This window comes from Streptomyces sp. NPDC037013 (assembly GCF_055607265.1).
Genome location: NZ_JBVJRV010000005.1, coordinates 395375 through 449714, shown reverse-complemented (window position 1 = coordinate 449714; position 54340 = coordinate 395375). Strand labels below are relative to the sequence as shown.

Sequence of the window (54340 nt, the reverse complement as noted above, 5' to 3'; positions counted from 1 at the left end):
GTTTCCGTGGTGCGGGGCCGCGGGGGGGTGTTGGGGCTCTCCCCCCCCTCGCCACACCCTTTGGAAAAAAGAACCCATGGTTTTTCTGTGCTCCCTTTTCCCCCCCCCCCACACCCCCCCCGCCGCCGCATCGTTCGGCCCGGCCTGCCGCGGGTCACTGCCAGGGCAGTGACCCGCCCGGCACGAGCCGGCCCATCTTGCGGTACTCCCGCAGCGCCCCGGCCCGCACGTCGTCGCCCGAGACCGCCCCGCCGTGCCCCGCCGCAAGGTAGGCGGCGGTCACCGCTGCCGACCTGATGGCGCCGCCGGAGAGTTCGAACTCCTTGGCGCAGCGCGTGAGTTCGTCGTCCGTGCCGGGCCCGCACGGGGTGTCGGCCAGGCAGCTGCGCCACAGGGCGACGCGCTGCTCGACGTCCGGGAACGGGAAGTCCACCACCAGGTCGAGCCGGCGCGTGAAGGCGTCGTCGATGTTGGCCCGCAGGTTGGTGGTGAGCACCGCGATCCCGTCGAACGCCTCCAGCCGCTGGAGCAGATAGGCGCTCTCCAGGTTGGCGTACCGGTCGTGCGAGCTCTTGACCTCCGACCGTTTGCCGAAGACCGCGTCGGCCTCGTCGAACAGCAGCACCGCGTCGGTGCGGTCCGCCTCGACGAAGATCCGTTCGAGGTTCTTCTCCGTCTCGCCGACGTACTTGTCGACGACCGCCGACAGGTCCACCACGTACAGGTCCAGGCCGAGTTCACCGGCGACCACCTCGGCCGACAGCGTCTTGCCGGTGCCGGAGTCCCCGGCGAACAGCGCGATCACCCCGCGCCCGCGCCCGCCGCCGGTGCGCAGCCGCCACTCGCCGAGCACCTTGTCGCGGTGGCGGGCCCGCAACGTCAACTCATGGAGGAGGGCGAGCGGTTCGTCGGGCAGGACGAGGTCGGCGAACCCCACCTCGGGCCGGATCCGCCGGGCATGCTTGTCGAGCAGCGGCGCCGACTGCAGCCGGGCGCTGCGCTGCAGGTGCGCGGCGGTCGGCGGGGTGCCGTCGAAGGCGGCGTGCTCGGCGGCGCCCCGCGCGGCGCGGCGGATCTGGGCCCCGCTGAGCCGGTACGGCGCGACGGCCTCGCCGAGATCGAAGTCCGGTGCGTACGAGGGGGAGTGGCGGGCCAGTTCGGCCTGCCAGATCCCGGGTACGTCGACGCCGTCCTGCGCCGCCTCCAGCGCGAGCAGCCCGGCGTCGGGCGCCCACCCGGGGTCGTACGGCTCGCCGCCGAAGAACACCACGGGCACGTCGCCGGTGGCCAGCGCCCGTACCAGGGCGCCGCATTCGGCCGGCAGCGGTCCCACGACCAGAGCCGCCCGCCGCAGCCGTGCCTCGCGGACGAGCGCGGTGACGGCGGCCGCACCGTCCTCGCTGCGCGCGGGGGGCCGGTACCGCAGCACGGGCAGCCCGCGAGCCCGCAAGGCATCGCTGACCGGCCCTGCGGCGGTGCCCTCCCTGCGCTCACGCAGATGAACGAGGAGCGGCCGCTGGACGGCAAGCCCGGCAATGCGGCCGGCAAGCCGCCCCGCGACCCCGGCGTCCGCGAGCCGGGCTGCCGCGACCCCGGCGTCCGCCGTCCGGGCTTGCGCGGTGCCGGCTTCCGTCTTGCCCGCTGCCCCCGTCGTGGCTTCCGCCGTGCCTGCTTCCGCTGCGCGGGCTTGCGCTGCGCCGCTTTCCCCTGTCCTGGCTTCCGCTGCGCCGGCTTCCGCCGTCCAGGCCTTCGCCGTGCCCGCTGCCCCCGTCCCGGCTTCCTTCGCGCCGGCTTCCCCCGCCCCTGTATCGCCTTGTTCCGCCGCCCCGGCGGTCGGCGTCCCCGCCTCCCCGGCGGGCAGCAATCGCACGTCCAAGCCCACCAGTTCCGGGTCCAGCGAGTCGTCGCCGAGCAGGTGTGCGACCACCCGTTCCGGGACCCGTAGGGACCGGCCCGGCAGTGGGCGGTCCTCGTCCTCCAGGGCTAGGAGACCTCCGGCGCGCAGGGGCGCCTGCGGGTGGAAGCGGGCGCGGGCGAGCGGGTCGTGCGGGCCGGTGCCCGCCAGGTCGAGGGCGAGTGTCACGGTGGCCCTGCGGCGGCCGACGTCGTCGTTGAGGTAGCCGTACAGCGGCTCGAAGCGGCGGTCCACGTCGGGTGCGAGGGCGGCGACGAGGATGTGCCGGTCGAGAGGGCCGAGCCCGAACTCCCGCACCAGCTCCGCCAGTGGATCGTGAGCACCGGCCCCGGCAGCCCCTTTCCGCGCGCCCGGGGGCTCCTCGGCGGGGCCGCCCGGCGCCGGTGGGGGAGCCGAGGCCAGCCGCCGCGCCGTCTCGGGGGTCACGTAGAGTCCGCGCAGCGGATCGGACGCCGTGGGATCGTCCGCGCCGCGCCGTTCGACGAGCTCGGCCACACGGCCGCGCAGCGACTCCAGCTGGGCCAGCATCGCCTCGGCGGCGCTCACCGGGTCCCCTGCCCGTCGTCCCTGCGCGTGCGCAGCATCCTCGGCCGCGCGTCGCCCGGCTCGCCGTCGATGCCGCGGACGGTCACGACCGCGCCCTCGGTGACCGGCGGTGCCACGTCGTACTCCGGCGACACCGGGAACGGCACGGTGATCACCACGTCCAGGGACGGCTTGAGCTCACCGCCGAGCGCCGACCAGATGTCCGCGATGGAGCGGGACTCGGGCGGCGGCACCGCGACGCTCAGCGGCAGCGCGACCCGCAGCGCGGCGAGCGCGTCGGGCAGTCCGTCCGGCGGCAGCAGCTCGTGCGGGAGCAGGGTGCCGAGCGCGGCCGAGAGCAGCCGGTGCTCGTCCTCCGGCCGGTTGGTCCAGGCCGTGAGCAGGTAGGAGAGCCGGAACCAGCGCGGTGGCTGCCGTCTGCGCAGCACCGTGCCGTCCGGCCCCCGCTCGGCGTAGGCGCCGCGCTCGCGCCGGGCCACGTCCTCACGGATGTCGTACAGGTAGGAGTTGAGCGTCGGGGCGTTGCGCCGCGCCGCCCAGTCGCGGGTCGGCGCCTCGAAGACGACCTCGCCGCTGCCTTCCGGAAGTGCCGCGCGCAGCAGGGCGCGCAGTGCCTCGTCGACTTCGTGGATCACGGCCGGCCCCTCCGGCTCCGCGCGAAGAGGTGGTTCGGTCGCATCAGATGTATCCCTCCCGCAGCGCGTACGCGACGGCATGCGCGCGGTTCTGCAGCTGCAGGCGCGTCATCAGCGCGTGCAGGACGTTCTTGACGGTGCGCTCGGAGTAGGCGAGCTTCTCCGAGATCTGCTTGGTGTCCAGGCCCTCCGCGATCAGCCGGACCACGTCCACCTCGCGGGGCGCCATGCCGAGCGTCGGCACGAGAGCGCCGGCGGCGGACGGCGTCCCGTCGAGCGCGGAGAGCCGCAGTCGGCCCAGCTGGGTCATGAGCCGGTTGATGAGGTCGGGCGGCAGCTCCCCTTCGCCGCGCGCCGCGCTGTGCACGGCGCGCAGCAGCTTCTGCGGGGTCGCCTGGTGGCGCCAGAGGATGGCGCGTACGCCGTACTCGACGACCGAGAGCAGCTCCGGTTCGCGCAGTTCGCTGGCGATCAGCACGACGCGCTGCTCGGTGGTCCTGGCCAGCCGGCGCAGTTCGGCGCCGGCCGGGTCGTCGAGCCGGTCCACGAGCATGACGGCGACCCGCTCGGCCCGGGGCGGTGCCGTCCGGCCGGGGTCGGGGGGCGGCGAGTCGTCGCCGACCCGGTCCACCAGTTCGACGGTGGGCTGATGCCGGAGGTGGCTGATCACTCCGGCCCGGCTGAGGGGGTCGGTGGCGTGCACGGCCACCGATATGCGTGTATCGGACACTGAAGTTCCCTGTCTTCCCCCGAATAGCGACGGGCACAGGGTGACCAAGGTCGATCAATAAACGATTGTCGCCGGATCAACGCGGACGTTTAGCGACGTGAACGGGCGGCTCCGGCCGGCCCCCTGCCCCCTACCTGCCCCCTCCTCCCTCCGCGCCATGCCGACCACCGCGCTCTCCCGTACCGTCGCAGAAAGGACGAATGCCCGCTCAGGCCCGGGTCAGGCCGAGGTCAGGCCCAGGTCCCGCCGTGTGTGCGCGGCGATCGGGGGGTACCGGGCGGCACGGACCGGCGACCCGATGGAAAGGGGCTTTCCGTGAGCGAGAACGACAGGCTGCGGACCTACCGCGGGAAGCGGCACTTCGACCGGACGGCCGAGCCGAGCGGCGACCGCGCGGCGCATCGCGCGGCGCGAAAGGACGGCACCGCCCAGGACCGGCGCGAGGACGAGCCCGCCTTCGTGGTGCAGATCCACGACGCGAGCACCATGCACTTCGACTTCCGCCTAGAGGTCGACGGCGTACTGAAGTCCTGGTCCATCCCGAAGGGCCCCTCCACGGACCCGCAGGACAAGCGCCTCGCCGTCCCCACCGAGGACCACCCCCTGGACTACCGGGACTTCGAGGGCGTCATCCCCGAGGGCGAGTACGGCGGCGGGACCGTCATCGTCTGGGACCGCGGCACCTACCGGCCGACCAGCCACGACAAGAAGAAGCGGCCCGTGCCCTTCGACGAGGCGCTGGAGAACGGCCACGCCACCTTCGAGCTGCACGGCGAGAAACTCCGCGGCCGGTACGCGCTCACCCGCTTCCACGGCCGCGAGGAACAGAACGGCGGCTCCGCGAGGCCCACCTGGCTGCTCGTGCGCACCGGATCCGGGCACGGTGCCAAGGGCAGCGGCACCCCCGACCCCCGGCGGGCCCGCTCCGTGACCAGCGGCCGCACCCTGCGCCAGGTCGCCGAGGCGCCGGACGCGCCCAGATGGGACCCGGACGGCGGCGAGAAGCGGTGACCGGCCTGCTCGACACGCTGCCGCCCGGCCTGGCCGACCGCACCCGCGCCGCCGCGCCCGGCCTCGAACTGGCCGCCTCCCCCATGCTGGCGAGACTCAGCGACCGGCGCGACTTCCCCGAGGGCTGGATCTTCGAGCGGAAACTCGACGGCATCCGGGTGCTCGCGGTCCGCGAGAACGGCCGCGTGACGCTCCGCTCCCGCACCGGGCGGCGGCTCGACGCCACCTACCCGGAGATCGTCGAGGCGCTCGCCGCGCAGGAGTGCGCCGACTTCACCGTCGACGGCGAGATCGTCGCGTACGCGCACGGCAGGACCGACTTCGCGCGGCTCCAGAAGCGCATGGGACTCACCCGGCGGGCCGACGTCGCGGCCAGCCGGGTCGCCGTCACGTACTACCTCTTCGACCTGCTCCGCCTGGACGGCGCGGACGTGCGGCGGCTGCCGCTGCGCACCCGCAAGTCCCTGCTGCGCCGCGCGCTCACCTTCACCGCGCCGCTGCGGTTCTGCGCCCACCGCAACGAGGGCGGCCCCGAACTCCTCGCCGACGCCTGCCGGCGCGGCTGGGAGGGGCTGATCGCCAAACGGGCCGACAGCGCCTACCGCACGCGCCGCTCCGACGACTGGCTGAAGCTGAAGTGCTCCCAGGGCCAGGAATTCGTGGTGGGCGGCTTCACCGAGCCCGCCGGCAGCCGGGTGGGCATCGGCGCGCTGCTCATCGGCCACCACGACGCGCAAGGGCGGCTGCGGTACGCGGGCAAGGTCGGCACCGGCTTCGACCGGCGCACCCTCCTGGCCCTGCGGCAGGAACTCGACGGACTCCGGACGTCCCGTTCGCCGTTCGAGGACCGGGTCGCCGAGCGGGCCGCCCATTGGGTGCGGCCCCGGCTCGTGGCGCAGATCGCCTTCACGGAGTGGACGCGCGACGGGATGCTGCGCCACCCCCGCTACCAGGGGCTGCGCGACGACAAGGACCCGGCGGACGTCGTCCGCGAACAGGCACGGTCCTGACCCCTCATCCCCACCCCCGCACGGAACCTCCCCGCCCAGGCGAGGACCTTCGGCCTCCGGGTAGATGAGGAAGGTCCCGGTATGTCCGGTCCCATCTGCGGAACGACACGTCCGACACGTGGAACCCGACGAGGGAGAGGCTGTGCCGAGAGAGATGAGTGTGGGCAGGGGATGGGAACCCACCGTCCGGAGAGAGGCACCGGCCCCGCACGCGGGGACCCGGGGCCGCGAGGCCCGGCGCCCGTGGGCCGGCGGCAAGGCCTTCTGGAAGACCAGGGCGCTCCGCCTCGTCCCACCGGGCGAGCGCAGGCCCGCCGCCCTCGGGGGCAGCCCACCGACGGGGGCCTCCGGTGTGACACGCGGCGCGCCGTGCTGGCTGAGCCTCGTCTCGCGTGACATCCGGGCCGCCGAGGAGTTCTACGGCCGGGTCCTCGGCTGGTGCCACGTGCCGCTGCTCGGCTCGGCGGGCCGGGCGCGCTCCCTGGCCCTCAAGGGCGGAGTCCCGCTCGGGACCATCAGCGAGACCGCCTGCGAGCTGGACGGCTACGCCAACTGGATGCCGTACTTCCTCGTCCGCGACGTGGACGCCGCCGTGGCGCTGCTCCGCGAACGCGGCGCCACCGTGGCGGTCGGCCCGCTGACCACGAGCTCCGGGCGGGTCGCCGTGGCGGCGGGCCCGGAGGACGCGGTCTTCGGCCTGCGCCAGAAGGCGCCCGACCAGCGCTGGACGGTCGGGCGCGGCCCGGTCGCCCGGCTCGAACTGCACACCCAGGACATCTTCGCCGCGGCCCTCTTCTACGGCGGCGTCTTCGGCTGGGCCGGTGAGCCGGGCGCCGGCTGCGACGTGGAGTACGTCGACGACCGGATAGCGGTGCTCGACGGGGAGCGCCGAGTCGCCGCGCTCCGGACCGGCCCGGCGCCGGGCTCCGAGGGCCGGTTCCGCTGGCACACGGCCTTCCGGGTTGCCGACGTCGACGCGGCCGCCGCCGCGGCCGTGGAGTGGGGCGGGCGGGTGATCTCCCCGCCGCGGGGGGCCGGCTCCCGCCGGGAGGCCGTGCTCGGGGACCGCGAGGGCATCCCCTTTTCGGTCGTGGCGAACTGAATGTGCAGGTCAAGCGTAAGAGGGGATGGACGATGTTTCTTCGGGCAGTCGGCGTGGACGAGGCCGCTGAGCCGAACGAGGGCGCCCCGAGCGGCGCCATGGGGCTCGCCCGTGGTGACGCGGCCGGATTTTCGCACGGCGGGACCGTCGAGTTCCCGCTGAGCGGAGCCATCGGAGCGCCGCGCGGCGAGGCCCTCGGGCTGCCGCGGATCGACGACGCGGACCAGGTCGCGCCGAAGGACGCCCGGGAACTGTCGAAGCTGTTCTTCGAGCGGCTCGGGACGCTGGAGGAGGGGTCGCCCGACCACACGTACACGCGCGACACGCTCATCGAGATGAACCTCTCCCTGGTGCACTACGTCGCGGGCCGGTTCCGCAACCGGGGCAACGGGCAGCTCGAGGACATCGTCCAGGTGGGGACCGTGGGTCTGATCAAGGCGATCGACCGGTTCGACCTGAGCCGCGGCTTCGAGTTCGTCTCCTTCGCCGTCCCCTGCATCCTCGGTGAGATCAAGCGGTACTTCAGGGACACCAGCTGGGCCGTGCACGTCCCGCGCAGACTGCAGGAACTCCGCATCGAACTGGCCAGGTCCCAGGAGCGGCTCTCCTCCGTGCTCGGCCGCGAGCCTACGGTCAAGGAGCTCGCCTGTGACCTCGGGGTGGCGGAGGAGCAGATCCTGGAGGGGATCGTGGCCGCCAACGGTTACGCCGCCGGCTCCCTGGACGCCCCGCACGACCTGGGCGACGACGGCGAGGTCCACCGCGGCCGCTCGCTCGCCGAGGTGATGGGCGACCTGGACCCCGCGATCGAGGTCGTCGAACAGCTCCACGCCCTCGCCCCGCTCCTCGCGGAACTGGGCGAACGGGAGCGCCGCATCATCGAGATGCGGTTCGGCCAGGAGATGACGCAGGCCGACATCGGCCACGCGCTGGGCATCTCGCAGATGCACGTCTCCCGCCTCCTCGCCCGCACCCTGGCCCGCCTGCGCGCGGGACTGCTCACGCGCGACTAGGGCGCGCGGCACGGCCGGGACCCCGGCGCGGCGTCCCGGGGTCCCGGCCGCTCAGTCCAGTACGCCGAGCTCGGTGTCGGGGCGGCAGTGGGGGCACGGGTCGACGTTCTCGGCGAGCGCCCTGCGGGCCTGGTCGCGGTCGGCGGGGCGCGTTCTGCTGCCGGCCATGTGGCAGCCGCCGACGTGGACGTAGACCGGCGAACGGCCGCCGAGCCCCTGTTCGATCAGCCACTGGGGGACCGGCGGCCGGGCCCGCTCGCCCCGCCGCCGCTCGGCCTCGCGCCGTTCCTCGTCCGCGATCCACCTGCGCGTGCGCGCGAGGTCGCCGAGCTGCACGCGTTCCAGGAAGCGCAGCAGGTCGAGCCGGGTCAGCGGGCGCGGTTCGTTCACATGTTCGAGTCTAGGGCCAGGCGGGTCCGGACACACCGAGGGTCCGCCCGGGGTGTTCCTGGGCGGGCCCTGCGATGGATTGGGCCACCGGGGTGCGGCGGCCGGGACGCGGCGCTCGTGATCGGCTCGGCCGGATCAGGCGCCGGGGGCCGTCGGGGCGGACAGTGCGTCGAGGTCGCCGCCGTTGCCGTCCGGGCCCGGCTTCGGCGCGGGCGTGCCGGAGTCGGCGTCCGGCTGGGGCTGCGGCTCGGGCGTGACGTCGTCGTCCGGGGCCGGCGTCGGGGCGGGCTCGCCCTGGCCGCTCTTCTCCGTCCACGACGTCAGCTTGCCGTCGGGCTGCAGCGCGACGTGCAGGCCGTTGTTCTGGCCGTAGGCGGCCCGGCCGTTGGCGTCGAGAGCACCGATCTTGGCGCCGCCCGCGAAGAGGTCGGCCTGGTAGTGGTTGGTGGACAGCTTGTAGACCTTCGCGGTGGAGCCGTCGGCGAGCTTCGGCGAGGCGACCAGGACGCGCTTGCCGGGGTCGGGCTTCGGCTTGGCCTTGTCCGTCCAGGAGGTGAGCGAGCCGCCCGGCGTCAGCTTGATGTGCAGGCCGTTGTGGTGGGCGTAGGCGGTCTTCCCGTTGGCGATCAGGGTGCCGCCCTTCGGGCCCAGCACGACGGCCTTGGCCTTGTTCTTGCCGAGCTTGTAGACCTTGGCGGTGGAGCCGTCGCGCAGCTTCACGGTCTTGGGCTTGGCTTTGGCCTGGGCGGCGGAGGCGACGTGCGCGGGGGAGCTGGTGTGGGGGGCGGTCGCGGCCATGGCGCCGGACGCGGCTCCCAGGGAGATGCCGGCGGTGGCGACGGCGGCGATGGCGGCGGTGCGCAGAGTACGAACGTTACGCATGCTGATTCGGTCCCTCTCGGGTCGGTTCCGGTGTGGAGTGCTGCCGCCTCGTCGCGGCGACATCTACGAAGCTACGCACCCCACATCAAGCCCACCCATAGGAGATGTAACGGCAATAACAGGCATTTGTCGCAAAAACATCACTTACGAAGGCCCGCCACCGCAAATTTTCCCGCCCCGTCCTCCACCTGTCCCTGGAGCAACGGGCCTGACCTGCGGAAACGTCACGCCCTCGGTGCGGGCGGGCCCGCAAACTCCATGGCCATCCGCGCGGCGGGACGGGATACTCGGGCCTGTGTTCTTGACGATCTCGACTACAGGCGATGCGCAGAACCCGGCCACTGACCTGGGCTTCCTGCTGCACAAGCACCCCGATAAAGCGCAGGTGTACAACACGGCGCACGGCACCGCGCACGTCTTCTACCCAGAGGCGGGCGCCGAGCGGTGTACCGCCGCGCTTCTCCTGGAGGTCGACCCCGTCGCGCTCGTCCGGCGCGGCAAGGGGAAGGGCAAGGGGCGCGGCGGGGCGCCCGACGCGGCGCTCGCGCAGTACGTGAACGACCGGCCGTACGCGGCCTCGTCCCTGCTCGCCGTGGCGCTGAGCGCGGTCTTCTCCAGCGCGATGCGCGGGGTGTGCAAGGCGCTGCCCGAGCGGGCCGCCCGGCCGCTGCCGCTCCGCGTCGAGGTGCCCGCCCTGCCCGCGCGCGGCGGCGCCGACCTGGTGCGCGCGCTCTTCGAGCCGCTCGGCTGGACCGTGACGGTGACGCCGGTCCCGCTGGACGTCCGCTTCCCCGAGTGGGGCGACTCGCGGTACGTGCACCTCGTACTGGAGGCGCCCGACGGGCGGCTGACCCTGGGCGAGGCGCTGCGCCACCTGTACGTGCTGCTGCCCGTCCTCGACGACGCCAAGCACTACTGGGTCTCGCCCGACGAGGTCGACAAGCTGCTGCGCGCCGGCGAGGGCTGGCTCGCGGACCACCCGGAGCAGCAGCTCATCACCAGCCGCTACCTCGCGCGGCGCTGGTCCCTGACCCGGGAGGCCAGGGAGCGCCTCGAACTGGTGCGGCTCGCCGACGCCGACGACACGGACGTCGAGGAGATCGACAACGCCGTCGACGAGGGCTCCGACACCGAGGAGAAGCCGGTGCCGCTCGCCGTGCGGCGCCGCGAGGCGATCCTCGCGGCGCTGACCGCCGCGGGCGCGGGCCGCGTGCTCGATCTGGGCTGCGGGCAGGGCCAGTTGGTGCAGGAGCTGCTCAAGGACGTGCGGTTCACGGAGATCGTCGGCGTCGACGTCTCCATGCGCGCGCTGACCGTCGCCGCGCGGCGGCTGAAGCTTGACCGCATGGGCGAGCGCCGTGCGGAGCGCGTCAAACTCGTCCAGGGCTCGCTCGCCTACACCGACAAGCGGCTCAAGGGGTACGACGCCGCGGTGCTCAGCGAGGTCATCGAGCACCTCGACGTGGAGCGCCTGCCCGCCCTGGAGTACGCGGTGTTCGGCTCCGCGCGGCCCCGCACCGTCCTGGTGACGACGCCGAACGTCGAGTACAACGTCCGCTGGGAGACGCTCCCCGCCGGGCACGTGCGCCACGGCGACCACCGCTTCGAGTGGACGCGCGAGGAGTTCCGGGCCTGGGCGCGGAAGGTCGCCGAACGGCACGGCTACGGGGTGGAGTTCGCCCCCGTCGGTGACGAGGACCCCGAGGTGGGGCCGCCGACACAGATGGCGGTCTTCACCCGGACCGACAAGACCGAGCGGAGCGACAGCACCGACCGGACCGCCGGGAAGAACGACGAGAAGAACGACGAGAAGACCGAGAAGGACGTGCGGGCCGCATGACGAACGACAGCAGCACCAGCACCAGTGGCAACGGCGCGGGAACCGGCGCCGGCGACGCAGCGCCCGGTCCGGGACGCGTCCTCCCCGTCACCGACCTCTCCCTGGTCGTCCTCGTCGGCGCCACCGGCTCCGGCAAGTCCACCTTCGCCCACCGGCACTTCAAGCCCACCGAGGTCATATCCAGCGACTTCTGCCGCGGACTCGTCGCCGACGACGAGAACGACCAGAGCGCGAGCCGCGACGCCTTCGACGTGCTGCACTACATCGCGGGCAAGCGGCTCGCCGCGGGCCGGCGCACCGTGATCGACGCCACCAGCGTGCAGAGCGACAGCCGCAAGCAGCTGATCGAGCTGGCCAGGGAGCACGACGTGCTGCCCATCGCCATCGTCCTCGACGTGCCCGAGGAGGTCTGCGCCGCACGCAACGCCGCGCGCGCCGAGCGGGCCGGCATCCCGCGCCGCGTCATCCAGCGCCACCAGCGCGAACTGCGCCGCTCCCTGCGCCACTTGGAGCGCGAAGGCTTCCGCAAGGTGCACGTCCTGCGCGGGGTGGAGGAGGTCGAGTCCGCCACCATCGTCACCGAGAAGCGCTACAACGACCTGTCCCACCTCACCGGCCCCTTCGACATCATCGGCGACATCCACGGCTGCGCCGCCGAGCTGGAGACCCTGCTCGGCAAGCTCGGCTACGTCGACGGCGCGCACCCCGAGGGCCGTACGGCCGTCTTCGTCGGCGACCTCGTCGACCGCGGCCCGGACACCCCCGGCGTGCTGCGCCGCGTGATGTCGATGGTCGCCGCGGGCACCGCGCTCTGCGTGCCCGGCAACCACGAGAACAAGCTCGCCCGCCACCTGAAGGGCCGCAACGTCCGGCACACCCACGGCCTCGCCGAGACCATCGAGCAGCTCGCCGGGGAGAGCGACGCGTTCCGCGCCGAGGTGGGCGAGTTCATCGACAAGCTGGTGTCCCACTACGTCCTGGACGGCGGCCGGCTCGTCGTCTGCCACGCCGGCCTGCCCGAGAAGTACCACGGCCGCACCTCGGGACGGGTGCGCTCGCATGCGCTGTACGGCGACACGACCGGCGAGACCGACGAGTTCGGCCTGCCGGTGCGCTACCCGTGGGCGGAGGAGTACCGGGGCCGGGCCGCGGTCGTCTACGGCCACACCCCGGTGCCCACCGCCAGCTGGCTGAACAACACCATCTGCCTGGACACCGGCGTCGTCTTCGGCGGCAGTCTGACCGCGCTGCGCTGGCCGGAGCGCGAGCTCGTCGACGTACCGGCCGAGCGGGTCTGGTACGAGCCGGTCAAGCCGCTGCGCACCGAGGCGCCGGGCGGCCACGACGGCCGCCCGCTCGACCTCGCCGACGTGCACGGGCGCCGCGTGGTGGAGACCCGGCACGCGGGCCGCGTCGCCGTGCGCGAGGAGAACGCGGCCGCGGCCCTGGAGGTCATGAGCCGCTTCGCCGTCGACCCGCGGCTGCTGCCGTACCTGCCGCCCACCATGGCGCCGACGGCGACGTCGCAGCGCGAGGGGTACCTGGAGCACCCGGCGGAGGCCTTCGCCGCCTACGCCCAGGACGGTGTCGAACGGGTCGTGTGCGAGGAGAAGCACATGGGGTCGCGCGCGGTCGCCCTGGTCTGCCGCGACGCGGACGTGGCCCGCGAGCGGTTCGGCGTGGACGGCGGCCCGACCGGCTCCCTCTGCACCCGCACGGGCCGCCCCTTCTTCGCCGACCAGGCCGTCACCGAAGAGGTGCTCGGCCGGGTGCGCGCCGCCGTCACCGAGGCCGGCCTCTGGGACGAGTTGGAGACCGACTGGCTGCTGCTCGACGCGGAGCTGATGCCGTGGTCGCTGAAGGCGTCCGGGCTGCTCCGCACGCAGTACGCGGCCGTGGGCGCCGCCTCCGGAGCCGTCTTCCCCGGCGCGCTGGACGCCCTGGAGGCCGCGGGCGCGCGCGGGGTGGACACCGCCGACCTGCTGGAGCGGCAGCGCGGCCGGGCCGCGGACGCCGCCGCGTTCACCGACGCCTACCGCCGCTACTGCTGGCCGACCGACGGCCTGGAGGGCGTGCGTCTCGCGCCGTTCCAGATCCTCGCCGTCCAGGGCCGCAGCCTCGCCGCGCTCCCGCACGACGCCCAACTGGCCCTGATCGACCGCATGGTGGAGCACGACGGCAGCGGCCTGCTGCAGACCACCCGCCGCCTCTACGTCGACACCGGCGACGAGGCATCCGTGCGGTCCGGCGTCGACTGGTGGCTGGAGATGACCAGCCGCGGCGGCGAGGGCATGGTCGTCAAGCCGGTCGCCGCGCTGGTCAGGAACGGCCAGGGCCGGCTCGTCCAGCCCGGCATCAAGTGCCGCGGCCGCGAGTACCTCCGGATCATCTACGGCCCCGAGTACACGCGCCCGGAGAACCTGGCGAAGCTCCGCGACCGCTTCCTCGGCCACAAGCGCTCCCTCGCCGTCCGCGAGTACGCGCTCGGCCTGGAGGCCCTGGACCGGCTCGCGGAGGGCGAGCCGCTGTGGCGCGTGCACGAGGCCGTGTTCGCGGTGCTCGCCCTGGAGTCGGAGCCGGTGGACCCGCGGCTCTGACCGCGCGCGCATTGGCCGCAATGACGGGCGTCGGCCGTCCGGCCGGGGAAAGATGGGTCCCATGGGATTCCATGTCGACTCCGAGGCCGGGCGGCTGCGCCGCGTCATACTGCACCGCCCCGATCTGGAGCTCAAGCGGCTGACTCCGAGCAACAAGAACGCCCTCCTCTTCGACGACGTCCTGTGGGTGCGCCGGGCCCGCCAGGAGCACGACGGGTTCGCGGACGTGCTGCGCGACCGGGGCGTGGCCGTCCACCTCTTCGGCGACCTGCTCACCGAGACCCTGGACGTGCCGGCGGCCCGCCTCCTCGTCCTCGACCGGGTCTTCGACGAGAAGGAGTACGGGCCGCTCGCCACCGACCACCTGCGGGCCGCCTTCGAGACGATGCCGTCGGCGGAGCTGGCCGAGGCGCTGGTGGGCGGCATGACCAAGCGGGAGTTCCTCGCGGCCCACCCCGAGCCGACCTCCGTGCGGTTCCACTGCATGGACCTGGACGACTTCCTGCTGGGTCCGCTGCCCAACCACCTCTTCACCCGGGACACCTCCGCCTGGATCTACGACGGCGTCTCCATCAACGCGATGCGCTGGCCGGCCAGACAGCGCGAGACCGTGCACTTCGAGGCGATCTACCGCCACCACCCGCTCTTCCGCGACGAGGACTTCAACGTCTGGTCGCAGGGGCAGGCGGACTACCCCTCGACCATCGAGGGCGGCGACGTCCTGGTGATCGGCCAGGGCGCGGTGCTCATCGGGATGAGCGAGCGCACCACCCCGCAGGCGGTCGAGATGCTCGCGCACAAGCTCTTCGCGGCGGGTTCCGCCCAGACGATCGTGGCGCTCGACATGCCGAAGCGGCGCGCCTTCATGCATCTGGACACGGTCATGACGATGGTCGACGGCGACACCTTCACGCAGTACGCGGGGCTCGGCATGCTCCGCTCGTACACCATCGAACCGGGCGTGGGCGATCGGGAGCTGAAGGTCACCGACCATCCGCCGGAGAACATGCACCGGGCCATCGCCGCCGCGCTCGGCCTCGACGCGATCCGGGTGCTGACGGCGACGCAGGACGTGCACGCGGCCGAGCGGGAGCAGTGGGACGACGGCTGCAACGTCCTCGCGGTCGAGCCCGGCGTCGTCGTCGCGTACGAGAGGAACTCCACGACCAACACCTTCCTGCGCAAGCAGGGCATCGAGGTGATCGAGATCCTGGGGAGCGAGCTGGGACGCGGCCGGGGCGGACCGCGCTGCATGAGCTGCCCGGTGGAACGCGACGCGGTGCCCGGGGCGTAGCCCCCCGGCCGATTCAGAAGATGTTGTAGAGGATGACGTACACCCAGAGCAGCTGGGGGATGAGGAAAACTCCCTCGATCACCCACATGGAACGGTTCGTGAAGCTCTGACCGGGTTCGCCGTCCAGCCACCGTCGCAGTTGGACGCGGCCGGGGTTGAGGGGGTCGTAGACGAGCTCGACCGCAGCGCCCTCCGCGATCGGCATTCCGTGGTTGGGCGGAGTCCGGTGGATGGACCGCGCACCTGCGGCACCCCGGTACCGGATGGTCGAGATCGAGGCGTTCTCGTCCCACGAGGTGCTGACGCATTCACCGACGACGGTGACTCCGCGCTCTTTCAGGATGCGAGCGCGTCTGCGCGGCACGATGACGAACGCGTAGAAGAAGGGCAGAGGTGAGAGGACCCCTAAACCCATGAAGAGAATGACGCCCACGGCGTTACCGACCCCCGATAAACCCTGAAAAGGGAGCTATCGTAACCGAGCTCGGCCCTGTATATAAATGTAGAGGGTCGTATATAGTTTCAAGGTCACCTGCGGGGTGACCCCTGCCCGCACACCCCATCCGCATCCCTGGAGCGCCTCATGGCCACGAACCTCACCGGCCGCCACTTCCTCAAGGAGCTGGACTTCACCGCCGACGAGTTCCGCGGCCTGGTCGTGCTGGCCGCCGAGCTGAAGGCGGCCAAGAAGGCCGGCGTCGAGACGCGGCGGCTGACCGGCAAGAACATCGCGCTGATCTTCGAGAAGAGCTCGACGAGAACCCGGTGTGCCTTCGAGGTCGCCGCGGCCGACCAGGGGGCGTCGACCACGTACATCGACCCGTCCGGCTCGCACATCGGCAAGAAGGAGTCCCCGAAGGACACCGCGCGGGTGCTCGGCCGGATGTTCGACGCCATCGAGTTCCGGGGGGACGCCCAGGAGACCGTGGAGACGCTCGCCGCCCACGCGGGCGTGCCCGTCTACAACGGCCTGACCGACGACTGGCACCCCACCCAGATGCTCGCCGACGTGCTGACGATGACCGAGCACGCCACCAAGCCGCTGCACGAGGTCACCTTCGCCTACCTCGGTGACGCCCGCTTCAACATGGGCAACTCCTACCTGGTCACCGGCGCCCTGCTGGGCATGGACGTGCGCATCGTCGCGCCCCGGGCCTACTGGCCCGCCGAGGACGTCGTCGCGCGGGCCCGCCAGCTCGCCGAGACGAGCGGCGCCCGCCTCACGCTCACCGAGGACGTCGCCGAGGGCGTCCGGGGCGCCGACTTCGTCGGCACCGACGTATGGGTGTCGATGGGGGAGCCCGTGGAGGTCTGGGCCGACCGGATAACCGCCCTAGCGCCGTACGCGGTGACGATGGACGTCCTGCGCGCCACCGGCAACCCCGGCGTGAAGTTCCTGCACTGCCTGCCCGCCTTCCACGACCTGGACACCCGGGTCGCGCGGGAGATCCACGAGACGTACGGCCTCACCTCCCTCGAGGTCACCGACGAGGTCTTCGAGTCGGCGCACTCCGTCGTCTTCGACGAGGCGGAGAACCGCCTGCACACGATCAAGGCCGTCCTCGTCGCGACGCTCGCCTGAGCCGCCGCCCGCGGTCCACCGGCACAGCACCACCAGAAACGAGAACCACCCCATGAGCCCCACGCGCACCACCGGGCCTCGCATCAAGTCCCCCGACCGGCTCCTCGCGGAATCCGGCGCGGATCTGGAGGGCCACGGCCTCAGACGCACCATGGGCCTCTTCCAGCTGGTGTGTTTCGGCGTCGGCGCGATCGTCGGCACCGGCATCTTCGTCGGCCTCTCCGACTCCGTCGCCAAGGCCGGCCCCGCCGTCGCCGTCTCCTACGTCCTGGCGGCCGTGACCTGCGTCTTCACCGCCTTCTCCTTCGCCGAGCTGGGCGGCGCGATCCCGGTCTCGGGCAGTTCGTACTCCTTCGCGTACGCCTCGCTCGGCGAGCGGACCGCCTTCCTCGTCGGCTGGTGCCTGCTCCTGGAGTACGGCGTCTCGGTCTCCGCCGTCGCGGTCGGCTGGAGCCAGTACCTGAACGAGCTGCTGCACAGCCTCACCGGCCGGGAGCTGCCCGCCGCCCTGTCCGCCGGGCCCGGCGAGGGCGGGGTGGTGAACCTGCCCGCGGTGGTGGTGATCCTGCTCGCCGCCGTGCTCCTGGTGCGCGGCATCCGGGAGAGCGCCGGCGCCACCGCGGCCATGGCAGTCCTGAAGATCGCCGTCCTGCTCCTCTTCCTCGCCATCGCGTTCACCGCGTTCGAGGACGGCAACCTCACGCCCTTCGCCGGCGCGGGCGCCTCCGGCATCACCGCCGGCGCCTCCCTCGCCTTCTTCTCCTTCATCGGCTTCGACGCGGTCACCACTGCCGGCGAAGAGGTGCGCGACCCGCGGCGGAACATCCCGCTCGCGATCATGATCTGCATCGGCGTCGTCACCCTGCTCTACGTCGCCGTGGCCCTCGCCGCCATCGGCGCGCTCGGCCCCGACGCGGTCGCCGACCGGCCCGCCGCGCTCTCGCTCGTCGTCGACCGGGTCACCGACTCCACCGTCGGCGGCGGCGTCATCGCCTTCGGCGCGGTCGTCGCCATCGCCTCCGTGGTGCTCGCCGTGATGTACGGGCAGACCCGCATCCTGATGTCGATGTCCCGCGACGGCCTCATGCCGCGCGTCTTCGAACGCGTCTCGCCGCGGACGGCGACGCCGGTCGCCAACACCTGGATCGTCGCGACGGTGGTCGCCGTGCCCGCCGCCTTCTCCTCGCTCGACGTGGTCGTCAGCCTCACCACCATCGGCACCCTGGCGATCATGGTGGCGGTCAACGTCGCCGTGATCGCGCTGCGCCGCTCGGCCCCCGGCCTGCGCCGCACCTTCCGGGTGCCGCTCTACCCCCTGAGCCCGATCCTCGGCGTGGGCTTCTGCCTCTATCTGATCTGGGGCACGGGCTGGACGACGTGGCTGCAGTTCGCCGTCTTCCTCGCGGTCGGTGCCACGGTCTACGCGCTCTACGGCCGCGGCCACTCGCGGCTCGGCCGGGGCGAGGGCCCCGTCACGGCCGGTGCGGGGGCCTCGCGGGAAGCGTGAACCACACCGCCTTGCCGGACTCGGTGGGGCGGTGGCCGCAGGACGAGCTGAGGGTGCGGATCAGGAGCAGGCCGCGCCCGTGCTCCTGCCAGGGGTCCGGCTCGCAGGGGGCTTCCGGCCCGGTGAGGTCGCCGGGCGGCAGCGGATTGGAGTCGTGCACCTCGACCTGGCAGCCGGTCGGCAGCAGCTCGATCACCAGCTCTATGGGGTCCTGGCCGCCGGTGTGCTCGACGGCGTTGGCCACCAGCTCCGCGGTGAGCAGCTCGGCGGTGTCGGTGTCGGCGGACGACTCGATGTCGGTGAGCGCCGTACGGACCAGTGCGCGCGCGACGGGCACGGCTGCCGTGGTGTGCGGCAGCGCGATGCGCCAGGAGGCGGGGGAGGAAGGCTCGTGCAAGGCGGGTCCGTTCAGGGCAGCAGGCGGCGGTCCTGCTTTCAACCGTACGAATCTTAAGCGCTCTGTCGCCAGGGACGACGGTCGGGCATTTCAGGGACGTCCGTCCCTGCGGTGCCCGGGAGTGTCATATCGCGTACTCCTGACGACAGTCACAGATCGGTGATAACTTCATGACGTAGTCACGCGTCGAACCGAGCGACCGCCCGCGCACTCCAGCCCCCAGGCCGAGGAGGCCGCACCTCATGAGTCCCTTCACCGGCTCCGCGACCCGCACCCCCGACTGGCGGCACCTGCGCCTCACCGTCGACGCGGGGGTCGCCACGGTCACCCTCGCCCGCCCCGACAAGCTCAACGCGCTCACCTTCGGCGCCTACGCCGACCTGCGCGACCTGCTCGCCGAGCTCTCCCGCGACAAGTCCGTGCGCGCCCTCGTCCTCGGCGGCGAGGGGCGCGGCTTCTGCTCCGGCGGCGACGTCGACGAGATCATCGGCGCGACGCTCGCCATGGACACCGCCCAGCTGCTCGACTTCAACCGCATGACCGGACAGGTCGTCCGGGCCGTCCGCGAGTGCCCCTTCCCGGTGATCGCCGCCGTGCACGGGGTGGCGGCGGGCGCCGGCGCGGTGCTCGCCCTCGCCGCGGACTTCCGCGTCGCCGACCCCTCCGCGCGGTTCTCCTTCCTCTTCACCCGGGTCGGCCTCTCCGGCGGCGACATGGGGGCGGCCTACCTCCTGCCGCGCGTCGTCGGCCTCGGCCACGCCACCCGGCTGCTCATGCTGGGCGAACCGGTGCGCGCCCCCGAGGCCGAACGCATCGGCCTGCTCAGCGAGTTGACGGAAGAGGGTAAGGCGGCCGAGACCGCGCAGGCCCTGGCCCGCCGCCTCGCCGAAGGCCCGGCCCTCGCGTACGCCCAGACCAAGGCGCTGCTCACCGCCGAGCTCGACATGCCGCTGGCCGCCTCCGTCGAACTGGACGCCTCGACACAGGCGCTGCTCATGAACGGCGAGGACTACGCCGAGTTCCACGCGGCCTTCACCGAGAAGCGCCCGCCGAAGTGGCAGGGGCGGTGACCATGGCGACGACCCCGCCCACCCCGTCCGCGGCCCACCGCATCGCCGTCATCGGGGGCGGCCCCGGCGGCCTCTACGCCGCGGCCCTCCTCAAGCGGCTCGACCCGGCCCGCGAGGTCACCGTCTGGGAGCGCAACGCCCCCGACGACACCTTCGGCTTCGGCGTCGTCCTCTCCGACGAGACGCTCGGCGGCATCGAACACGCCGACCCCGCCGTCTACGCCGCCCTGCGGGCCGAGTTCGTGCGCTGGGACGACATCGACATCGTGCACCGCGACCGGCGCCACACCTCAGGCGGCCACGGCTTCGCGGCGCTCGGCCGGCGCAGGCTCCTGGAGATCCTCCACGAGCGCTGCCGCGACCTCGGCGTCGAGCTGCGCTTTTGCACCGAGGCGCCGCCCGCCGCCGAGCTCGCCACCGCGTACGACCTGGTCGTCGCCGCGGACGGTGTGCACAGCCTCACCCGCGAGGCCCACGCCGACGTCTTCGGGCCGAGCCTGACCACCCACCGCTGCCGCTACATCTGGCTCGCCGCGGACTTCGCCTTCGACGCGTTCCGCTTCGAGATCGCCGAGACCGAGCACGGCGTGATGCAGCTGCACGGCTATCCGTACTCCCGCGACCCCGACGCCTCCACCGTCATCGTCGAGATGCGCGAGGAGGTCTGGGAGGCCGCGGGCTTCGCCGAGCTGGACGAGCAGGAGTCCACCGAGCGCTGCGCCAAGATCTTCGCGGACGCGCTCGGCGGGCGCCCGCTGCACGGCAACAACTCGTCCTGGATCAACTTCCGCACGGTCGTCAACGCCCGCTGGTCGCACGGGAACACGGTCCTGCTCGGCGACGCGGCCCACACCGCGCACTTCTCCATCGGCTCCGGCACCAAGCTCGCCGTCGAGGACGCCCTCGCCCTCGCCGCCTGCCTGGCGGAACAGCCCGACATCCCGGCCGCGCTGCGGGCGTACGAGGCCGAGCGCCGCCCCGTCGTGGCCAGCACGCAGCGCGCGGCCCGCGCCAGCCTGGAGTGGTTCGAGCGGCTCCCCGACCATCTCGGGCAGCCGCCGCGCCAGTTCGCGTTCAACCTGCTCACCCGCAGCCGCCGCGTCACCCACGACAACCTCCGGCTCCGCGACGAGCGCTTCACCCGTTCCGTGGAGCGCGAGTTCGGCTGCCCGGACGGCACCCCGCCGATGTTCACGCCCTTTCGGCTGCGCGAACTGACCCTGCGCAACCGCGTCGTCGTCTCCCCGATGGACATGTACTCGGCCGTGGACGGCGTCCCCGGCGACTTCCACCTGGTGCACCTGGGCGCGCGGGCGCTCGGCGGCGCCGGCCTGGTCATGACCGAGATGGTGTGCGTCAGCGAGCGCGGCCGCATCACCCCGGGCTGCGCCGGGCTCTACACCGATGGACAGGCCGACGCCTGGCGCCGCGTCACCGACTTCGTGCACGCGCAGGCACCAGGCACCGCCATCGGCCTCCAGCTCGGCCACTCGGGCCGCAAGGGCTCGACGAAGCTGATGTGGGAGGGCATCGACGATCCGCTGCCCGACGGCAACTGGCCGCTCGAAGCCGCCTCACCGCTCCCGTACAAGCCGGGCGGCCAGGTCCCGCGCGAGCTCTCCCGCGCCGGACTGACCGCGATCCGCGAGCAGTTCGTGGCGGCGGCCCGGCGCGGCGGGCGGGCCGGCTTCGACCTCCTCGAACTGCACTGCGCCCACGGCTACCTGCTCTCCGGCTTCCTCTCCCCGCTCACCAACCACCGCACGGACGCGTACGGCGGCTCCCTCGCCAACCGGCTCCGCTTCCCCCTCGAGGTCTTCGACGCGGTACGGGAGGTGTGGCCGGACGAGAGGCCCATGACGGTCCGGATCTCCGCCACCGACTGGGCCGAGGGCGGCACCACCGCCGAGGACGCCGTCGGGATCGCCCGCGCCTTCGCCGCCCACGGCGCCGACGCCATCGACGTCTCGACGGGCCAGGTCGTCTCGGACGAGCGCCCCGACTACGGCCGCTCCTACCAGACGCCGTACGCCGACCGCATCCGCAACCAGACCGGCATCCCCGTGATCACGGTCGGCGCCGTCTCCTCCTGGGACGACGTCAACTCCCTGCTCCTCGCGGGCCGGGCGGACCTCTGCGCGCTGGCCCGCCCGCACCTCTACGACCCGCACTGGACCCTGCACGCCGCCGCCGAGCAGGGCTACGCGGGCCCGGGCGCCATCTGGCCCGTGCAGTACCGCGCGGGCAGCCGCCGCCCCCAGACGGGCCGCACGGACGCCCCCAAACAGAGGCTCAAACTGAGTGACTGAGTGACTGAGTGACTGAGGTCCTCACCGCGTCCCGGCGATCCTGATCCGGGCCACCGTGCCCGCGCCCCGTACCGTCACCGTGCCGTCACCGTCCCTGCGCACGCAGTCCAGCCGGCCCAGCGCGGTCTCCCGGCCGTCCGGTCCGCCGGCCGTGACGCCCTCGGTGACGGCCATGACGAGGAGGATCTCGCCCGCCGCGCACGCGGCCCGCGCCGGCTGCCCGGCGGTGACGGGGACGATCCGTACCTCTGCCGTCGCCCGGCCCCTGCGGGTCATCACGTTCAGGTTGCGGACCCGGCCTGCCGTCAGGCGGCACTCCGTCTCCGCGTCGCCGGGGAAGACGAAGGGGGCCAGCGCGGCGACCGGGTGCGGGGTCCCGTCCACCGTCAGCACCATCCCCTCGCCCTCGATCGGGGTGATCACCCGGTCGATCCCGGGAAAGGAGGAGAAGGGGCCGTCCCCGTCCACGTTCGCGACGCTGACCCGCCAGCCGGCGCCCTCCGCGACCTCCCTGGTCGTCCCGCCGCCGTTCTTCCACGGCACATCGCGGTACGCGCTCCAGCGCAGCACTTCTGCGTCCGCCTCCACCCGCCGACTCCTCCCGGGTACGTGATCACGAGTCCGTGGGCAGCCTATGCGGGCCGCGCGAACAGCGCCCCGGCCTCCCGCAGCCGCTCGTCCAGGGCCGCGAACACCGCGGCCGAGCGGACCCCCGGCCAGTCCGCGGGCAGCAGGGCGGCGGGCAGCCCCGGGTCCGCGTAGGGGAGGCGGCGCCAGGAGTCGAGGGCGAGGAGGTAGTCGCGGTAGGCCTCCTGCGGGGGCGGCGGGTCGTCCGCACGGGCCTCCCAGGAGCGCAGCACCGGTTCGTGCCGGTCGAGGAACGCCTCGTGCTGCTTGGCCAGCGCCGACAGGTCCCACCAGCGCGCGACGGCCTCCGCGGTCGCCGCGAAGCCCAGGTGCTCGCCGCGGAACAGGTCGACGTACGGGGCGAGTTGGAGCCGCTCCAGGGTGTGCCGGGTCTCCTCGTAGAGGTGGGCGGGGGCGATCCAGACGCCCGGCGCCGCCGTGCCGAAGCCGAGCCCCGCGAGGCGGGAGCGCAGCACGTGCCGCTTGTGGCGTTCCGCCTCGGGGACGGAGAAGACGGCGAGGACCCAGCCGCTCTCCTGCCGTGCGGCCTCGGTGCCGTAGATGCGGCGGTCGCCGTCCTCCAAAAGCTGGCGGGCGTCGGGCGAGAGCGCGTACCCGGCGGCGCCCGCCTCGGTGCGCGCGGGCACGAGCAGCCCGCGCCGCTTCAGGCGGGAGACCGACGACCGCACCGAGGGGGCGTCGACGCCGACCGGCGCGAGGAGGCGCACCAGCTCGGCCACCGGGACCGGGCCGGGTGCGGCCCGCCCGTAGGCGCCGTAGAAGGTGACGATCAGGGACCGTGGAGTGTGCTGCTCGGACACGTGATCACTCTACGGGCCCGGCGGCACCGCGGCCCCGGCCCGCAGCCGGAACCGCTGCAGCTTCCCCGTCGCCGTCCGCGGCAGCGCCTCCAGGAAGACGATCTCGCGGGGGCACTTGTAGGGCACCAGCTCCGCCTTGACGAAGGCGCGCAGCCGGTCCGCGTCGGGCACCGTCCCCTCCCGCGGCACGACGTAGGCCACGACGACCTGGCCGCGCCGTTCGTCGGGGCGGCCCACGACCGCCGTCTCCGCGACGTCGGGGTGGCGGAGGAGCGCCTCCTCCACCTCGGGGCCCGCGATGTTGTACCCGGCCGAGATGATCATGTCGTCCGCGCGGGCGACGTAGTGGAAGTAGCCGTCGGCGTCGCGGACGTAGGTGTCGCCGGTGATGTTCCAGCCGTGCCGCACGTACTGCAGCTGGCGGTCGTCGGCGAGGTAGCGGCAGCCCACCGGGCCGCGCACGGCGAGCAGTCCGGGCTCGCCGTCCGGCACCGGCGCGCCGGAGTCGTCGACCACACGCGCCTGCCACCCCGGCACGGCCCGCCCGGTGGTGCCGGGTCTGATCGCGTCGTCGGCCGCCGAGATGAAGATGTGCAGCAGCTCGGTCGCGCCGATGCCGTTGATGACGCGCTGCCCGGTGTGTTCGTACCAGGCGCGCCAGGTGGCCGCGGGGAGGTTCTCGCCTGCCGAGACGCAGCGCCGCAGCGAGGTGACGTCGTGTCCGTCGAGCTGGTCGAGCATCGTGCGGTACGCGGTCGGCGCCGTGAAAAGCACCGAGATCCGGTGGCGGCCGATGGCGGGCAGCAGCTGCTTGGGTCCGGCCTGTTCGAGCAGGACCGAGGAGGCGCCGAAGCGCAGCGGGAAGATGACGAGGCCGCCGAGGCCGAAGGTGAAGCCGAGCGGGGGACTGCCCGCGAAGACGTCGTCCGGCACCGGCTTGAGTATGTGCCGGGCGAAGGTGTCCGCGATGGCGAGCACGTCGCGGTGGAAGTGCATGCAGCCCTTGGGCCGGCCCGTGGTGCCGGAGGTGAAGGCGATCAGCGCGACGTCGTCGGCGGCCGTGTCCACCGCCTCGTACCGCTCGGGCTGCCGGGCGGCGCGCGCGAGGAGGTCGTCGGGGCCCTCGCCGCCGTACGGGGTGATGCTCAGCCCCGGCACCCCCGCCTTGATGAGGTCGTCGACCGAGCGGGCGTCGCACAGCGCGTGCCGCACCTCGGCGATCTCGCACATCGTGGCGAGCTCCTGGGCGCGCTGCTGGGCCAGGACGGTGACGGCGACCGCGCCCGCCTTCATCACGGCGAGCCAGCAGGCCGCGAGCCAGGGGGTGGTGGGGCCGCGCAGCAGGACGCGCCCGCCGGGCCGTACGCCGAGTTCGCCGGTGAGCACGTGCGCGATCCGGTCGACGTGCCGCCGCAGCAGGCCGTACGTCCACGTCTCGCCGGACGCGGCGTGGAAGGCGGGGCGCCCGGCGCCGAACCGGTCGAGGGTCCGGTCCAGGAGCTCCGCGCCGCAGTTGAGCCGGGCGGGGTAGTGCAGTTCGGGGCGGTCGTGCACCAGCGCGGGCCACCGGTCGCGCGGCGGGAGGTGGTCCCGGGCGAACGTGTCCGTGTGGCCGGATGGTGTCGGTCCTGGGTTGCCGGTGGATTCCATGGCGGCACTGCCCCCTTGCCTGCCGGTCGGGCGCTGTGGTGGGCTCGCTCCATGAGCGTATCGTGATGGTGACGACAGTCAACGGTGCGCGATAAAGGAGGGGTCCGCGGTGACGGCATTCTCGCTCAATCCCGAACAAACCGCCCGCTGCGCGGAGCTGCGCACACTCGCCGCCGAACGGCTGCGCCCGCTGGCGGAGAAGGGCGAACCGGGGCACGTGAACCGGCCACTGGTGGCGGCGCTCGGCGAACTGGGGCTGCTGGAAACGTTGTTCGAGAGCGGAGACGAGGGCTCAGGTGGCGCTCCGTCAGGGGCGCGGGGAATTGCGCGACCAGCCACACACGACCCGCAGGCGCCCCGACCGGTCGGAGCATCCGGCGCCGGGAAGACCGGCGGCGCCCTGGCCATGGACCTCTGCCTGACCCGCGAGTCCCTCGCGTACGCCTGCACGGAGGCGGAAACCGCCTTCGCCCTGCAGGGCCTCGGCGCCCACCCCGTACACGCCCACGGCACGACCGCGCAGCGGAACCGCTGGCTCCCACCCGTCATCGCCGGCCGGGCCGTCGCGGCCTTCGCCCTCTCCGAACCGGGCGCGGGCTCGGACGCGGCGGCCCTGGAGCTCGCGGCGGCCCCGGACGGCCCCGGCGGCTGGCGCCTCACCGGCGAGAAATGCTGGATCTCCAACGCCCCCGAAGCCGACTTCTACACCGTCTTCGCCCGCACGACACCGGACGCAGGCGCCCGCGGCGTCACCGCCTTCCTCGTCCCCGCCGACCGCCCGGGACTCACCGGCACACCCCTCGACATGCTCTCGCCGCACCCGATCGGCGCCCTCGCCTTCGACGGCGTCCGGGTCGGCAGCGACGACGTGATCGGCGAAGTGGACCGCGGCTTCCGCGTCGCGATGACCACCCTCAACCGGTTCCGGCCGAGCGTCGGCGCCTTCGCCGTCGGGATGGCGCAGTCCGCGCTCGACGCCACCCTGGCCCACACCGCCGAACGGGCAGCGTTCGGCGGCACGTTGAAGGACCTCCAGTCCGTCGCCCACCAGGTCGCCGAGATGGCCACGCGCACCGAGGCGGCCCGCCTGATGGTGTACGCGGCGGCCGAGGCGTACGACCGCGAGGGCCCCCGGGGCCCCGGCATCGCCCGCCGCGCCGCCATGGCCAAACTCATCGCCACCGAAACCGCCCAGTATGTCGTCGACGCCGCCGTCCAACTGCACGGCGCCCGCGCGCTGCGCCACGGCCACCTCCTCGAACACCTCTACCGAGAGGTGCGCGCACCCCGCATCTACGAGGGCGCGAGCGAGGTCCAGCGCACCGTCATCGCCAAGGAGCTGTACAAGGAGCTCCAGGCGGGCCCGCCGCACGCCGCCGCCCCGACCACCGCCGAGGAGCCGTCCGCATGAGCAGCCTGAACCGCGTCAACCCCGCCGAACTCTCACCCCCCACCGGCTTCTCGCACGCCGTCACCGCGACCGGCTCCCGCCTCGTCTTCCTCGCCGGCCAGACCGCCCTGGACAGCGAGGGCAAGGTCACGGGGGAGACCCTGCCCGAGCAGTTCGAGCGGGCGCTGACCAACCTCCTCACCGCCCTGCGCCACGCCGGCGGCACCCCGGCCGACCTCGCCCGCGTCACCGTGTACGCCACCGACGTCGGCGACTACCGCGCCCACGCCGCCGAACTGGGCCGCATCTGGCGGAGGTTGGCGGGCCGCGACTACCCCGCGATGGCCGTGGTGGGGGCGGTCCGCCTGTGGGACGACGCGGCGCTGGTGGAGCTCGACGGGACGGCCGTACTGGACTGAACGGTTTCACCGATCCACTCCCTGACAGGCGGAATGCCACATACCGGGTGAGGGTGCGTCATCACCGGGTACCTGGTGACGCACCGCGGCCACCGGGGCCGTGGATGACCGGGACGTTTCGGCGTTCCGCGGGAGGATGACCACGTGCGGACGAGCAAGCTTTCGGGTGTCATCGGGATCACGGTGCTTTCGGCTGCCCTGCTGACGAGTTGCGGAGACAGCGACGACGGCGGGGGCGGCTCGGACAAACCGTTCGCCAAGGACAGCGCCGACCAGATCGCGGCCAAGGCGGTGGCGGCCACCAAGGCCGCCGACTCGATGCGCCTCAAGGGCGACATGAAGCAGCCCGACGGGAAGTCCGTGAGCCTGGACCTCGCCGTCGACCAGGCGAAGAACTGCGAGGGAACCGTCGACACCGCCGGCTCCAAGGCCGAACTGCGGCACACGAACGGGACGTTGTACGTGCGCGGCAACGACCAGTACTGGAAGGGCGCCCTGAAGAACAGGCCCGGTTCGGAGAAGGTGCTCTCCAAGGTCAGCGGCAAGTGGGTCAAGATGCCCGCCGACGACGCGCAGACGGCCGGGATGTGCGACAAGCAGGGCCTGGTCGCCTCGATGGACGAGGACAAGTCCAGCCGCAAGGGCATGAAGAAGGGCGACACCACGACCGTCGACGGCAAGGAGGCCATCGCGCTGACGAAGAAGGCCTCCGGCGGCGAGACGCACACCATGTACGTGGCCACGGAGGGCAAGCCGTACATCCTGCGCAGCACGGTCAAGGGCGGCGACAAGCCCAACGAGGCGACGTTCACCGACTACAACAAGCCCGTGAAGCCCGAGACTCCGGGCAAGGGCGACACCGTCGACCTGAAGGAACTGGCTTCGGGGCAGTAACCACCGGCTGCCGCGGGGCAGGAGCCGTAGTACCGGAGGGGAGTGGGCGTGGCGGTCCGCCGCCACGCCCACCTTTACGGGATCAGACGCTTCCGAGGATCAGATGTCCCGGAACGTCTCGATCTGCGCGCCCACCGAGTTCAGGCGCTCGGCCAGGTCCTCGTAGCCGCGGTTGATCACGTACACGTTCCGCAGGACGGACGTGCCCTCGGCCGCCATCATCGCCAGCAGGACGACCACCGCGGGCCGCAGCGCCGGCGGGCACATCATCTCGGCGGCACGCCAGCGGGTGGGGCCCTCCACCAGGACCCGGTGCGGGTCGAGGAGCTGCAGACGGCCGCCGAGGCGGTTGAGGTCCGTGAGGTAGATCGCCCGGTTGTCGTAGACCCAGTCGTGGATCAGTGTCTTGCCCTGCGCCGCCGCCGCGATGGCCGCGAAGAAGGGGACGTTGTCGATGTTCAGGCCGGGGAACGGCATCGGGTGGATCTTGTCGATCGGCGCCTCCAGCTTGGAGGGCCGCACGGTGAGGTCGATCAGCCGCGTACGGCCGTTGTCGGCCGGGTACTCCGCGCTGCGGTCATGGTCGAGGCCCATCTCCTCCAGGACCGCGAGCTCGATCTCCAGGAACTCGATCGGCACCCGGCGGACCGTCAGCTGCGACTCGGTGACGACGGCGGCGGCCAGCAGGCTCATCGCCTCGACCGGGTCCTCGGAGGGGCAGTAGTCGACGTCGACGTCGATGGTGGGCACGCCGTGCACCGTCAGGGTGGTCGTGCCGATGCCGTCGACCCGCACGCCCAGCGCCTCCAGGAAGAAGCACAGGTCCTGGACCATGTAGTTCGACGAGGCGTTGCGGATGACCGTGGTGCCCGCGCTGCGCGCCGCGGCGAGCAGCGCGTTCTCGGTGACGGTGTCCCCGCGCTCGGTGAGGACGATGGGGCGGTCCGGGGTGACGTCGCGCGCCACCTCCGCGTGGTACAGCCCCTCGGTCGCCGCGATGTCCAGACCGAACCGGCGCAGCGCGATCATGTGTGGCTCGATCGTGCGGGTGCCCAGGTCGCAGCCGCCCGCGTACGGCAGCTTGAAGTGGTCCATGCGGTGCAGCAGCGGGCCGAGGAACATGATGATCGAGCGGGTGCGGCGGGCGGCCTCCGCGTCGATGGCGCCCATGTCCAGCTCGGCGGGCGGCACGATCTCCAGGTCGACGCCTTCGTTGATCCAACGGGTGCGCACGCCGATGGAGTTGAGGACCTCCAGGAGGCGGTAGACCTCTTCGATGCGGGCGACGCGGCGGAGCACCGTGCGGCCCTTGTTCAGCAGGGAGGCGCAGAGCAGCGCCACGCACGCGTTCTTGCTCGTCTTGACGTCGATGGAGCCGGAGAGCCGGCGGCCGCCGACCACCCGCAGGTGCATCGGCCCGGCATAGCCGAGCGACACGATCTCGCTGTCGAGCGCCTCGCCGATCCGGGCGATCATCTCAAGGCTGATGTTCTGGTTGCCGCGCTCGATGCGGTTCACGGCGCTCTGGCTGGTGGAGAGCGCCTCGGCGAGCTGCGTCTGTGTCCAGCCCCGGTGCTGCCGGGCGTCACGGATGAGCTTGCCGATGCGTACGAGGTAGTCGTCTGCCATGTGTCGCAGGTTATCTCAGATATGAGATGAAGCGCGCGCCGGGGTGGGCCATATGGGGTTCGGCCGTTCGGTCGCCTTTCTCCGCGGGGGAGTTCGGCCGTGGCCCCGCCGCCGCCCGCGTCACTCGGGCGGCGGCCGCGCGACCTGCCGACGACTCGGCGCCGTCGTGCTCCACTGTGCATCCGACCGGCGCCGAGCGCACCTCGACGGAACGTATCCGGCCACCGGACGCGGCGTCACATCGCGGTCGGGCGCCATGAGATCGGCTGCTTTCGCTCTCTCGCGGGGCCCGGTGACGTGCTCGTCGCGCGGTTGACGCGCGGTGCCGAAGGTGCGCGTGAGCAGGGAGGACGTACGACTGAAGCCGTCCCCGCGCCGGTGGGACCACCGGTGTCCGCCGCGCCGCTGCGGCCGTCCGGGAGGCCCGGCGAGTTCAGGACGGGCTGGGGTCCGGCAGTCGAGTCCGAGCCACCCATGTGCGCCGCGCGCCGCCCGGGGATTCCGTGCGCCGCCACAGATGCGGGCAGTGGTCGTTCACGGGGAGGTGCTCGGCGCGGGCAGGCACTCGTCGAGCAGGGAGACGATGTCGCGCCAGGCGCGCTGAGCGTGCCGGGGGTGGTGGCCGACGCCGGGGCGCACGGTGTGGTCGACGGGCGGATGGTGGAAGGCGTGCAGGGCGCCGCCGTAGACCACCAGGCGCCAGTCGACGCCGGCGTCCTGCATCTCGGCGGTGAACGCCTCCCGTTGGGCGGCCGACATGATCGGGTCCTCCGATCCGACGCCCGCCCACACCGGGCAGCGGATGTGCGCCGCCTCGCCCGGCCGGCCCGTGATCAGGCCGTTCACCGTTGCGATCGCGCGCAGGTCGACACCGTCGCGCCCGAGTTCCAGCGCGATCGCGCCCCCGGTGCCGTAGCCGATGGCGGCTATCTGGTCGGGGTCGGTCCGCGGTTCGGCGCGCAGCACGTCGAGCGCCGCGTGGCCGATGTCCCGCATCCGTGCGGGGTCGGCGAGCAGCGGCGTCGTGTGCGCCAGCATCTGCTCGGGGTCGCTGAACCAGTGCCCGCCGTTGATGTCGAAGGCCAGCGCGACGTACCCGAGCTCGGCGAGCGCGTCGGCCCGGCGGCGCAGGACGTCGTTGAGGCCGGGCCCCTCGGGACCGAGCAGGACCGCGGGCCTGCGGCCGGTGCCGGCGGGGAGCGCGAGGTGGCCGATCATCGTGCGGCCGTCGGCCGGGTACTCGACCGTACGTGTGGTGATCGTCGTCATGGGAGGGGACTGTAATCAGGGCCGGACCCGATCGGGCCCGACCTTAGCCGTCAGCAGAACAGAGGTACGGCGGGGGAGAGAAGGGAAGGGCATGGGGGAAGGGAATGGGGACGGCGGGCGTGCCCACCGGGTCATGTATCCCGACTGTCCAGGGCGTTGACGGCGGCCTGAAGGCGCAGCCAGGTCGGGTCCGTCGCGGAGGCCGTGGTGACGGTCGCCAGGTCGTCCGACTCCCAGGTGCGCGCCCCGTCGGTCGTGACCAGATGGGTCCACAGGCCGGCGCCGTCGGGAACCTCGACGGCCGTGTCCAGGAACGCCGCGACGGCGGCCCGGGCCGCGTCACCGGCGCGCAGGGCTTCGGTACATCCGCTGTCCACGCCCACGGCCCCCACCGAGAGGAGCCGGAGCTCGCCCCCACGGCAGGCGACGACGAGTTCGCCCGTGGCGGTGGTGCCGAGCGCGGACACCGGGGACCCGCCGAGCACGTCGTGTTCGACCGCGTACGGGGTTTCGGCGCCGCCCTCCGTACGGGCACCCGCATCGGCGTCGGCGTCCATGAGGGTGTCGACCTCGATCAGGGTGCCGGCGGGTGTCCCGACCCAGAGCACGCCGGGGCGTGCCCCGAACGCGATGTTCTGACGTGACCAGGCGCGCATCTGGTCGAGCCACTCCTGCGGATAGGGGTAGCCGGGGCTGGGCTCGCCGAGAGTCGTCGCGAGGACGCGGCGGAGCGAGGGGAAGGCGAACACCTCCAGCGAGTTGCCGTACGCGTTCCCGCGGATGGCGACACGGCGGCCGTCCGCGCTGAAGACCGGTGCCTCGTAACCGTCGGCGTCCAGGACCAGTGCGCGGCGCAGCACGCGCATCGCCGCCGGCGCGGCATCGGGATCGACCCGGGCGAAGATCCCGAGCGTCGCGCCCTGTTCGCTGACCAGCGTCGCCACCAGCCCGCCGCCGGGGTGCTCCGTGACACCGGTGTCCCAGGGCGGGCCGACGCCGACGCCGACGGTGCCGGAGTCGAGGTCGTCGAGGTCGTCGATGTCCAGGACGTCGGAACGTTCCCAGGCGTCGTCGTCATCACCCGCCGACGGTGACGCCCACAACGTCCGGCCGTCCGGGCTGAAGGCCAGGCTCCGGTAGCGGGCGGCGGCGAGCGGCCCGTCCGGTTCCGCGAGCGGCCCGTCCGCTTCCGGGTCCCCGGCGGGAGCCCACCGCACCACTCCGCTGCCGGCCGCCACGGCGAGCAGCGGCCGGTGGGGATGCCAGGCCGCGGCGCCCGTACCCGCCCCGAAGCCGACCGAACCGAGGCCGCGCAGCCGCCCCGCGTCGCAGGCCCAGACGTGGACGGCGGAACCTTCCGGGTCCACGCCGGCCACCAGCGGAAGCCGTGGATGGCAGACCAACCGCTCGACGGAGTGCCCGGTGCCGGTCCGGACGCGCGCGACGACCTCGATCTCAGTCATCCGGACAAGGTAGTTCGCGGGTACGGCCACCCGCCGCCCCGCGTCACCGCGCGGAGGAAGAGCCCCGGTGGGTCTCCACGGCCTTCGCCGCCCCCGTGGTCTTCCCGCCCGCCTTCATGGTCTTGTGGATCCAGCCCGCGTAGGCGGGTGCGCTGGTGTAGAGGCCGGGGCCCTCCGAGCACGGCACGTTCGGGGCGCCGGGCCCGGAGGTGACACCGATCAGCTCCCAGCGGCCGCCCCGGCCCTTCTGGATCTGCGGCCCGCCGGAGTCCCCGAAGCACGCCATGGCCTTGGGCACGGTGGTGATCGTGCACAGCCGGGTCCGGTCCGCGTAGCCGGGCGCGCACTCTGACGCGGCGCCCCTGCGGGTGTTCAGTTCCTGCAGCCGGTCCGGGAACCGGAACTCGGTGTCGACGGTGGTGCCGAAGCCCAGGAGCCGGGTGGGCGTGCCGGGCCGGCCGGGCCGCTCGGCGATCTTGATGGGCTTCTGGGAGACCGGGCGGTCCAGCCGTATCAGCGCCATGTCGTCCTTGTTGGCGGCCTTGTTCTCGCCGTTCACGTAACCGGGGTGGACGAAGATGCGGTCGATCTTCCGGACGGTGCCGCCGGACTTGCGGTGGTCGCTGCCGACGCGCACGGTGCCGTCCAGCTTGATCCCGTCGACCTTCACGCAGTGGGCCGCCGTCAGCACCCACTGCGGGTCGATCAGGGAGGCCCCGCAGTTCCCGTCGTACAGCCCGGCCTCGGGGGCCGACTCCGGGATGGTCGCCATGAACGGGTAGCGCTCGCTGGAGTCCGACCCGTTGACGATGGCTCCGGCGCTGCCGGCCATGAGGGTGGCGCAGGCCGCGGTGGCGAGGGCGCCGACGGCGGCGATACGGGCGGTACGGCGGCGCGGCCGCGTGAAGCTGAACACAGGGCGTTCCTTTTGTTCGGTGGAGGTCCGGCGGACCCGTCTGCACCCAGCCTCTCCACCCGTTCCCCACCGGACCATCCGGTCACCCGCCCGTTCGACACGGGGGCTGCCCCCCCTCCGGTGGGTGTTCGCTTCCGTGGTCCCCGGGCAAGGCGTCCGGTTGAGCGCGGCCACGCGTACCCCATCGTCCCCGGCCGGCCGGGCCCGTCCAGACGTCACCGGGACAGGACAGCAGGGCGCGCCTCGTCGTACGCAGGGGTCATGTACTAGAGTTATCTCGACATCGAGATATCTGCCGAGGCGCACCGCAAGCCGCCACTCGGTAAGGGTTACCTAACTAAGCCTTACCTTAGCGGATCGACGAGGAGTCGTGGCGGCAGGATGTGATGGAACGCGCACAAATATGAAGGAGACTGTCGTGTCGGCGAACAGCTTCGACGCCCGCAGCACGCTGCGCGTGGGCGACGAGTCGTACGAGATCTTCAAGCTGGACAAGGTCGAGGGCTCCGCACGGCTGCCCTACAGCCTGAAGGTCCTCCTTGAGAACCTGCTCCGTACCGAGGACGGCGCGAACATCACCGCCGACCACATCCGCGCGCTCGGCACCTGGGACTCCCAGGCCCAGCCGTCGCAGGAGATCCAGTTCACGCCGGCCCGCGTGATCATGCAGGACTTCACCGGCGTGCCCTGCGTCGTGGACCTCGCCACCATGCGCGAGGCCGTGAAGGAACTCGGCGGCGACCCGGCGAAGATCAACCCGCTGGCCCCGGCCGAGCTGGTCATCGACCACTCCGTGATCGCCGACAAGTTCGGCACCGCCGAGGCCTTCGGTCAGAACGTCGAGCTGGAGTACGGCCGCAACAAGGAGCGCTACCAGTTCCTGCGCTGGGGCCAGACCGCCTTCGACGAGTTCAAGGTCGTCCCCCCGGGCACCGGCATCGTCCACCAGGTCAACATCGAGCACCTCGCCCGTACGGTCATGGTCCGCAACGGCCAGGCCTACCCCGACACCCTCGTCGGCACCGACTCGCACACCACGATGGTCAACGGCCTCGGTGTGCTCGGCTGGGGCGTCGGCGGCATCGAGGCCGAGGCCGCGATGCTCGGCCAGCCGGTCTCCATGCTCATCCCGCGCGTGGTCGGCTTCAAGCTGACCGGTGAGCTGAAGCCGGGCACCACCGCCACGGACCTCGTCCTCACGATCACCGAGATGCTGCGCAAGCACGGCGTCGTCGGCAAGTTCGTCGAGTTCTACGGTGAGGGCGTCGCCGCCACCTCCCTCGCCAACCGCGCCACCATCGGCAACATGTCGCCGGAGTTCGGCTCCACCGCCGCGATCTTCCCGATCGACGACGAGACGCTGAAGTACCTGCGCCTGACCGGCCGTGACGAGCAGCAGGTCGCGCTCGTCGAGGCGTACGCCAAGGAGCAGGGCCTCTGGCTGGACCCGGCCGCCGAGCCGGACTTCTCCGAGAAGCTGGAGCTCGACCTCTCCACGGTCGTGCCCTCCATCGCCGGCCCGAAGCGCCCGCAGGACCGCATCGTCCTCGCCAACGCCGCCGAGCAGTTCAAGACCGACGTGCGCAACTACGTCGACACCGTCGACGAGGCGGGCAAGGAGTCCTTCCCGGCCTCCGACGCCCCGGCCACCACGAACGGCGTCCCGTCGAACCCGGTCCTGGTGACCGCCCCCGACGGCTCGACGTACGAGCTGGACCACGGCGCCGTCACCGTCGCCGCGATCACCTCCTGCACCAACACCTCGAACCCGTACGTGATGGTCGCCGCCGCGCTCGTCGCGAAGAAGGCCGTCGAGAAGGGCCTGACGCGGAAGCCCTGGGTCAAGACGACCCTCGCGCCCGGCTCCAAGGTCGTCACCGACTACTTCGACAAGGCGGGGCTCACCCCCTACCTCGACAAGGTCGGCTTCAACCTCGTCGGTTACGGCTGCACCACCTGCATCGGCAACTCGGGCCCGCTGCCCGACGAGGTCTCCAAGGCCGTCAACGACCACGACCTCGCGGTCACCTCGGTCCTCTCCGGCAACCGGAACTTCGAGGGCCGCATCAACCCCGACGTCAAGATGAACTACCTGGCGTCCCCGCCGCTGGTCGTCGCGTACGCCCTCGCCGGCTCGATGAAGATCGACATCACCACCGAGGCCCTCGGCGTCGACCAGGACGGCAACCCGGTCTACCTCAAGGACGTCTGGCCCTCCGAGGCCGAGGTCAACGACGTCGTGGCGAACGCCATCGGCGAGGACATGTTCAACAAGTCCTACCAGGACGTCTTCGCGGGCGACGCCCAGTGGCAGGCGCTCTCGATCCCGACCGGCGACACCTTCGAGTGGGACACCGAGTCGACGTACGTCCGCAAGCCCCCGTACTTCGAGGGCATGGCGAAGGACCCGTCCCCCGTCGAGGACATCCAGGGCGCCCGCGTCCTGGCCAAGCTGGGCGACTCGGTCACCACCGACCACATCTCCCCGGCCGGCGCCATCAAGGCCGACACCCCGGCCGGCAAGTACCTCACGGAGCACGGCGTGCAGCGCCGCGACTTCAACAGCTACGGCTCGCGCCGCGGCAACCACGAGGTCATGATCCGCGGCACGTTCGCCAACATCCGCCTGCGCAACCAGATCGCGCCGGGCACCGAGGGCGGCTACACGCGTGACTTCACGCAGGAGGACGCGCCGGTCTCGTTCATCTACGACGCCTCGCGCAACTACATCGAGCAGGGCATCCCGCTCGTCGTCCTCGCGGGCAAGGAGTACGGCTCCGGCTCGTCCCGCGACTGGGCGGCCAAGGGCACCGCGCTCCTCGGCGTCAAGGCCGTCATCGCCGAGTCGTACGAGCGCATCCACCGCTCGAACCTCATCGGCATGGGCGTCCTGCCGCTGCAGTACCCGGAGGGCCAGACCGCGTCCTCCCTCGGCCTGACCGGCGAGGAGACCTTCTCCTTCTCCGGCGTGACCGAGCTGAACAACGGCTCGACCCCCCGCACGGTGAAGGTCACCACCGACACCGGCGTGGAGTTCGACGCGGTCGTCCGCATCGACACCCCCGGCGAGGCGGACTACTACCGCAACGGCGGCATCATGCAGTACGTGCTGCGCAGCCTGATCCGTAAGTAAGCTCACGGCACACAGCAGCAGTTGAGGGCCGCACCCCGTGGTTCGGGGTGCGGCCCTCTCGCGTGCGCTCCCTAGGGGTGCGGCCAGCCGCCGTACGGAACCGTGATGAGCTCAAGGGCGTGGTCCGAGGGGTCCAGGAAGTAGACGCCCTTGCCGCCGTCGTTGCGGTTGATCTCGCCCGGCTTCGTCTGGCGGGGGTCCGCCCAGTGCGTGATGCCCCGCGCCCTGATCTTCTCGTACGCCGCGTCGAACTCCGCCTCCGAGACCAGGAAGGCGTAGTGCTGCGGGGTGATCGAACCGGCGGGGACGGTGGCGAAGTCCAGGGTGACCGAGTTGCTCAGGGCCACCGCGATGAACGGGCCCCATTCCGCGGCGATGTGAAGGCCCATCAGGTCCGCGAAGAACTCGGCGGACTCCCGGTTGTCCCGGGCGTGGACGATCGTGTGATTCAGCTGTACCGACAAGGAATGCCTCCAACGGGCATGTCCCGACACCTCCATGCCTCACCCGGCCGGTGACCGACACGCGATGTTGCCGTGGATCTTAGGGGCGCCCGCGCGGGGCTGTCGAGGGGCCTCGGTCGGGCGGCAGGTATGGACTTGTGCATCCGGGGTCCCTACGCTCTGCCGCATCACGTGATGAGAGCGCTCTCAGAAGTTCAACTCCGGTCCACCCCACCCCCGTTGGAACGCCCGAACGTTGGAACGACGAGAGGACCCCCCCTGTGAGACCCAAGTCCAGCACGCGCCTAGGTCTGTCCGCCGCACTTCTCACCGCCGCCTGCGTCGGCGCCGGCCTCACCCCCGTCGCCGCCGCCGACACCGGAAGCAGCACTCGGGCCCCCGCGTCCGGCGCCCTGTTGCACGCCATGCAGCGCGATCTCGGCCTCACGCCCGCCGCCGCGCGGGAACGCCTCGCCGATGAGCGGCGGGCCGTCAGGACCGAGCGGGCGGCGAAGAAGGCGGCCGGTGCGGCCTATGGCGGGTCGTGGTTCGACGCCCGTCGGGGGCGGCTCACCGTCGCCCTGACCGAGCGGGCGGCCGCCGCGGACGTGCGCCGGACCGGCGCCGACGTCCGGTTCGTCGCGCACGGCGCCGCGGCCCTCGACGCGGCGAAGAGGCGTATCGACAAGCTCAAGGCGCCCTCGGGCATCGCCAGTTGGCGTGCCGACGCGCGGGCGAACCGCGTCGTCGTCGATGTCGTCGACGGCCACCGTGCCGACAACGATGTCAAGACCTTCCTGCGGCGCGCCCGCGCCACCGCGCCCGTGAAGGTCGCCACGGTCCCCGAGCGGCCGGGCACCTTCGCCGCCGGGACCGTGGGCGGCGACCCGTACTACACCGGCAACGTCCGCTGCTCCATCGGCTTCTCGGTGTACGGCGGCTTCGTCACCGCCGGGCACTGCGGCGGGGCGGGCGCGGCGGTGCGCGGCTGGGACGGTTCCGCCATCGGCTCGTTCCAGGGCTCCTCGTTCCCCGACAACGACTACGCGTGGGTGTCCGTCGGAAACGGCTGGTGGACCGTGCCGGTCGTGCTCGGCTGGGGCACCGTCCCCGACCAGCTGGTGCGCGGCTCCGCGGAGGCGCCGGTCGGCGCGTCGATCTGCCGCTCCGGTTCCACCACGAAGTGGCACTGCGGCCGGCTGCTCGCCAAGAACGAGACCGTCAACTACTCGGACGGCAGGACCGTCCACCAGCTGACCAAGACCAGCGTCTGTGCCGAGGGCGGCGACTCGGGCGGCTCGTTCATCAGCGGCGACCAGGCCCAGGGAGTCACGTCGGGCGGCTGGGGCAACTGCGGCAGCGGCGGCGAGACGTGGTTCCAGCCGGTGAACGAGATCCTCTCGCGGTACGGGCTGACCCTGCACACCGCCTGACCCCGACCCGCGTCAGAGGGGCTGGAGACGACGGCGCAGGAGGCAGAACTCGTTGCCCTCGGGGTCGACCAGGACGTGCCAGTCCTCCTCCCCGGTCTGGCCCACATCGGCCGGCTCGGCCCCGAGAGCGAGCAGCCGTTCCAACTCCGCTTCCTGGTCACGGTCGGTCGCGTTGACGTCGATGTGCAGCGGGAGCTTCCCCGCCCGGGGCGCACTGCTGGGGCTGAGGATGAGAGTGGGCTGCGGCCCGCCGGCCCCCTCGGGCGGCCCGATCTCGATGCTCCCGTCGTCCTCGCGGTCGAGTTCGACGTAGCCGAGGACGTCACACCAGAAGGCGGCGAGCCGCTCGGGGTCGGCGCAGTCGAGGACGAGCTCACTGATACGGCATGCCATGGCGTCAGTGTACGTATGCCGTACGGCAGTTACCCGTGAGGCGAGGGTGGCGCCGGGCGGGCGGTCCGGCGCTCCGCGACGCGCCGGAGCGCCGCCCGCTCTTCCGCGCCCGCGAGGCCGTGCTTCCGGCAGTACGCGAGCACGTGCGCGTCCGCTTCGTCCGTGCCCAGTGCCGCGAGACCGCGCAGTGCGACGTCGTGCCGGTGGCCCGGGTGGCCGGTGGCGAGTACCGCCGCCAGGGGAGCGGCACAGTCGGGGGAGCGGCGGTCGGCCAGCGCCACGGTGGCGGACAGATGGACGTCGTCCGTCTCCGGCGAGGTCGCCAACCGGCCCAGCGCCGCCACCACTTCACTTCCCCGGCACTCGGCGAGTGCCGCGACCAGTTCCTGTGCGACGCCCCGCCGGAATCGCTCCGCGAGCGAGACGAGGACGTGTGTGCCGGGGGCGCCGGACCGGCCCAGGGCCCGGACGGACGCCCGCGCGACCTCCCGGCTCGCGTCCCCCGAGGCGGCCTCCCCGAGCGCGTCGGCGGCCTCGGCCACCGGGAAGCGGCCCAGCGCCTGCGCAGCCTGCACCCGTACCGGCTCCGACGGATCGCGTACGGCGGCCAGCAGCACCGGCAGCGCCTCGCTCGCGCCGATCAGCCCGAGCGCGTGCACGGCGCGGGCGCGGAGCGTGCCGGGCTCCTCGCCGTCGCCCGCGAGGGCGGCGAGAGCGGGCGCGGCCGGCTCGTGCCGCAGGGCGCCGAGCGCGTCGGCTGCGGCCGACCGTACGCTCCTGGTGTTCCCCACGGCCCTCGTGTTCCCCGGGACGAGCGCGTCGGGCGGGGCGAGCGCGGCCAGGAGCAGCGGTGCCGCGTCGGCGCACTTCAGCAGGCCCAGGGCCACGGCCGCGCCCCGGCGCCGGGCGACGTCACCCCGTCGCGGGATGCCGCCCAGCGCCGCGAGCAGGTCCCGCACGGGTGGTTCGGGCAGGGCGGCCAGGGCCCGCGCCACCGCGTCACCGATCCGCTCGTCGCCGAGCGCGGCGAGGAGCGCTTGGCAGGCCGCGTCACCGCCGAGGGCGCCGAGCGCGGCAGCCGCCGCCCTGCGTACGGACGCCACCGACCCTTCGTCGAGCAGGTCGACCAGGGCCGGGACATCCCGGTCTCCCTCGGCCGCGCCGAAGAGTTCGGGCCGTTCCTGGATGAGCGCGCAGACCGTCACGGCGGCACACGACGGGAAGCGGTGGGCGGCCGGGCGCCGGGGCGAGGCGTTCCTGAGGTGGGCCCGCAGCTCGTCAAGGCCGGTGCGTGTCCTGGCCAGGAGCGCGGCGGCGGGGCGCGCGGTCGCCGGGTCCGGATCGCGCAGCGCGGGCCGCAGCATCGTCTCGGGAGTCCGGCCGCCCGGCGGCGGCCAGGCGTCCTCGGGGAGATCCGCGAGCGCCTGGACCGCCGCCCCGCGCAGCTGCGGAGAGCTTCCCTCCGAGTTCACCAGGAAGAGCAGGGCCGGTCCGGTACGGGGGTCGCGCATCGCCCCCAGGGTCTCCACGGCAAACGCCTCGTCGACCGGCAGCAGCGCCCAGAGCGCGGCCAGCAGCGCGGGTACGGCCTCCGGCGGGCGCAGCCGGGCCACCGCCTCGACGACCATCAGCGGCGGCTTCGGATCTCCCAGCCGGTGGACGAGTTCACGGACCGCCTCGGGTCCACCGATCGCGCCCAGGTCCTCGTACATCCGGACCGCCCGCGCCCGCCCGCCGCCCACCTGTCCGAGGATCATCGGCAGGGCGCGGCGGTCCCGCAGCTCCGCGAGGGTGGACAGGGCGTGCAGGTGCAGGTGGGGTGGATACTCGTCCGGGTGTTCCACGCAGTGCAGGAGCGCGTCGGCGGCCGCCCGTCCGCCGATGTCCCCCAGCAGGTCGACGGCCCAGCCGGGGTACGGGGAGGGGCCCGACCTCATGACCTCGCTCAGGCCCGCGACATCGCCGTCCAGCCGCATCCCCACGACATCCGGCTCCACCTCAGCCCTCCCCGCGCGTGTCCTCGTCCGCCATCGCCACGTACAACGGCGTGCCGACGACGATCTCGACCTCCTGCCCGTCCCGCCCGGTGGCGGTGGCGTGCAGCAGGCGTCGCGCGAGGAACTCGCAGTGGACCGGCGGTACCGTCAACGACCCGGAGAATTCCAGGACTTGCCGCGCCGCCTCGTCCTCGTGCGACGGCGCGTCCGACCGCGGCACGCGGTGGTGGCGGGGCCAGTCCTCCGGCGCGTCCTCCAGGAGCCGGAACAGCGACGGCAGCATGGAGTGCGACGACTGGATCAAGTCGGGGGCCGCGCGCTGCCCCAGCAGGTGGTGCGCCGACCCGATCAGCGCGATGACGGTGCCGCCCTCGCGCCCCGTCATGAACGTCGGCCCGTCGGGCGACCCGTACCCGGCGATCCGCAGCGCCAGATCGCCCCGGAACCAGGACCCCGGCTCCGTCATCCAGCTGACGTCGAACTCCCGCTCCAGATACGCCTCCACGATGTCCAGCCTGTCGTACGTGGTCGCTTCCGCGCGCGGCGACTGCAACGCCACGCTGACCACCTTGAGGTCGACCTTCGCCTCGACGGCGAGCCGCTTCAGGAGCTTCGGCGGGATCTGCTCGTACAGCATGTCCAGCTTGGCGCCGGAGACGTAGAGGTAATACCGCACGAGGCGTCAGGGGAGCTTCAGGAACGCGGTCCAGGTCTCCGGGGAGACGGTGAAGTGCGGGCCGTCCGGGTTCTTGGAGTCACGGATGTGGATGGCGGTGGGGTGGGCGGCGATTTCGAGGCAGGCGCCGCCTTCGCTCCCGCTGTAGCTGGACTTGCGCCAGGTGTAGGCGACTTCGAGGCAGGCGCCGCCCTGTTCACTGCTGTAGCTCGACTTGAACCACTCACGCGCGGTGCCGCTCATTGCTCTCCTAGCAGACGGTCCAGCAGGTCCCTGGTGTCCTCGGGATTGAGGGCCTGCGTTCGCAGCATCGCATATTTCTGCGTCAGGATCGCCACCTCGTCGGGATCGGCGATCAGTTGGCTGCCACGCTGTGTCTCCGTGTATGCGAGCCGTTGGTGCTCGGGGGTTTCCAGGAGTACGAATGGTCCATCGAGGGCAGCGTGCGTTGTGCGCCCGAACGGCAGAATCTGCAAAGCGAGGCCAGGGAGTTCGGCGTACGTGCGAAGGCGGCGCAGCTGCTCGGCGAAGACGCTTGGGCCGCCGAGGCGGTCGTGCAACACAGCTTCCCAGATCACGAAGCTGGTGGTCGGTGGAACCTTGCGGTGCAGGATCTCCTGACGCTCGATCCGAGTGGACACGAACTGCTCAAGTTCATCCTCATCGAGGACGGGAACTCGGCTGCGGAATACGGCTCGCGCATAGGCTTCCGTCTGGAGCAGACCAGGGAGTACCAAACCCTCGTACCACGAGATCGCAATAGCCTCCCGCTCACAGTCCAGATACTCCTCCGCCCACCTCGGAATCAGATCCACCTCCGGCATGTTGTCGACCGCCGTCTGCAGCGTCCTGTTCGTGCCGAGGAGGTCGTCCAGCTGGACCGCCAGGTCCATCTTCAGCGGCCGTCGTCCCTGCTCGACGGAGGCGATCAGCTCCTCGCTGATGAGGAACTGCTCGGCCAGCGACCGCTGGGTGAACCCGGCCGCCTCCCGGTGGACCGCGAGCAGCGCGCCCACCATCCGCATCGCCGACGCGTTCCTGCGTGATCGTCGCTTTGGGCTGCTCATACCGTGCAACTCCCCACCAGAAGCCGTGCCTTCACACAGCGAACCCGTACAGCTCAGCCGTACGGGTTCACGTACTGCCTCATCATGGCCACGGAGAGTGACTCTGCTCACGTGAACCGAGAAAGTTTCTACCGTCGCGAACGCCGGTCCGTCCCCGCCGCCCGCGCCTTCACCGCCGCTGCCCTCGTGGACTGGGCGATCGAGGGCGAGCGGGCGGACGACATCACGCTGTGCGTCAGCGAGTTGGCGACCAACGCGCTGTTGCACGGGGTCCCGCCGGGGCGGGGGTTCCGGCTGTATCTGAGCCACGAGGCCGGCGTGCTCCGCGTCGCGGTGCACGACAGCGGTGACGGGTGGCCGCGCCTGGACCTCACGGAGCGCGAGGAGTCCGGGCGTGGGCTCCTGCTCGTGGCGGCTCTGTCCGACAAGTGGGGGGTCGCGGAGCGGCTTCCCGGCAAGACGGTGTGGTGCGAGTTCGTCCTCGCGTCACCGCTTCTCCTCTTACGCCGTTCTCTTGCGGTCGAACCAGACCGTGGCGAGGGTCGGGACGAGGCCCGCCCAGAACAGCACCTGGGGCACCGTGCGTTCGGACCATGGGATCTCCGCGAGGAGCAGCGCGCAGAGCATGGCCCAGGCGGCCTGGGCGAGGACGACGCGGGGCCAGGTGCGGCGGCGGATCACGGAGCGCAGGTTGATCTGGATGCCGGCGCGCAGGCGCCGGTACCGGAGCAGGGCGCCCAGGGCCCAGATCACGGTCATCGGTACGAGGAACCAGAGCCGTTGACCGAGTGACACCGGCAGGTCGCGCGGGGTCTCGCCGTCGGTGACGAAGACGTCGAGGCCGGTCGCGACCAGGGTGAGGCAGAGGAGGGCGAGCCAGCGGATGCCGCGCAGCATGCGGTACGAGGCGTCGTCGAGGCCCTGTTGCATCGGCCGGGAGTCCGGGGTGACGGCCAGCGCGTCCGCGTACAGCGTCGCGGCCTCGGCCGCCTTGACGCCGGGGGTGCTCGCCGCCTTCTGGGTCTGGCGGGCGAGCGCGTAGGGGTGCTGGGGGTCGAGCCGGAGGATGGCGTGGTCCAGCTGGTCGGCGACCGTGCTGTTGCTCGCCAGGTCGGCTATCTGCCAGGCGACTTCGTGCGCGTAGACCTCTTCGGGGCCCAGGCGCAGCGCCTCCATGGCGAGGTCGCCCGCCTCCCGCAGAGCGTCTTCCATCTGTTCCCGGCTGATCGTGCCGCCCGCCCGCGCGATGCGGGCGAGCCGGACGCGCCAGACGACGTCGGCCAGGAGCGCGTACGTGTACCAGTGGTCCGGCGCGAGGCGTAGGGCCTCGCGGAGCACGTCCTCGGACTCGTGCCAGCGGGTGCCGCCCAGGCCGCGCAGGGCGTGCGCGCGCATGAGGAGCGCGCCGAGGTCCTCGGGGTCGAGCGCGAGGGCCCGGTCCGCCGCTTCGAGGGCCTTCTCGTGCCGGTCGGCCCGTACGTGGCAGAGCGCCAGCTTGGCCCAGGCCCGTATGTCCTCGGGGTCTTCGGCGAGCCGCTGCCCGAGCAGGGCCTCGGCCTCGTCGTACCGCTTGAGCTCGATGAGCCCGTCGGCCCGCTCCACGGCGGGGTGCACAGTGCCGGTACTCACAGTTTCCGCTTCTTCTTGAGGTAGGTGACCAGGTCGTCGTACATGCCGCCCTCGTTGGCGAACATCGCCACGTTGCGGGCGGAGGCGAACCACGGCTCGCTGGAGGGCGGGATCGTGGCGGCCGCGTCCATCAGGTCCGTCATGCCGATCATGCGGACGGTGCCGGTGCGCGCGGAGTCGAGCAGCGCGCGCTCGGCCGCGGCCTCGCAGAGGTGGGCGAGGTCGGCGCCGGACAGGCCGTCGGTGGCCTTGGCCAGCTTCCGCAGGTCGATCCCGGCGACGGGGCGGTCGCGCAGGTGGTAGCGGAGGATGGCCTCGCGCGCGGGGGCGTCGGGCGGCAGGACGAGGAGGGTGCGGTCGAGGCGGCCGGGGCGGCGGAGGGCGTTGTCCACGTCCCAGGGCACGTTGGTGGCCGCCAGCACGAACACGCCTTCGTTGGCGTCCGCGTCGATGCCGTCGAGCTCGGTGAGGAGCTGGTTGACGGTGTTGCGCATGCCGCTGTGGGCCGTGCGGCTGCGCTTGGCGCCGAGGGCGTCCAGCTCGTCGAGGAAGAGGACGCAAGGCGCCTGGCGGCGGGCCGTCTCGAAGACCTCGTGCATGTTGCGCTCGGAGTTGCCCATCCACATGTCGAGCACGTCGTTGATGGAGATGGACAGGAAGTTGGCGCCGAGCTCACCGGCGACGGCGCGGGCGATGAAGGTCTTGCCGCAGCCGGGCGGGCCGTAGAGCAGGAGGCCGCCGCGCAGACTCTTGCCGTACAGCTTGCGGAGTTCGGGGTTGCGCAGGGGTGCGAGGAAGGCGGCTTCCAGGCGGTCCTTGACGTCCTGCATGCCGCCGACGTCGGCGAGGCGCACGCCGTCGGGTGCTTCCACTTCCCAGGCGGCGGCGTCGCCGGGGTCGCCGGTGCCGTCGGCGGCCTGCGGGGCCTCGGGGGCGAGGGGGGTCCCGGTGGCGGCGGGGGACTCGACGAAGCGGGGCGGGACGACGTCGCCGACCTGCTCCTCGGCGGCCTTCCAGTTGAAACCGCGGGGAGGTTCCTGGGACGCCTGCGGTGCCTCGGTTGCCTGCGGTGCCTCGGGTGCTTGCGCGGGTGCCCCCATGGCGCGGGTCATGAGGTCCCGGGCCTGCGGGTCGCCCGGCGCGTGCTGCAGCGCGACGGCGGCCTCGGTGACCGCTTCGTCGTGGTGCCCGCCCGCGATGAGGAGCTCCGCGAGGTGCAGCCGCAGCGGCACGTCGTCGGGCGCACCCGCGACGGCCGCGCGCAGGCTCTGGATCAAGGGGGAGTGGTCGGGCATGGGACGAGGATACGGGGGTGTACGAGCGGTGTTCGAGTGGTCTCCCGGGAGGCGGGTGACCCCGCCCGCCCGGTCGAGAAGATCCCGGTGCCGCGCCGCGACGCACGGCACGGCACCGGGATCCGTCGCGGCCGGGCCGCGACCACCGCACGGGTCAGGAGAGCAGTTCCACCTCCGCCAGGGTCGCGGAGCCGTCCGGCACCAGCCGGTAGTGCGCGTACGAGCCGGGGTGGGGCACCGTGAAGACGCGGGTCTGCCGGTCCCAGGCGAAGGACTCGCCGGACCGCTTGTCCAGCCGCGTCCACTTCTCGCCGTCCCTCGACGCCTGGAGCGTCCAGCCGCGCGGCGCCTTCGCCTTGTCGGCGGGGGACGTCAGGGTGTACTGGAGGGCCTTGGTCCGCCCGGTGACCGGCAGCTTCACCGCGGAGTCCACGGCGGCCTGGGTGGCCGAGGTGTCGTCGAAGAGCGCGCCCTCACCCTTGAGGGCGTCCTTCCGCGGCGACGGCACCGCGTCGTCCCGGGTGATCGACACCGGCTGGGCGTGCTTGCCCGAGCCCCACGCCGAGGGCCTGGGGCCCATGTCGAACTCCAGTACCCCGCCGCGCGCCACGATCTCGTGCGGCAGGGCGGTCGACGTCCACTTCTTGCCGTTGACCTTCAGCCCCTGCACGTACACGTTCTTCGCGCTGTTCTTCGGCGCCTTGACGACCAGGTCGCGGCCGTTGTCGAGGTGCACGGTCATCTCGGTGAACTGCGGTGAGCCGATGGCGTATTCGCCGCTGCCCATGACCAGGGGGTAGAAGCCGAGCGAGGAGAAGAGGTACCAGGCGGACTGCTCGCCGTTGTCCTCGTCGCCGTGGTAGCCCTGCCCGATCTCGCTGCCCGTGTAGAGGCGGGAGAGGACCTCGCGGACCTTCTCCTGCGTCTTCCACGGCTGCCCGGCCGCGTCGTACATGTACGCCACGTGGTGGGCGACCTGGTTGGAGTGCCCGTACATGCCCATGCGGACGTCACGCGCCTCGGTCATCTCGTGGATGACGCCCCCGTAGGAGCCCGCGAACTCGGCGGAGCCGGTCTCGGGGGTCGCGAAGTACGTGTCGAGCTTGTCGCCGAGGCCCTTGCGCCCGCCGTAGAGGTTGGCGAGGCCGCGCGAGTCCTGCGGGGCGGTGAAGGCGTACCCCCAGGCGTTGGTCTCCGTGTAGTCGTGTCCCCACACGCGCGGGTCGAACTTCCGCGACTCCACCCGCCAGTCGCCCTTGGCGTCCTTGCCCTGGAAGAAGCCGGGGCTCGTGCCCGCGCCCGCCGCCTTCTCGTCGAAGAGGTTCACGTAGTCGCGGGCGCGGTCGAGGAAGTACTCGGACTCCTCCTTGTAGTGCTTCTCGCCGGTCTTCTTGTAGAGGGCCGCGCCCATCCGGGAGATGCCGTAGTCGTTGAGGTAGCCCTCAAGCGCCCAGGAGAGGCCCTCGTGCGTCTCGCTGGGCGTGTAGCCGAGGAAGGGCGCCCGCTCCATGCCCTTGCGGCCCACGCCCGAACTCGGCGGCACCACCGTGGCGTTCTTCAGCGCCGCGTCGTAGGCGGCCTTCGCGTCGAACTTCACGCCCTTGACGTACGCGTCGGCGAAGGCGACGTCGGAGGACGTGCCCGTCATCAGGTCCGCGTAGCCGGGCGAGGACCAGCGCGAGGTCCAGCCGCCGTCCTTGTACTGCTGCACGAACCCGTCGACCAGTTCGCCCGCCTTCTTCGGGGTGAGGAGCGAGTACGCCGGCCACGTCGTCCGGTAGGTGTCCCAGAAGCCGTTGTTGACGTACGGCTTGCCCTCGACGATCTTCGCGCCGGTGTGGGTCGGGGTGTCGGGACCCGTCTGCGGCGAGAAGGGCGAGGCGTACTTGTACGTCGCCCTGCCGCCCTCACCGCGGACCTTCTCGAAGCCCGAGTTGGGGTAGAGGTACAGGCGGTAGAGGGACGAGTAGAGGGAGGTGCGCTGGCCCTCGCTCGCGCCCTTGACCTCCACCTTGCCGAGGAGGTCGTCCCACGCCTTCTGGGCGCGGCGCTCGACCTGCCCGAAGGAGGTGCCGGCCGGGATCTCCTGGGCGAGGTTGGCCTTCGCCTGGTCCAGGCTGATCAGGGACGTCGCCAGGCGCAGACCGACCGTGCGGTCCTTGCCCGGCCGGAAGCGCAGGTAGCCGGTGACGTCGCCGCCCCCGCCGCCCTCCAGCTTGCCGCCCGCCGTGACGGGCGCGTCGAAGACGCCGTACACGAACAGCCGCGTCGCGCCCGTCGACAGCCCCGACTTGACGTCCGAGAAGCCGGTCACGACACCCTTGTCCTCGTCGAGGGTGAGACCGCCCTTCTCGGAGACGTTGTCGAATATGACGCTCGCGTCCTCACCCGGATAGGTGAACCGCATCATCGCGGCGTGGTCGGTCGGCGCCATCTCGGCCTTCAGGCCGTTCTCGAAGGTGACGCCGTAGTAGTGCGGGCGTGCCGTCTCCTTCTCGTGCCGGAAGGGCAGCGCGCGCTTGGTGCGGGCCGCCGAGGGGGTGTCCTTGTCGACCGACGGCATCATCTGGAACGTCTGGCGGTCGCCCATCCACGGGCTCGGCTCATGGCTCGCGCTGAACGCCTGGATCGTCGGCAGGTTGTCGTCGTTGTTGCCGCGCGCGTAGTCGTACAGCCAGCTCAGCGAGGACGCGTTGGTCACCGGCGTCCAGAAGTTGAAGCCGTGCGGGACCGCCGTGGCGGGGAAGGTGTTGCCGCGCGAGAAGCCGCCGCTGGAGTTGGTGCCACGCGTCGTGTCGGCGTAGTCGGAGGGATGCGCCTTGGGCTCGGCGGGCGCCTTCTCCCTCAGGGACACGTCGTCGACCCAGCCGCGGAACTTGGCCGGGCCCTTGGGGGAGTCGTACGCGACGAGGATCCGGTCGACCGTCTTTCCGGCGGCGGCCTGCCCGATGCGGGACTCGACGTTGTTCCACTGGTTGACGTACAGCACCTTCGCGGCGCCCTGGCCCCGCGGGGAGAGCGGGAACCCGTGCTGGTCGACGGCGTTCAGCTCGCTGAGGTAGGTGCCGTCGGTGAAGGCGAGGTCGACGGAGACGTGGGTGGCGGCGTAGTCGCGGTCGCCCTCGGCCATCGAGGGGAAGACGCGGTAGCCCAGTTCGGTGTCCCTGCCCACCTCGACGTTGACGTCGAAGATCTTGTTGTACGAGTAGCCGCGGCCGTCGGCCTTGTGGCTGCCCGCGTAACGCAGTGCCTGCTTTCCGGTGAATCCGGCGCGGGACTTGGCGGTGGGGGAGCCGCTGGGGCCGCGGTCCACCAGGCTCAGCATGTCCTCGGGCGCCGGGGCGTCGGTGCCGCCCACCGAAAGCTGCACGTCCGCCAGTTGCAGGGCATCGCTCGCGCCGTTGTTCGCGGTGATGTCGAGGCGGTAGTGCGCGTAGGCCGTGGAGTTGTCGACGTCGTACTTCTTCGTCTTGTGCCGCCCGTCGAAGGCCTCGCCCTTGCGCTCGTCGAGGACCTTCCACTCCTTGCCGTCGGCGGAGCCCTTCAGGGTCCAGTCCTTCGGGTCGCGTTCGGCGTGGTCGTTGGCGGAGGTCAGCGCGTACGTCACCACCTTGGCGGGCTCGTCCAGGTCGAACTCGGCCCAGCCGTCCTTGGCGAACGTCAGCCATTTGCTGGTCGCCTCGCCGTCGACGAGGTTCGCCGCGACCTCGCCCGAGCCGGTGTTCTCACCGCTCGCGCGGACCTCGGTGACGTGGTCGTTGACGCTGCCGGGCAGCCCGGAGCTGAAGTCGCCGTCGACGCCCGACGCCTTCTTCGCGCCGTCGGGGCCCCGCTCGACCGTGTTGAGCCAGTCGGGTCGCGCCTCGCCCTCCTCGAAGGACGACGAGAACCCCCGCTCGGCGCGCGGTGGTTGCTCCGGTCCGGCGACGGCGGCCCCCTGTGCGGCCCCTTGCGCCGCCGCGACGAGGGCGAGCGCCAGGGCGCCGGCGGTGAGGGCCGCGCGGGGTCCCGGACCGGGCGGACGGTGGTGTCTGTAACGAGGTCTGCGTGCCGTGTACGGCATCCCCGAGCCCCTCCTTGCGGGTTGGACAACGTTGTCACGATCGCTGCGCAAGGTCTAGTAGGGCGTCAAGTGGTGATGGGTGTCAAGGTTGTTGACGGGGATCGTGGGCCGGCCGGGGGCCGTCGCCTTGCGGGAAAGTCCATGGAAACCGGCGCGAAAGTCCAGTGGTTCCGGCGGTGATCTGCGAGAGGTTTTCACCGGGGATCATCGCAGGTCTCAACTCGGACAAGGCTACCGCCGAAAGCTGTATTCGATCTTGCCCACCCGCAGGCGAGTGGACTATACCTGTCGGCGTCCGCGCGGGCCGTCCGGCCGGTCGCGGGCCGGAGGGAGAGCGGGCGGACCGTACGACGAACGCCGAACCCTGCGCGGCGAACGCCGCACGCCGACCGCCTCGTCCGCCGACCGACTCCCGCAGCTCCACCGATGTATCGCACGACCCCAGCTTCAACACCACCGCGGTGCCGGGGAGGGTCCGGTTCACCGCCTGAGTCCTGGAGAAGGCGAGGACTTGAGCATGGGATCCACCAGCGTCAACCGTCGTGATGTGATGAAGAGGGCGGCGGCCGCCGGTCTGCTCGCGGTGCCGGCCGTCGGGGCGCTGAGCTCCTGCGCCAGCGGTGGCGGCGACGGGAACAAGGCCGAGAAGGGCGAGAAGACCAAGAAGAACCCGCTCGGCGTCAAGCAGGACGCGGGCCTGACGGTCTACATCTTCAACGGCGGCTACGGCGACAAGTACGCCCAGTTCGTGACGGACATGTACGCCAAGAAGTACCCCAAGTCCGATCCGGAGCAGAAGCCCACCGAGAAGATCGCCACCCAGGTCCAGCCGAAGATCGTCCGCGGCAAGCCCACCGCGGACGTCGTCAACAACTCCGGCGCCGACCAGATGAACATCGGCAAGCTCGTCCACAACAAGCAGGTCGCCGACTTCAGCGAGATGCTCGGCTCCCCCTCCTGGGACGACCCGAACGTCACGGTGCGCGAGACCCTGGTGCCGGTCGTCGAGCAGATGGGCCGCTTCGGCGGCAAGGAGTGCTACCAGCTCAACATCGCCCTGACGGTCTACGGCAACTGGTACTCGCAGAAGCTCCTGGAGGAGGGTCTCGACTCCGAGTACCCCAAGACCTGGGACGAGATGCTCGCGGTCTGCAAGAAGGCCAAGGCCAAGGGCATCCACGGCTGGAGCTACCCCGGCGGCCACCCCCGCTACATGTTCTTCTCCATGTACGCGATGTTCGCCCAGCGCGGCGGCCGCGACGTCACCACGGCGATGGACTACCTGGAGCCCGACGCCTGGAAGCACGACGCGGTCAAGGACGTCTTCGAGGCGTGGGAGGAGCTGGTCGCCAAGAAGTACGTGCTGACCGGCTTCGACGGCACCGAGGCGCACACCGAGATGCAGACCGCCTGGACGAAGGAGGGCAAGTGCGTCTTCGTGCCCAACGGCTCCTGGGTGGAGAACGAGGCCAAGGACACCACGCCGAAGGACTTCCGGATGGCGGTGGGCGCCACCCCCTCGCTCGACTCGGGCGACAAGATGCCGTTCGGCACGCTCTACGCCCCCGCCGGTGAGCCGTTCATCGTCCCCGCCAAGGCCACGAACGTGCAGGGTGGCCTGGAGTGGATGCGGATGATGTACAGCAAGGAGGCCGCCGTCAACCTCTTCAAGGAGGTCGGCTCGATGCCCGTCGTCAAGGGTGCCATCGACGGCATGAAGCTCCCCCCGGGCACGGCGAGCGCCCAGGCGGCGATCAAGGCGGCCGGCGAGAACATCGTCATCCCTCAGTTCATGGACTGGTACAACGAGCTGTTCCGTGAGGACTTCAACAACATGATCCACAAGTTCATGCAGGGCCAGATCGGCGCCCGGCAGGCGATGGACACCATGCAGAAGGCCACCGACCGGATCAGGAAGGACCCCGACATCACGAAGATCAAGAAGGCCTGACCCTTCTGATCCTCGTGATCAACCGGCGGGTCCGGGGCCCGCGCGGCCCCGGCCCCGCGCACGCGACCGAGCACACAGGCATGTGAAAGAGCGGCGGGGCTGAGCAGCGTGAAGACCGACACCCGGGTGGACAATCCGCCACCTCCCAAGAAGCAGGCGGGCGCGAGGCCCGCACCCGGCGCGCCGAGCCGGCTGCTGTTCCTCCTCGCGGTGGTGCTGCCGCCCCGCTTCACACCCGAACGGGTCCGCTACGACCGGCGCTACCGCACGCTCGACAAGTACCGCTTCATCGTGGGCTTCCTCGCCGTGCCGCTCGCGTTCTACGCGCTCTTCGTCGTCTCGCCGTTCCTCCAGGCGATCTACTACTCGTTCACCGACTGGTCCGGCGGCCCGGTGGCGAACTTCGTCGGGTTCGACAACTACCGCAAGATGTGGAACGACGAACGGTTCTGGGACTCCCTCCAGGTCAGCGCGCTCCTGCTGCTGATCGCGCCGGTCATCACCCTGGTCCTCGGCATGTTCTTCGCCTACATGATCACCTCGGGCGGCCGGCACCGCAGGGGGCAGGCCATCGCAGGCGTCGCCGGCTCCTCGGTCTACAAGGTCGTCTACTTCTTCCCGCAGGTGCTCTCCGTCGCCATCATCGCCGTGGTGTGGGGGCGCGTCTTCAACACCAACAGCGGCCTGATCAACGGCGGTCTCGACAAGGTCGGGGTCGACGGCCCGGCCTGGCTCGGCGGCGACGAGACCCTCGGCATCATCTCGCTGCTCACCGTCATCAGCTGGAGCTTCATCGGCTTCTACGTCGTGCTCTTCTCCGCCGCGATGGGCGCGATCCCCAAGGACATCTACGAGGCCGCCCTCCTGGACGGCGCCGGCCGCGCCCGCACCTTCTTCAACGTCACGCTCCCGCTGATCTGGGACACGGTGCGCACCGGCTGGATCTACATGGGCATCCAGGCCCTGGACACCTTCGCCATCTGCCTGGTCATGGTGCCCCCGCACGTACTGAAGGTCACGCCGGTCTTCCTCTACGAGAGGTTCCGGGACGGCCAGTACGGCTACGCCACCTCCATCGGCGTCGTCCTTCTCGTCCTGAGCATGGCGTTCTCACTGCTCGTCATGCGGTTCGGGAACCGCGACCGGATCGAATACTGAGACCGCGGGAGCCACTGCATCATGACCACGACCACCACCACAGCGCCCCGTACCGAGACCGCCGAGACGCCCCGCCGCGAGAAGGAGACGGGCGGCGCCACCCTCAACGTCTTCTCGCACGCCTTCCTCGTCCTGTGGGTCGTCCTGGCCGCCGGACCGCTGATCTGGGTCGCGCTCACCGCGTTCCGCCCCTCGGCCGAGATCCTCAGCGACCCGATGGGCTGGCCCGCCTCCTTCCACTGGGAGAACTTCTCCAACGCCTGGAGCAAGGCGAGCATCGGCCGGTACACCCTCAACTCGCTGATCATCCTGGCGGGTTCGCTGACCGGAACCATGCTGCTCGGGTCGATGGCGGCCTACGTCATCGCCCGGTTCACCTTCCCCGGCAACCGGGTCATCTTCATGCTGTTCGCGGGCGGGATGATGTTCCCGGTCATCCTCGCCCTGGTGCCGCTCTTCGCGGTCATGGAGAACTTCGGTCTCCTGGACACCCGGCCGGGCCTGATCATCGCGTACATCGCGTACTCACTGCCGTTCACCACCTTCTTCCTGACCTCCTTCTTCCGCACGCTGCCGACCGGCGTGCAGGAGGCGGCGATGGTCGACGGGGCCTCGCACACCCGCACGTTCTTCCAGATCATGCTGCCGATGGCCAAGCCGGGCCTGGTCAGCATCGGCATCTTCAACTTCCTCGGCCAGTGGAACCAGTACCTGCTCCCGCTGCTGCTCAACAACGAGGACGAGAAGAGCTACGTGCTGCCCCAGGGACTCGCCTCGCTGGCCGTCTCGCAGGGGTACCGGGGCGACTGGGGCGCGCTCTTCGCCGGCCTGACGATCGCCATGCTCCCGGTCCTCGTCGTCTACGCGGTCTTCCAGCGACAGGTACAGGCGGGTCTGACCGCGGGCGCCATCAAGTGACCTGGTGAAGCGGGTGATTTCAGCTTGGCCACGAAAGTGGTCTAGGCCTGTCGAGGCGAAACGGGCCGTGAGTAGTGTCTGCGCCACGGCGCCGCGGGGGGCGACCGGACGCGCTCAAGTCGACACCGATGTCGAAGGGTTGAACCATCATGAGGAATCGCATAATCGCCACCGGTGCGGCAACGGTCGCCATGGCCCTTGGCCTCACCGCCTGCAGCGGTGACAGCGACAGCGGCGACAGCAAGACGATCAAGCTCGTCGCCGCCGACTACGGCGACAAGGCCTCCAACGCCTCCAAGGTGTACTGGAACCAGGTCAAGAAGGAATTCGAGAAGGCCAACAAGGGCTACAAGGTCGACGTCCAGGTCATCAACTGGAACGAGATCGACAAGTCCGTCAAGAACATGATCCAGGCGGGCGACGAGCCCGACCTGCTGCAGACCGGCGGCTACGCCGACAAGGTCGCCGACGACCTGCTCTACAAGGCGGACGAGGTCCTCTCGCCCGCGACGCGCGACAACCTCATCCCGACCTTCGCCAAGGCCGGCGAGGTGGACGGCACCCAGTACGGCATCCCGTGGGTCTCCTCCAGCCGCGTCATGTTCTACAACAAGGCCGTCTTCAAGAAGGCGGGCATCAAGTCGCCGCCGAAGACATGGGACGAACTCGCCGACGCCGCGAAGAAGATCAAGGCCAAGAAGGCCGCCGAGACCCCCTACGCGCTGCCGCTCGGCCCCGAGGAGACGCAGGGCGAGACGATGCTCTGGGAGCTCGGCAACGGCGGCGGCTACACGGACGCCGACGGCAAGTACACCCTCGACAGCGCGCAGAACGTCGAGACCTTCGACTGGCTGAAGACCAACCTGGTCAAGCCCGGCCTGACCTACGCCAACCCGGCCTCCACCGACCGCAAGACGGCCTTCGCGGACTTCGCGGCCGGCAAGGTCGGCATGCTCAACGGCCACCCGAGCCTCATCCAGATGGCCAAGGAGGGCAAGGTCGACTACGGCGTCGCGCCCGTCCCCGGCAAGAAGGGCCCGCTGGACAGCACCCTCGGCGTGGCCGACTGGATGATGGCGTTCAAGGACGGCGGCGCGGAGAAGGAGGGCGTGAAGAAGTTCCTGGACTTCACGTACTCCAAGAAGATGCTGGCGTTCGACGAGATGTACAACCTCATGCCGGTCACCCAGGACGCGCTCAAGGAAATGCAGAGCAACGGCAAGCACAAGGACCTGGTGCCGTTCTTCGAGGTGCTCCCCAAGGCCAAGTTCTACCC

General features: G+C 71.6%; 43 protein-coding genes and 1 pseudogene (1 of these 44 only partly in view). 21 read left to right on the top strand and 23 right to left on the bottom strand.

The window, feature by feature from the left end; all coding sequences use genetic code 11:
- Window positions 1-154 precede the first annotated feature (154 nt).
- Genes ACZ7DY_RS21005 through ACZ7DY_RS20995 form a run of 3 tightly spaced genes read right to left on the bottom strand, consistent with a single transcriptional unit; the run spans window position 155 to window position 3826 of the window.
- On the bottom strand, window positions 155-2461 hold the full coding sequence (locus ACZ7DY_RS21005; protein WP_471137426.1) for an ATP-binding protein: 2307 nt from the start codon (window positions 2459-2461) through the stop codon (window positions 155-157).
- Entirely contained in the window at window positions 2458-3096 is a 639-nt protein-coding gene (locus ACZ7DY_RS21000) for a Pvc16 family protein (RefSeq protein ID WP_471137424.1), read from the bottom strand. Before ACZ7DY_RS21000 ends, ACZ7DY_RS21005 begins: the two co-directional genes overlap by 4 nt.
- A 43-nt stretch (window positions 3097-3139) precedes the next feature.
- Window positions 3140-3826 carry a helix-turn-helix transcriptional regulator gene (locus ACZ7DY_RS20995; RefSeq protein WP_471137422.1) on the bottom strand — a complete coding sequence of 229 codons (687 nt, stop codon included), beginning with the start codon at window positions 3824-3826 and terminating at the stop codon, window positions 3140-3142.
- 315 nt (window positions 3827-4141) lie between these two features.
- On the opposite strand from ACZ7DY_RS20995, the gene ACZ7DY_RS20990 reads away from it, so the two are divergent.
- The 4 genes from ACZ7DY_RS20990 (at window position 4142) to ACZ7DY_RS20975 (ending at window position 7962) form a co-directional block, all read left to right on the top strand.
- Window positions 4142-4837, top strand: coding sequence for a DNA polymerase ligase N-terminal domain-containing protein (locus ACZ7DY_RS20990; RefSeq protein ID WP_471137420.1), 696 nt, complete (start codon window positions 4142-4144; stop codon window positions 4835-4837).
- Window positions 4834-5847, top strand: coding sequence for a non-homologous end-joining DNA ligase (gene ligD, locus ACZ7DY_RS20985; RefSeq protein ID WP_471137418.1), 1014 nt, complete (start codon window positions 4834-4836; stop codon window positions 5845-5847). The genes ACZ7DY_RS20990 and ligD overlap by 4 nt, the downstream gene beginning before the upstream one ends.
- Window positions 5848-6007: 160 nt before the next feature.
- Entirely contained in the window at window positions 6008-6949 is a 942-nt protein-coding gene (locus tag ACZ7DY_RS20980; RefSeq protein ID WP_471137416.1) for a VOC family protein, read from the top strand.
- Window positions 6950-7047: 98 nt separating this feature from the next.
- Complete coding sequence (locus tag ACZ7DY_RS20975) at window positions 7048-7962, top strand: SigB/SigF/SigG family RNA polymerase sigma factor (protein WP_471137721.1); 915 nt, start codon at window positions 7048-7050, stop codon at window positions 7960-7962.
- Between the two features lie 51 nt (window positions 7963-8013).
- Here ACZ7DY_RS20975 and ACZ7DY_RS20970 read toward each other — a convergent pair whose 3' ends face one another.
- Together ACZ7DY_RS20970 and ACZ7DY_RS20965 are read right to left on the bottom strand one after the other, a co-directional pair.
- Window positions 8014-8352 carry a DUF6233 domain-containing protein gene (locus ACZ7DY_RS20970; RefSeq protein ID WP_471137414.1) on the bottom strand — a complete coding sequence of 113 codons (339 nt, stop codon included), beginning with the start codon at window positions 8350-8352 and terminating at the stop codon, window positions 8014-8016.
- Between the two features lie 135 nt (window positions 8353-8487).
- A complete protein-coding gene (locus tag ACZ7DY_RS20965; protein ID WP_471137412.1) occupies window positions 8488-9234 on the bottom strand; it encodes a hypothetical protein in 747 nt (248 codons plus the stop codon).
- Window positions 9235-9529: 295 nt separating this feature from the next.
- On the opposite strand from ACZ7DY_RS20965, the gene ACZ7DY_RS20960 reads away from it, so the two are divergent.
- The 3 genes from ACZ7DY_RS20960 (at window position 9530) to ACZ7DY_RS20950 (ending at window position 14965) form a co-directional block, all read left to right on the top strand.
- Complete coding sequence (locus ACZ7DY_RS20960) at window positions 9530-11074, top strand: 3' terminal RNA ribose 2'-O-methyltransferase Hen1 (RefSeq protein ID WP_471137410.1); 1545 nt, start codon at window positions 9530-9532, stop codon at window positions 11072-11074.
- Window positions 11071-13671: a polynucleotide kinase-phosphatase gene (locus ACZ7DY_RS20955; RefSeq protein WP_471137409.1), complete on the top strand. Its 2601-nt coding sequence runs from the start codon at window positions 11071-11073 to the stop codon at window positions 13669-13671. Before ACZ7DY_RS20960 ends, ACZ7DY_RS20955 begins: the two co-directional genes overlap by 4 nt.
- Window positions 13672-13732: 61 nt before the next feature.
- On the top strand, window positions 13733-14965 hold the full coding sequence (locus tag ACZ7DY_RS20950; RefSeq protein ID WP_471137407.1) for an arginine deiminase: 1233 nt from the start codon (window positions 13733-13735) through the stop codon (window positions 14963-14965).
- A 13-nt stretch (window positions 14966-14978) separates the two neighbouring features.
- Here ACZ7DY_RS20950 and ACZ7DY_RS20945 read toward each other — a convergent pair whose 3' ends face one another.
- On the bottom strand, window positions 14979-15398 hold the full coding sequence (locus ACZ7DY_RS20945; protein WP_471137405.1) for a hypothetical protein: 420 nt from the start codon (window positions 15396-15398) through the stop codon (window positions 14979-14981).
- A gap of 150 nt (window positions 15399-15548) precedes the next feature.
- Between ACZ7DY_RS20945 and argF the strand changes: the two genes are divergently transcribed.
- On the top strand, window positions 15549-16547 hold the full coding sequence (argF, locus tag ACZ7DY_RS20940) for an ornithine carbamoyltransferase (RefSeq protein ID WP_471137403.1): 999 nt from the start codon (window positions 15549-15551) through the stop codon (window positions 16545-16547).
- Window positions 16548-16599: 52 nt separating this feature from the next.
- Window positions 16600-18054: an amino acid permease gene (locus ACZ7DY_RS20935; protein WP_471137401.1), complete on the top strand. Its 1455-nt coding sequence runs from the start codon at window positions 16600-16602 to the stop codon at window positions 18052-18054.
- Here the strand turns inward: ACZ7DY_RS20935 and ACZ7DY_RS20930 are convergent.
- Complete coding sequence (locus ACZ7DY_RS20930) at window positions 18020-18466, bottom strand: ATP-binding protein (RefSeq protein WP_471137720.1); 447 nt, start codon at window positions 18464-18466, stop codon at window positions 18020-18022. The genes ACZ7DY_RS20935 and ACZ7DY_RS20930 overlap by 35 nt on opposite strands.
- 227 nt (window positions 18467-18693) lie before the next feature.
- On the opposite strand from ACZ7DY_RS20930, the gene ACZ7DY_RS20925 reads away from it, so the two are divergent.
- Both ACZ7DY_RS20925 and ACZ7DY_RS20920 read left to right on the top strand, forming a co-directional pair.
- Window positions 18694-19521 carry an enoyl-CoA hydratase family protein gene (locus ACZ7DY_RS20925; RefSeq protein WP_471137399.1) on the top strand — a complete coding sequence of 276 codons (828 nt, stop codon included), beginning with the start codon at window positions 18694-18696 and terminating at the stop codon, window positions 19519-19521.
- A 2-nt stretch (window positions 19522-19523) separates the two neighbouring features.
- Window positions 19524-21830, top strand: coding sequence for a bifunctional salicylyl-CoA 5-hydroxylase/oxidoreductase (locus ACZ7DY_RS20920; protein WP_471137397.1), 2307 nt, complete (start codon window positions 19524-19526; stop codon window positions 21828-21830).
- Window positions 21831-21851: 21 nt separating this feature from the next.
- On the opposite strand, the gene ACZ7DY_RS20915 is transcribed toward ACZ7DY_RS20920, so the two are convergent.
- Genes ACZ7DY_RS20915 through ACZ7DY_RS20905 form a run of 3 tightly spaced genes read right to left on the bottom strand, consistent with a single transcriptional unit; the run spans window position 21852 to window position 24928 of the window.
- The gene (locus tag ACZ7DY_RS20915; protein WP_471137395.1) at window positions 21852-22418 is read right to left on the bottom strand and encodes a HutD/Ves family protein; all 567 of its coding nucleotides are present in this window, start codon (window positions 22416-22418) and stop codon (window positions 21852-21854) included.
- A 44-nt stretch (window positions 22419-22462) separates the two neighbouring features.
- Complete coding sequence (locus ACZ7DY_RS20910; RefSeq protein WP_471137393.1) at window positions 22463-23278, bottom strand: PaaX family transcriptional regulator; 816 nt, start codon at window positions 23276-23278, stop codon at window positions 22463-22465.
- Window positions 23279-23287: 9 nt separating this feature from the next.
- Entirely contained in the window at window positions 23288-24928 is a 1641-nt protein-coding gene (locus ACZ7DY_RS20905) for an AMP-binding protein (protein ID WP_471137391.1), read from the bottom strand.
- Window positions 24929-25037: 109 nt separating this feature from the next.
- Between ACZ7DY_RS20905 and ACZ7DY_RS20900 the strand changes: the two genes are divergently transcribed.
- The 3 genes from ACZ7DY_RS20900 (at window position 25038) to ACZ7DY_RS20890 (ending at window position 27631) form a co-directional block, all read left to right on the top strand.
- Window positions 25038-26339 (top strand): acyl-CoA dehydrogenase family protein, encoded by a 1302-nt coding sequence (locus tag ACZ7DY_RS20900; RefSeq protein ID WP_471137389.1) that lies wholly within the window; start codon window positions 25038-25040, stop codon window positions 26337-26339.
- Complete coding sequence (locus tag ACZ7DY_RS20895) at window positions 26336-26737, top strand: RidA family protein (RefSeq protein ID WP_471137387.1); 402 nt, start codon at window positions 26336-26338, stop codon at window positions 26735-26737. The genes ACZ7DY_RS20900 and ACZ7DY_RS20895 overlap by 4 nt, the downstream gene beginning before the upstream one ends.
- 144 nt (window positions 26738-26881) lie before the next feature.
- A complete protein-coding gene (locus ACZ7DY_RS20890) occupies window positions 26882-27631 on the top strand; it encodes a hypothetical protein (protein WP_471137385.1) in 750 nt (249 codons plus the stop codon).
- A gap of 99 nt (window positions 27632-27730) precedes the next feature.
- Here ACZ7DY_RS20890 and ACZ7DY_RS20885 read toward each other — a convergent pair whose 3' ends face one another.
- The 4 genes from ACZ7DY_RS20885 to ACZ7DY_RS20870 form a co-directional block, all read right to left on the bottom strand.
- On the bottom strand, window positions 27731-29260 hold the full coding sequence (locus tag ACZ7DY_RS20885) for a helix-turn-helix domain-containing protein (RefSeq protein WP_471137383.1): 1530 nt from the start codon (window positions 29258-29260) through the stop codon (window positions 27731-27733).
- A gap of 534 nt (window positions 29261-29794) precedes the next feature.
- Window positions 29795-30529 (bottom strand): dienelactone hydrolase family protein, encoded by a 735-nt coding sequence (locus ACZ7DY_RS20880; RefSeq protein ID WP_471137382.1) that lies wholly within the window; start codon window positions 30527-30529, stop codon window positions 29795-29797.
- A gap of 131 nt (window positions 30530-30660) precedes the next feature.
- Window positions 30661-31992, bottom strand: a complete 1332-nt coding sequence (locus ACZ7DY_RS20875; protein ID WP_471137380.1) for a hypothetical protein — start codon at window positions 31990-31992, stop codon at window positions 30661-30663.
- A 43-nt stretch (window positions 31993-32035) separates the two neighbouring features.
- A complete protein-coding gene (locus tag ACZ7DY_RS20870) occupies window positions 32036-32908 on the bottom strand; it encodes a S1 family peptidase (RefSeq protein ID WP_471137378.1) in 873 nt (290 codons plus the stop codon).
- Between the two features lie 418 nt (window positions 32909-33326).
- Here ACZ7DY_RS20870 and acnA point away from each other — a divergent pair, with 418 nt between their 5' ends.
- Window positions 33327-36041 carry an aconitate hydratase AcnA gene (gene acnA, locus ACZ7DY_RS20865; RefSeq protein ID WP_471137376.1) on the top strand — a complete coding sequence of 905 codons (2715 nt, stop codon included), beginning with the start codon at window positions 33327-33329 and terminating at the stop codon, window positions 36039-36041.
- Window positions 36042-36112: 71 nt separating this feature from the next.
- Here the strand turns inward: acnA and ACZ7DY_RS20860 are convergent, their stop codons facing one another.
- A complete protein-coding gene (locus ACZ7DY_RS20860) occupies window positions 36113-36505 on the bottom strand; it encodes a VOC family protein (protein ID WP_471137374.1) in 393 nt (130 codons plus the stop codon).
- 260 nt (window positions 36506-36765) lie between these two features.
- Between ACZ7DY_RS20860 and ACZ7DY_RS20855 the strand changes: the two genes are divergently transcribed.
- A complete protein-coding gene (locus ACZ7DY_RS20855) occupies window positions 36766-37917 on the top strand; it encodes a S1 family peptidase (protein ID WP_471137371.1) in 1152 nt (383 codons plus the stop codon).
- A 12-nt stretch (window positions 37918-37929) separates the two neighbouring features.
- Here ACZ7DY_RS20855 and ACZ7DY_RS20850 read toward each other — a convergent pair whose 3' ends face one another.
- From ACZ7DY_RS20850 to ACZ7DY_RS20830, 5 genes are read right to left on the bottom strand one after another with little or no spacing between them, the layout of a single operon-like run.
- Window positions 37930-38310, bottom strand: a complete 381-nt coding sequence (locus ACZ7DY_RS20850) for a VOC family protein (RefSeq protein WP_471137369.1) — start codon at window positions 38308-38310, stop codon at window positions 37930-37932.
- A 29-nt stretch (window positions 38311-38339) separates the two neighbouring features.
- Window positions 38340-40307, bottom strand: a complete 1968-nt coding sequence (locus tag ACZ7DY_RS20845; protein ID WP_471137367.1) for a HEAT repeat domain-containing protein — start codon at window positions 40305-40307, stop codon at window positions 38340-38342.
- A gap of 1 nt (window position 40308) precedes the next feature.
- Window positions 40309-40983: a DUF7019 family protein gene (locus ACZ7DY_RS20840; protein ID WP_471137365.1), complete on the bottom strand. Its 675-nt coding sequence runs from the start codon at window positions 40981-40983 to the stop codon at window positions 40309-40311.
- Between the two features lie 6 nt (window positions 40984-40989).
- Entirely contained in the window at window positions 40990-41226 is a 237-nt protein-coding gene (locus tag ACZ7DY_RS20835) for a DUF397 domain-containing protein (protein WP_471137363.1), read from the bottom strand.
- The gene (locus ACZ7DY_RS20830; RefSeq protein WP_471137361.1) at window positions 41223-42050 is read right to left on the bottom strand and encodes a helix-turn-helix domain-containing protein; all 828 of its coding nucleotides are present in this window, start codon (window positions 42048-42050) and stop codon (window positions 41223-41225) included. Before ACZ7DY_RS20830 ends, ACZ7DY_RS20835 begins: the two co-directional genes overlap by 4 nt.
- Window positions 42051-42134: 84 nt before the next feature.
- Here ACZ7DY_RS20830 and ACZ7DY_RS20825 point away from each other — a divergent pair.
- Window positions 42135-42533, top strand: a pseudogene (locus tag ACZ7DY_RS20825) (ATP-binding protein); the annotation flags it as partial.
- A gap of 18 nt (window positions 42534-42551) precedes the next feature.
- On the opposite strand, the gene ACZ7DY_RS20820 reads toward ACZ7DY_RS20825, so the two are convergent.
- From ACZ7DY_RS20820 to ACZ7DY_RS20810, 3 genes are all read right to left on the bottom strand, one after another.
- On the bottom strand, window positions 42552-43679 hold the full coding sequence (locus tag ACZ7DY_RS20820; RefSeq protein WP_471137359.1) for a tetratricopeptide repeat protein: 1128 nt from the start codon (window positions 43677-43679) through the stop codon (window positions 42552-42554).
- Window positions 43676-44974, bottom strand: coding sequence for a tetratricopeptide repeat protein (locus tag ACZ7DY_RS20815; protein ID WP_471137357.1), 1299 nt, complete (start codon window positions 44972-44974; stop codon window positions 43676-43678). Before ACZ7DY_RS20815 ends, ACZ7DY_RS20820 begins: the two co-directional genes overlap by 4 nt.
- A 154-nt stretch (window positions 44975-45128) precedes the next feature.
- Window positions 45129-49037, bottom strand: a complete 3909-nt coding sequence (locus tag ACZ7DY_RS20810; protein WP_471137355.1) for a GH92 family glycosyl hydrolase — start codon at window positions 49035-49037, stop codon at window positions 45129-45131.
- A 517-nt stretch (window positions 49038-49554) separates the two neighbouring features.
- Here ACZ7DY_RS20810 and ngcE point away from each other — a divergent pair.
- The 4 genes from ngcE to ACZ7DY_RS20790 form a co-directional block, all read left to right on the top strand.
- Window positions 49555-50988, top strand: coding sequence for an N-acetylglucosamine/diacetylchitobiose ABC transporter substrate-binding protein (ngcE, locus tag ACZ7DY_RS20805; RefSeq protein WP_471137353.1), 1434 nt, complete (start codon window positions 49555-49557; stop codon window positions 50986-50988).
- A gap of 216 nt (window positions 50989-51204) precedes the next feature.
- Entirely contained in the window at window positions 51205-52146 is a 942-nt protein-coding gene (locus ACZ7DY_RS20800; protein WP_471137718.1) for a carbohydrate ABC transporter permease, read from the top strand.
- A 21-nt stretch (window positions 52147-52167) separates the two neighbouring features.
- Window positions 52168-53064: a carbohydrate ABC transporter permease gene (locus ACZ7DY_RS20795; protein WP_471137351.1), complete on the top strand. Its 897-nt coding sequence runs from the start codon at window positions 52168-52170 to the stop codon at window positions 53062-53064.
- 149 nt (window positions 53065-53213) lie between these two features.
- Window positions 53214-54340 carry the 5' portion of an extracellular solute-binding protein gene (locus ACZ7DY_RS20790; protein ID WP_471137349.1) on the top strand. 136 nt of this gene lie beyond the right edge of the window, so the window shows 1127 of its 1263 coding nt (coding positions 1-1127); it begins with the start codon at window positions 53214-53216; its stop codon lies beyond the right edge, outside the window.

Bases quoted from the DNA above. Each gene is read 5' to 3' on its own strand.
- ACZ7DY_RS20830 (WP_471137361.1), bottom strand. From the start codon at position 42,050: ATGAGCAGCCCAAAGCGACGATCACGCAGGAACGCGTCGGCGATGCGG.
- ngcE (WP_471137353.1), top strand. From the start codon at position 49,555: ATGGGATCCACCAGCGTCAACCGTCGTGATGTGATGAAGAGGGCGGCG.
- ACZ7DY_RS20935 (WP_471137401.1), top strand. From the start codon at position 16,600: ATGAGCCCCACGCGCACCACCGGGCCTCGCATCAAGTCCCCCGACCGG.
- ACZ7DY_RS20795 (WP_471137351.1), top strand. From the start codon at position 52,168: ATGACCACGACCACCACCACAGCGCCCCGTACCGAGACCGCCGAGACG.
- ACZ7DY_RS20955 (WP_471137409.1), top strand. From the start codon at position 11,071: ATGACGAACGACAGCAGCACCAGCACCAGTGGCAACGGCGCGGGAACC.
- ACZ7DY_RS20850 (WP_471137369.1), bottom strand. From the start codon at position 38,310: ATGGCATGCCGTATCAGTGAGCTCGTCCTCGACTGCGCCGACCCCGAG.
- ACZ7DY_RS20905 (WP_471137391.1), bottom strand. From the start codon at position 24,928: ATGGAATCCACCGGCAACCCAGGACCGACACCATCCGGCCACACGGAC.
- ACZ7DY_RS20880 (WP_471137382.1), bottom strand. From the start codon at position 30,529: ATGACGACGATCACCACACGTACGGTCGAGTACCCGGCCGACGGCCGC.
- ACZ7DY_RS20815 (WP_471137357.1), bottom strand. From the start codon at position 44,974: ATGCCCGACCACTCCCCCTTGATCCAGAGCCTGCGCGCGGCCGTCGCG.
- ACZ7DY_RS20925 (WP_471137399.1), top strand. From the start codon at position 18,694: ATGAGTCCCTTCACCGGCTCCGCGACCCGCACCCCCGACTGGCGGCAC.
- argF (WP_471137403.1), top strand. From the start codon at position 15,549: ATGGCCACGAACCTCACCGGCCGCCACTTCCTCAAGGAGCTGGACTTC.
- ACZ7DY_RS20965 (WP_471137412.1), bottom strand. From the start codon at position 9,234: ATGCGTAACGTTCGTACTCTGCGCACCGCCGCCATCGCCGCCGTCGCC.
- ACZ7DY_RS20975 (WP_471137721.1), top strand. From the start codon at position 7,048: ATGGGGCTCGCCCGTGGTGACGCGGCCGGATTTTCGCACGGCGGGACC.
- ACZ7DY_RS20875 (WP_471137380.1), bottom strand. From the start codon at position 31,992: ATGACTGAGATCGAGGTCGTCGCGCGCGTCCGGACCGGCACCGGGCAC.
- ACZ7DY_RS20895 (WP_471137387.1), top strand. From the start codon at position 26,336: ATGAGCAGCCTGAACCGCGTCAACCCCGCCGAACTCTCACCCCCCACC.
- ACZ7DY_RS20950 (WP_471137407.1), top strand. From the start codon at position 13,733: ATGGGATTCCATGTCGACTCCGAGGCCGGGCGGCTGCGCCGCGTCATA.
- ACZ7DY_RS20885 (WP_471137383.1), bottom strand. From the start codon at position 29,260: ATGGCAGACGACTACCTCGTACGCATCGGCAAGCTCATCCGTGACGCC.
- ACZ7DY_RS20920 (WP_471137397.1), top strand. From the start codon at position 19,524: ATGGCGACGACCCCGCCCACCCCGTCCGCGGCCCACCGCATCGCCGTC.
- ACZ7DY_RS20835 (WP_471137363.1), bottom strand. From the start codon at position 41,226: ATGAGCGGCACCGCGCGTGAGTGGTTCAAGTCGAGCTACAGCAGTGAA.
- ACZ7DY_RS20810 (WP_471137355.1), bottom strand. From the start codon at position 49,037: ATGCCGTACACGGCACGCAGACCTCGTTACAGACACCACCGTCCGCCC.